Source organism: Variovorax sp. YR566 (genome assembly GCF_051992195.1).
Taxonomy (GTDB): Bacteria; Pseudomonadota; Gammaproteobacteria; order Burkholderiales; family Burkholderiaceae_C; genus Variovorax.
In genome coordinates this window covers 1,279,134-1,334,401 of the sequence record NZ_CP197092.1, presented here as the reverse complement: position 1 = coordinate 1,334,401, position 55,268 = coordinate 1,279,134, and the positions used below count along the sequence as shown (strand labels likewise).

General features: G+C 66.7%; 52 protein-coding genes (2 of these 52 cut by a window edge). 26 read left to right on the top strand and 26 right to left on the bottom strand.

Annotated features, from left to right (window positions below):
- The 3 genes from ACTG4X_RS06140 to ACTG4X_RS06130 all read left to right on the top strand — a co-directional run.
- On the top strand, positions 1-413 hold the 3' portion of the coding sequence (locus tag ACTG4X_RS06140) for a YbhB/YbcL family Raf kinase inhibitor-like protein (protein ID WP_093056363.1). 178 nt of this gene lie to the left of the window's left edge; only the last 413 of its 591 coding nucleotides appear in the window; its start codon lies off the left edge, out of view; it ends in the stop codon at positions 411-413.
- A gap of 89 nt (positions 414-502) precedes the next feature.
- Positions 503-2,002 carry a sensor domain-containing diguanylate cyclase gene (locus tag ACTG4X_RS06135; RefSeq protein WP_440533439.1) on the top strand — a complete coding sequence of 500 codons (1,500 nt, stop codon included), beginning with the start codon at positions 503-505 and terminating at the stop codon, positions 2,000-2,002.
- 62 nt (positions 2,003-2,064) lie between these two features.
- Positions 2,065-2,376, top strand: coding sequence for a hypothetical protein (locus ACTG4X_RS06130; protein ID WP_093078524.1), 312 nt, complete (start codon positions 2,065-2,067; stop codon positions 2,374-2,376).
- On the opposite strand, the gene ACTG4X_RS06125 is transcribed toward ACTG4X_RS06130, so the two are convergent.
- Complete coding sequence (locus ACTG4X_RS06125) at positions 2,352-3,266, bottom strand: LysR family transcriptional regulator (RefSeq protein WP_093056366.1); 915 nt, start codon at positions 3,264-3,266, stop codon at positions 2,352-2,354. The genes ACTG4X_RS06130 and ACTG4X_RS06125 overlap by 25 nt on opposite strands.
- A gap of 141 nt (positions 3,267-3,407) precedes the next feature.
- Here ACTG4X_RS06125 and ACTG4X_RS06120 point away from each other — a divergent pair, with 141 nt between their 5' ends.
- From ACTG4X_RS06120 to ACTG4X_RS06050, 15 genes are all read left to right on the top strand, one after another.
- Entirely contained in the window at positions 3,408-5,543 is a 2,136-nt protein-coding gene (locus tag ACTG4X_RS06120; RefSeq protein ID WP_440533438.1) for a 3-hydroxyacyl-CoA dehydrogenase NAD-binding domain-containing protein, read from the top strand.
- Positions 5,544-5,582: 39 nt separating this feature from the next.
- Positions 5,583-6,773: an acetyl-CoA C-acyltransferase gene (locus tag ACTG4X_RS06115; RefSeq protein ID WP_093173176.1), complete on the top strand. Its 1,191-nt coding sequence runs from the start codon at positions 5,583-5,585 to the stop codon at positions 6,771-6,773.
- Between the two features lie 10 nt (positions 6,774-6,783).
- Positions 6,784-7,992: an acyl-CoA dehydrogenase family protein gene (locus tag ACTG4X_RS06110; protein ID WP_440533437.1), complete on the top strand. Its 1,209-nt coding sequence runs from the start codon at positions 6,784-6,786 to the stop codon at positions 7,990-7,992.
- A gap of 11 nt (positions 7,993-8,003) precedes the next feature.
- On the top strand, positions 8,004-9,158 hold the full coding sequence (locus ACTG4X_RS06105) for an acyl-CoA dehydrogenase family protein (protein ID WP_093056370.1): 1,155 nt from the start codon (positions 8,004-8,006) through the stop codon (positions 9,156-9,158).
- Positions 9,155-9,967: an oxepin-CoA hydrolase, alternative type gene (locus ACTG4X_RS06100; RefSeq protein ID WP_440533436.1), complete on the top strand. Its 813-nt coding sequence runs from the start codon at positions 9,155-9,157 to the stop codon at positions 9,965-9,967. Before ACTG4X_RS06105 ends, ACTG4X_RS06100 begins: the two co-directional genes overlap by 4 nt.
- A 70-nt stretch (positions 9,968-10,037) precedes the next feature.
- On the top strand, positions 10,038-11,246 hold the full coding sequence (locus ACTG4X_RS06095; RefSeq protein ID WP_440533435.1) for a CaiB/BaiF CoA transferase family protein: 1,209 nt from the start codon (positions 10,038-10,040) through the stop codon (positions 11,244-11,246).
- A 40-nt stretch (positions 11,247-11,286) separates the two neighbouring features.
- Positions 11,287-12,279: a Bug family tripartite tricarboxylate transporter substrate binding protein gene (locus ACTG4X_RS06090; protein WP_440533434.1), complete on the top strand. Its 993-nt coding sequence runs from the start codon at positions 11,287-11,289 to the stop codon at positions 12,277-12,279.
- A gap of 43 nt (positions 12,280-12,322) precedes the next feature.
- Entirely contained in the window at positions 12,323-14,275 is a 1,953-nt protein-coding gene (locus tag ACTG4X_RS06085) for an acyl-CoA synthetase (RefSeq protein ID WP_440533433.1), read from the top strand.
- A 35-nt stretch (positions 14,276-14,310) separates the two neighbouring features.
- On the top strand, positions 14,311-15,309 hold the full coding sequence (locus tag ACTG4X_RS06080) for a Bug family tripartite tricarboxylate transporter substrate binding protein (protein WP_093056375.1): 999 nt from the start codon (positions 14,311-14,313) through the stop codon (positions 15,307-15,309).
- 42 nt (positions 15,310-15,351) lie between these two features.
- Complete coding sequence (locus tag ACTG4X_RS06075) at positions 15,352-16,101, top strand: electron transfer flavoprotein subunit beta/FixA family protein (protein WP_440533432.1); 750 nt, start codon at positions 15,352-15,354, stop codon at positions 16,099-16,101.
- A 2-nt stretch (positions 16,102-16,103) separates the two neighbouring features.
- Positions 16,104-17,036 (top strand): electron transfer flavoprotein subunit alpha/FixB family protein, encoded by a 933-nt coding sequence (locus ACTG4X_RS06070; RefSeq protein ID WP_258351310.1) that lies wholly within the window; start codon positions 16,104-16,106, stop codon positions 17,034-17,036.
- A gap of 11 nt (positions 17,037-17,047) precedes the next feature.
- Complete coding sequence (locus ACTG4X_RS06065) at positions 17,048-18,019, top strand: NAD(P)H-dependent flavin oxidoreductase (protein ID WP_440533431.1); 972 nt, start codon at positions 17,048-17,050, stop codon at positions 18,017-18,019.
- Positions 18,020-18,380: 361 nt separating this feature from the next.
- A complete protein-coding gene (locus ACTG4X_RS06060; protein ID WP_426391430.1) occupies positions 18,381-18,962 on the top strand; it encodes a TRAP transporter small permease in 582 nt (193 codons plus the stop codon).
- Positions 18,959-20,257, top strand: coding sequence for a TRAP transporter large permease (locus ACTG4X_RS06055; RefSeq protein WP_093057315.1), 1,299 nt, complete (start codon positions 18,959-18,961; stop codon positions 20,255-20,257). The genes ACTG4X_RS06060 and ACTG4X_RS06055 overlap by 4 nt, the downstream gene beginning before the upstream one ends.
- 40 nt (positions 20,258-20,297) lie before the next feature.
- On the top strand, positions 20,298-21,335 hold the full coding sequence (locus ACTG4X_RS06050) for a DctP family TRAP transporter solute-binding subunit (RefSeq protein ID WP_093079117.1): 1,038 nt from the start codon (positions 20,298-20,300) through the stop codon (positions 21,333-21,335).
- Positions 21,336-21,362: 27 nt separating this feature from the next.
- On the opposite strand, the gene ACTG4X_RS06045 is transcribed toward ACTG4X_RS06050, so the two are convergent.
- Positions 21,363-22,328 (bottom strand): GlxA family transcriptional regulator, encoded by a 966-nt coding sequence (locus ACTG4X_RS06045; protein ID WP_440533430.1) that lies wholly within the window; start codon positions 22,326-22,328, stop codon positions 21,363-21,365.
- A gap of 108 nt (positions 22,329-22,436) precedes the next feature.
- On the opposite strand from ACTG4X_RS06045, the gene ACTG4X_RS06040 reads away from it, so the two are divergent.
- From ACTG4X_RS06040 to ACTG4X_RS06025, 4 genes are all read left to right on the top strand, one after another.
- A complete protein-coding gene (locus ACTG4X_RS06040) occupies positions 22,437-23,267 on the top strand; it encodes a dienelactone hydrolase family protein (RefSeq protein WP_440533429.1) in 831 nt (276 codons plus the stop codon).
- Between the two features lie 312 nt (positions 23,268-23,579).
- Positions 23,580-24,566, top strand: a complete 987-nt coding sequence (locus tag ACTG4X_RS06035) for a nucleoside hydrolase (protein ID WP_371127393.1) — start codon at positions 23,580-23,582, stop codon at positions 24,564-24,566.
- Between the two features lie 158 nt (positions 24,567-24,724).
- Entirely contained in the window at positions 24,725-25,540 is an 816-nt protein-coding gene (locus tag ACTG4X_RS06030; RefSeq protein WP_440533428.1) for a class I SAM-dependent methyltransferase, read from the top strand.
- A 129-nt stretch (positions 25,541-25,669) separates the two neighbouring features.
- A complete protein-coding gene (locus ACTG4X_RS06025; RefSeq protein WP_440533427.1) occupies positions 25,670-26,713 on the top strand; it encodes an alpha/beta hydrolase family protein in 1,044 nt (347 codons plus the stop codon).
- A 58-nt stretch (positions 26,714-26,771) separates the two neighbouring features.
- On the opposite strand, the gene ACTG4X_RS06020 is transcribed toward ACTG4X_RS06025, so the two are convergent.
- The 6 genes from ACTG4X_RS06020 to ACTG4X_RS05995 form a co-directional block, all read right to left on the bottom strand.
- Entirely contained in the window at positions 26,772-27,509 is a 738-nt protein-coding gene (locus ACTG4X_RS06020) for an amino acid ABC transporter ATP-binding protein (RefSeq protein WP_093057334.1), read from the bottom strand.
- Positions 27,510-27,552: 43 nt separating this feature from the next.
- Positions 27,553-28,242, bottom strand: coding sequence for an amino acid ABC transporter permease (locus tag ACTG4X_RS06015; RefSeq protein ID WP_093057309.1), 690 nt, complete (start codon positions 28,240-28,242; stop codon positions 27,553-27,555).
- 1 nt (position 28,243) lies between these two features.
- Entirely contained in the window at positions 28,244-28,975 is a 732-nt protein-coding gene (locus ACTG4X_RS06010; RefSeq protein WP_093057308.1) for an amino acid ABC transporter permease, read from the bottom strand.
- Between the two features lie 98 nt (positions 28,976-29,073).
- Complete coding sequence (locus tag ACTG4X_RS06005; protein WP_258351321.1) at positions 29,074-29,973, bottom strand: amino acid ABC transporter substrate-binding protein; 900 nt, start codon at positions 29,971-29,973, stop codon at positions 29,074-29,076.
- Positions 29,974-30,141: 168 nt separating this feature from the next.
- Positions 30,142-31,608 (bottom strand): aspartate ammonia-lyase, encoded by a 1,467-nt coding sequence (locus tag ACTG4X_RS06000; protein ID WP_093057306.1) that lies wholly within the window; start codon positions 31,606-31,608, stop codon positions 30,142-30,144.
- A gap of 174 nt (positions 31,609-31,782) precedes the next feature.
- Positions 31,783-32,772 (bottom strand): LysR substrate-binding domain-containing protein, encoded by a 990-nt coding sequence (locus tag ACTG4X_RS05995; protein WP_093057305.1) that lies wholly within the window; start codon positions 32,770-32,772, stop codon positions 31,783-31,785.
- Positions 32,773-32,833: 61 nt separating this feature from the next.
- On the opposite strand from ACTG4X_RS05995, the gene ACTG4X_RS05990 reads away from it, so the two are divergent.
- Positions 32,834-34,276 carry an amidase gene (locus ACTG4X_RS05990; RefSeq protein WP_440533426.1) on the top strand — a complete coding sequence of 481 codons (1,443 nt, stop codon included), beginning with the start codon at positions 32,834-32,836 and terminating at the stop codon, positions 34,274-34,276.
- A 4-nt stretch (positions 34,277-34,280) separates the two neighbouring features.
- Here ACTG4X_RS05990 and ACTG4X_RS05985 read toward each other — a convergent pair whose 3' ends face one another.
- Positions 34,281-35,219, bottom strand: coding sequence for a 2-hydroxyacid dehydrogenase (locus ACTG4X_RS05985; protein WP_093057303.1), 939 nt, complete (start codon positions 35,217-35,219; stop codon positions 34,281-34,283).
- Positions 35,220-35,261: 42 nt separating this feature from the next.
- Positions 35,262-37,094 carry an ABCB family ABC transporter ATP-binding protein/permease gene (locus tag ACTG4X_RS05980; RefSeq protein WP_440533425.1) on the bottom strand — a complete coding sequence of 611 codons (1,833 nt, stop codon included), beginning with the start codon at positions 37,092-37,094 and terminating at the stop codon, positions 35,262-35,264.
- A 41-nt stretch (positions 37,095-37,135) separates the two neighbouring features.
- On the opposite strand from ACTG4X_RS05980, the gene ACTG4X_RS05975 reads away from it, so the two are divergent.
- Complete coding sequence (locus ACTG4X_RS05975) at positions 37,136-37,561, top strand: acyl-CoA thioesterase (protein ID WP_093057333.1); 426 nt, start codon at positions 37,136-37,138, stop codon at positions 37,559-37,561.
- A 15-nt stretch (positions 37,562-37,576) separates the two neighbouring features.
- On the opposite strand, the gene ACTG4X_RS05970 is transcribed toward ACTG4X_RS05975, so the two are convergent.
- From ACTG4X_RS05970 to ACTG4X_RS05915, 12 genes are all read right to left on the bottom strand, one after another.
- Positions 37,577-38,683, bottom strand: a complete 1,107-nt coding sequence (locus ACTG4X_RS05970) for an ABC transporter substrate-binding protein (RefSeq protein WP_440534366.1) — start codon at positions 38,681-38,683, stop codon at positions 37,577-37,579.
- Between the two features lie 183 nt (positions 38,684-38,866).
- Entirely contained in the window at positions 38,867-39,631 is a 765-nt protein-coding gene (locus ACTG4X_RS05965; RefSeq protein ID WP_440533424.1) for an enoyl-CoA hydratase, read from the bottom strand.
- 38 nt (positions 39,632-39,669) lie between these two features.
- Positions 39,670-40,263, bottom strand: a complete 594-nt coding sequence (locus ACTG4X_RS05960; protein WP_093057300.1) for a 2-hydroxychromene-2-carboxylate isomerase — start codon at positions 40,261-40,263, stop codon at positions 39,670-39,672.
- 17 nt (positions 40,264-40,280) lie between these two features.
- A complete protein-coding gene (locus ACTG4X_RS05955) occupies positions 40,281-41,030 on the bottom strand; it encodes an SDR family oxidoreductase (RefSeq protein ID WP_093079137.1) in 750 nt (249 codons plus the stop codon).
- A gap of 6 nt (positions 41,031-41,036) precedes the next feature.
- Entirely contained in the window at positions 41,037-41,873 is an 837-nt protein-coding gene (locus ACTG4X_RS05950) for an acyl-CoA thioesterase (RefSeq protein ID WP_093079139.1), read from the bottom strand.
- 29 nt (positions 41,874-41,902) lie between these two features.
- Positions 41,903-42,814: an alpha/beta hydrolase family protein gene (locus tag ACTG4X_RS05945; protein ID WP_354336887.1), complete on the bottom strand. Its 912-nt coding sequence runs from the start codon at positions 42,812-42,814 to the stop codon at positions 41,903-41,905.
- 131 nt (positions 42,815-42,945) lie between these two features.
- Complete coding sequence (locus ACTG4X_RS05940; RefSeq protein WP_093057296.1) at positions 42,946-44,145, bottom strand: acetyl-CoA C-acyltransferase; 1,200 nt, start codon at positions 44,143-44,145, stop codon at positions 42,946-42,948.
- Positions 44,146-44,156: 11 nt separating this feature from the next.
- Positions 44,157-46,556 carry a 3-hydroxyacyl-CoA dehydrogenase/enoyl-CoA hydratase family protein gene (locus ACTG4X_RS05935; protein ID WP_440533423.1) on the bottom strand — a complete coding sequence of 800 codons (2,400 nt, stop codon included), beginning with the start codon at positions 46,554-46,556 and terminating at the stop codon, positions 44,157-44,159.
- 39 nt (positions 46,557-46,595) lie between these two features.
- Positions 46,596-47,030: a DUF2147 domain-containing protein gene (locus ACTG4X_RS05930; RefSeq protein WP_440533422.1), complete on the bottom strand. Its 435-nt coding sequence runs from the start codon at positions 47,028-47,030 to the stop codon at positions 46,596-46,598.
- 43 nt (positions 47,031-47,073) lie between these two features.
- Positions 47,074-48,870: an acyl-CoA dehydrogenase C-terminal domain-containing protein gene (locus ACTG4X_RS05925; RefSeq protein WP_093057293.1), complete on the bottom strand. Its 1,797-nt coding sequence runs from the start codon at positions 48,868-48,870 to the stop codon at positions 47,074-47,076.
- Positions 48,871-48,947: 77 nt separating this feature from the next.
- Positions 48,948-49,637, bottom strand: a complete 690-nt coding sequence (locus tag ACTG4X_RS05920; protein ID WP_440533421.1) for a TetR/AcrR family transcriptional regulator — start codon at positions 49,635-49,637, stop codon at positions 48,948-48,950.
- 145 nt (positions 49,638-49,782) lie between these two features.
- Entirely contained in the window at positions 49,783-50,541 is a 759-nt protein-coding gene (locus ACTG4X_RS05915; RefSeq protein ID WP_440533420.1) for an SDR family oxidoreductase, read from the bottom strand.
- A 114-nt stretch (positions 50,542-50,655) separates the two neighbouring features.
- On the opposite strand from ACTG4X_RS05915, the gene ACTG4X_RS05910 reads away from it, so the two are divergent.
- A complete protein-coding gene (locus ACTG4X_RS05910) occupies positions 50,656-51,543 on the top strand; it encodes a LysR family transcriptional regulator (protein WP_440533419.1) in 888 nt (295 codons plus the stop codon).
- 3 nt (positions 51,544-51,546) lie between these two features.
- Here ACTG4X_RS05910 and ACTG4X_RS05905 read toward each other — a convergent pair whose 3' ends face one another.
- The 4 genes from ACTG4X_RS05905 to ACTG4X_RS05890 are packed head-to-tail and all read right to left on the bottom strand — an operon-like array spanning position 51,547 to position 54,777.
- Positions 51,547-52,374 carry an AraC family ligand binding domain-containing protein gene (locus tag ACTG4X_RS05905; protein ID WP_440533418.1) on the bottom strand — a complete coding sequence of 276 codons (828 nt, stop codon included), beginning with the start codon at positions 52,372-52,374 and terminating at the stop codon, positions 51,547-51,549.
- 27 nt (positions 52,375-52,401) lie between these two features.
- On the bottom strand, positions 52,402-53,250 hold the full coding sequence (locus ACTG4X_RS05900) for a fumarylacetoacetate hydrolase family protein (protein ID WP_093057288.1): 849 nt from the start codon (positions 53,248-53,250) through the stop codon (positions 52,402-52,404).
- A gap of 31 nt (positions 53,251-53,281) precedes the next feature.
- Entirely contained in the window at positions 53,282-54,046 is a 765-nt protein-coding gene (locus tag ACTG4X_RS05895) for an SDR family NAD(P)-dependent oxidoreductase (protein WP_097200214.1), read from the bottom strand.
- The gene (locus ACTG4X_RS05890) at positions 54,043-54,777 is read right to left on the bottom strand and encodes an SDR family oxidoreductase (RefSeq protein WP_440533417.1); all 735 of its coding nucleotides are present in this window, start codon (positions 54,775-54,777) and stop codon (positions 54,043-54,045) included. Before ACTG4X_RS05890 ends, ACTG4X_RS05895 begins: the two co-directional genes overlap by 4 nt.
- A gap of 134 nt (positions 54,778-54,911) precedes the next feature.
- Here ACTG4X_RS05890 and ACTG4X_RS05885 point away from each other — a divergent pair, with 134 nt between their 5' ends.
- On the top strand, positions 54,912-55,268 hold the 5' end (the start) of the coding sequence (locus ACTG4X_RS05885) for a FadR/GntR family transcriptional regulator (RefSeq protein WP_097200216.1). Its footprint extends 360 nt past the window's final position; only the first 357 of its 717 coding nucleotides appear in the window; it begins with the start codon at positions 54,912-54,914; the stop codon falls past the right edge of the window.

Genomic DNA, 55,268 nt, shown 5'->3' with positions numbered 1-55,268 from the left:
CGGGCGACTGCGGCGGCAAGAACGTGTCGCTGCCCGTGGCGTGGAGTAACCTGCCGGCCAAGACCAAGTCGGTCGCCGTGCTGGTGTTCGACCCCGATGGCGCGGCCGGCCTCGGCGTGTCGCACTGGGTGGCCTACAACATCGCGGCCGAGCGCGGCGAGCTCAAGGCGGGCGAAGGCCAGGCGGGCTCCAACTTCAACTTCACCATGGGCCCGAACGTGGCCGGCGCACCCGCTTATCGCGGCATGTGCCCGCCGGTGGGCGACCGGCCGCATCACTACGTGATGACCGTGGTTGCCACCGACTTCGCACCGGGCAGCCTGCCGGCAGGCCTTGCGCGCGACGCCCTGCTGGCCGCGCTCAAGGGCCATGCACTGGGCGGGCAGAGCGTGGTGGGCCTCTACAGCCGCTGAATGCAGCGGGTGCGCAAGTAATAATTAAGGTTTCAGTTCGCCGGCATTCGTCAGCCATGGCTGCAGCCGCTTCTTCGAAAGCTTCATCGATGGCCCAGCCCGCTGCCGCGTCTTCCCCCTCTTCGGCCCCACCGTCCATCGGCGACCTCGACGCCATGTTCGACCTGGCGCCCGTCTCGCTCTGGATCGAAGACTACGGCGACCTCAAGCGCAAGCTCGACGGCTGGCGCGCCGAGGGCGTGACCAACCTGGTGGCGCACCTGCATGCAGACTCGCAGCGCGTGAGCGACTGCATGGCGCTGCTGAAGGTGCTGCGGGTCAACCAGCACACGCTGAAACTCTTTGCCGCCGACAGCCAGGAGACCCTGCTGGGCGCGCTGGACCGCGTGTTCCGCGGCGACATGTCGGCCACCGTGGTGCACGAGCTCGACCAACTGTGGCACGGCCAGCTCACCTTCGAGAGCGAGACCGTCAACTACGCGCTCGACGGCCGGCGGCTCGACGTGCGCGTGCGTGCCCGTGTGCTGCCGGGGTACGAAGACAGCTGGAGCCGCGTGCTGGTCTCGCTCGACGACGTTACCGAGCGCGTGGCCGCGCAGCGCCTGCGCGACGAGAGCGCCATGTACGCGCGCAGCCTGTTCGACCGCTCGCCCGTGTCGCTGTGGGTGGAAGACTTCAGCGCGGTGCGCTCGCTGCTCGAGAGCATCCGTGCGCGCGGCATCACCGACTTCGCCACCTTCATCAAGGTGCACCCCGACTTCGTCGCGCGCTGCATGCAGGAGATTCGCGTCATCGACGTGAACCACGAGACGCTGCGCATGTTCGGCGCGCCCGACCTGCCCACGCTGCTGGGCAGCATCTCGCGCATCTTCCGCGACGAGATGCGCGAATCGTTCGCCGAGCAATTGCAAGACCTGTGGAACGGCAAGACCGTGCAGCATCGCGAGGTACTCAACTATTCGCTGTCGGGCGAGGTGCTGAACATCCACATGCAGTTCGCGGTGCAGGAAGACCGGCAGGGCACCTGGGACCTGGTGCTGGTGTCGCTGGTCGACATCACCGCGCGCAAGAAGGCCGAGGCCTATCTGGAGTACCTCGGCAAGCACGACGTGCTCACACAGCTGTGCAACCGCACCTACTACACCGAAGAGCTGAACCGCCTGTCGCGCAAGGGCCCCTGGCCGGTGTCGATCGTGGCCATCGACCTCAATGGCCTGAAGCAGATCAACGACCATGAAGGCCACGCCGCCGGCGACTCGCTGCTGCGCCGCATGGGCGAGGTGCTCGACAAGGCCGTCGACCCGCCGGCCTGGCCCGCGCGCATCGGCGGCGACGAATTCGCAGTGCTGCTGCCGATGACCGACGAGCGCGGCGCCGAGGCAATGCGCGAGCGCATCCTCACGCTGCTCGAAATGAACAACCAGTTCCATGCGGGGCAAAGCGGCCATGCCTTGAGCCTGGCCATCGGGCTCGCGACCTGCCACGGAGACGAGTCGCTGGAGGTTGCGCTGCAGCGGGCGGACCGGGCGATGTATGTCGACAAGTCACGGCACTACGAGAGTACAGCGGCAGAGCGGCGACAGCTGTAGCCATCAACACCAGGATGGCCAGACCGACAGTGTGTGAAAGTTGCGATTGCTGAAAAGAACCGATGCCCATTGAAGGCCTTGCCGAAGCCCTGATCCGACCCGTGATCGAACTGGTGCTGCAGCCCGTCGCGGAGGCCGTACTGCACCTGGCCGGCTACGTCACCGGATTCATCGTCGTTCCGGTCGCCACACTGGGACTCGTTGTCGTCGAGCAGCCCGAGGAAGGCGTCGACGCGATGACCTCGCGCTGGCTCAGAGCGCCCAGCGGGCGCATCGTGCTCAGCATGGACTGGGGCAGCGTAGTCGGCTTTCTTACCTGGCTGTTGATCGGCGTAGTGGCTCTATTGATCTACTTCACGTCCGGGCCTTCATAGCCAGGCACCCGAACCCTCTCCAGAATGAAATCGATGAACGTCCGGATCGCCCGCGTGTGCTGGCGGTTCGGCATGTAGAGCATGAACATCTGCGTGCCGAAGATGCTCAGGCGCCAGTCGTCGAGCGTGGTCACGACGTCGCCTTTGCGCACGTCTTCCTGCACCACGTAGTCGGGCACGAGCCCGATGCCCAGCCCCGCGAGGATGGCCTGGCGCAGGAACAGGAAGTTTTCCGAGATCAGCGTCGGCTCCAGGATCACTTCACGCCTCGTCTCGCCTTGGTAGGCCGACACGCGCAGCTGTCGCCCGATGACGGCGGCGGTGACCACCGGCGCGCCCTGCAGGGCGTCCAGCTGCACCGGCAGCGGGTTCTTCGCCGCGTAGTCGGTCGAGGCGCAGGCCACATAACGCACCGGCCCCATCTCGCGCGCCACCAGGTTCTGCGGCGGCTCGGGAATCACGCGGATCGCGATGTCGACTTCGTCGCGCAGCAGGTCCTCGATGCGGTTCTCGAACACCACGTCGAGCACGATTCCGGGGTACTGGCGCTTGAAGTCGATCAGCCAGTCGGCCATCACCAGCTGGCCGTAGCCGCTGGGCACGCTCAGGCGCACGCGGCCCTGCAGGCCCTGCCCCAGCGTCGTTACCGATTCGCGCGCCGCCAGCAGCTCGCCCTGGATGGCCACGCCGTGCTGGTAAAGCCTGAGGCCAATTTCAGTCGGCTCGGCGCGCCGGGTGGTGCGCCGCACCAGCTGCGCGCCCACCGAGCGCTCCAGCTGGTTCAGGTGGTAGCTGACGTTGGCGCGGCTCATCTTGAGCCGGCGGGCCGCGGCACTCAGGTTGCCTGCGTCAAGAATTTCCACCAACAAAGTGAGCGACTGGAGGTCCATGGGCCGATTGTGTCAAAAATTCTTTGACAGTCTGTCAACCGCCTATGCAATTGTCAAAGCGGCGCAGCGGGCAAAGAATGCTGGGTTCACCCCCAGAGCCTCGAACCGCACGGTTCGCAACGCAAAGAGACAAGCAAGCACATGGCCACCACAACTCCCAGCCCCTCCACGTCCAACGGTCCCGTCACCTTCCAGCGTCGAGGCGACGTGTTCGTGGTGACCATCGACAACCCGCCCGTCAACGCCCTGGGCGTGGATGTGCGCCGCGGCCTCGTGGCCGCCATCGACGCAGCCGAGGCTGACAGCGCTGCCGCGGCGGTGCTGATCGTCGGCGCGGGCCGCAACTTCATCGCGGGTGCGGACATCCGCGAGTTCGGCAAGACGCCGCAGCCGCCGTCGCTGCCCGAGGTCTGCCTGAAGATCGAGAACTGCACGAAGCCGGTTGTTGCCGCCATCCACGGCGCCGCGCTCGGCGGCGGGCTCGAAGTGGCGCTGTCGGCGCACTACCGCCTCGCCTCGCCCACGGCCAAGCTCGGCCTGCCTGAAGTGGCACTGGGCCTGTTGCCCGGTTCGGGCGGCACGCAGCGTGCGCCGCGCCTCATCGGCGTGAAGCCCGCGCTCGAGCTGATGCTCAGTGGCCGCCATGCGGGCGCGAAGGAAGCGCTGTCGCTCGGCCTCGTCGACCGCCTCGGCACCGATGCCGACGCGCTGGCCGAAGGCCTCGCTTACGCGCAGGAGCTGGTCGCAGCCAAGGCCCCGGTGCGCCGCACGCGCGAAGCCGGCGCGCTGGCCGACAAGGAAGCCAGCCGCGCCGCCCTCGAAGCTGCGCGCGCCGACACCGCGAAGAAGAGTCGTGGCCTGTTCTCGCCGATGAAGATCATCGAAGCCGTCGAAGGCGCGCTCGCGCTGCCCTTCGACGAAGGCATGGCGCTGGAGCGCAAGCTGTTCCTGCAATGCATCGACAGCCCGCAGCGCGCCGGACTGATCCACGCCTTCTTCGCCGAGCGCGAAGTGCTGAAGGCGCCCGAGACCAAGAGCGCGAAGCCGCGTGCGCTGGAGTCGGCCGGCATCATCGGCGGCGGCACCATGGGTGCGGGCATCGCGGTGGCGATGCTCGACGCGGGCATGCCAGTGACCATGATCGAGCGCGACGACACCCAGCTCGCGCGCGGCCGCGCCAACGTGGAGAAGGTGTACGACGGGCTCATCAAGAAGGGCCGCATGACGCCCGAGGCCAAGGCCGCCGTCATGGCACGCTTCTCGGGCTCCACGTCTTACGACGCGCTCGCGCAGGTCGACATCGTGGTCGAGGCCGTGTTCGAGGAAATGGGCGTCAAGAAGGCCGTGTTCGCCGAGCTCGACCGCGTGTGCAAGCGCGGCGCGGTGATCACCACCAATACCTCGTACCTCGACATCGACGAGATCGCTGACAGCATCTCGCGCCCGCAGGACGTGGTGGGCCTGCACTTCTTCTCGCCCGCCAACATCATGAAGCTGCTGGAGATCGTGGTGCCCGCCAAGGTGAGCGCCGACGTGGTCGCCACCGGCTTCGAGCTTGCGAAGAAGCTCAAGAAGGTGCCGGTGCGCGCCGGCGTGTGCGACGGCTTCATCGGCAACCGCATCCTCGCGGTGTACCGCCAGGCCGCCGACCACATGATGGAAGACGGCGCCTCGCCCTATCAGATCGACGAAGCGGTGCGCAACTTCGGCTATCCGATGGGCCCGTTCCAGGTGTCCGACCTGGCCGGCGGCGACATCGGCTGGGCCACGCGCAAGCGCAAGGCCGCCACGCGCGACCCGCAGGCGCGCTACGTGCAGGTGGCCGACCGCATCTGCGAGCGCGGCTGGTTCGGCCAGAAGACGCAGCGCGGCTACTACCTGTACCCCGAAGGCGCCCGCACCGGCCAGCCCGACCCCGAGGTGCTGGCCATCATCGATGCCGAGCGCGAACGCGCGGGCATCAAGCCGCGCGCCTTCACCGAAGAAGAAATCATGCGCCGCTACATGGCCGCAATGATCAACGAGGGCGCCAACGTCGTGCTCCAGCGCATCGCGCTGCGCCCGCTCGACGTGGACGTGACCTTCCTCTACGGCTACGGCTTCCCGCGCCACCGCGGCGGCCCCATGAAATACGCCGACACCGTGGGCCTGCCCAAGGTGCTGGCCGACATCCGCGAGTTCGCCAAGGAAGACCCGATCTTCTGGAAGCCCTCGCCGCTGCTGGTCGAACTGGTCGCGCAAGGCGCCGATTTCGCCAGCCTCAATCAATCCGAGTAATCAGAGTCCATTCCAGTCAGCCGTCCAGGAGACATTCCCATGCGTGAAGCCGTCATCGTTTCCACCGCCCGCACCCCGCTCACCAAGGCGCACCGCGGCGAATTCAACATCACCCCCGGCCCCACGCTGGCGGCCTTCGCGGTGAAGGCTGCGGTCGAGCGCTCGGGCCTCGACGCTGCGCTGATCGAGGACGCGATCCTCGGCTGCGGCTACCCCGAAGGCACCACCGGCCGCAACATCGCACGCCAGGCCATCATCCGCGCGGGCCTGCCGATCAGCATCGCCGGCACCACGGTCAATCGCTTCTGCGCCTCGGGCCTGCAGGCGATTGCGATGGCCGCGGGCCGCATCGTGGTGGACGGCGCGCCGGCCATGATCGCGGGCGGCGTCGAAAGCATCTCGCAGATCCGCTCGCGCAGCGCCACCGATGCTGGCGACAGCGGCATGGACCCGTGGATCGTCGAGCACAAGCCCGAGCTGTACATGGCGATGATCGAAACCGCCGACATCGTGGCAAAGCGCTACGGCATTACCCGCGAGGCGCAGGACCGCTTCTCCGCCGAAAGCCAGCGCCGCACCGAAGAAGCGCAGATCGCCGGCCGCTACAAGGACGAGATCGTCGCCTGCACCACCACGATGGCCGTGACCGACAAGGAGACGAAGGAAGTCACCTACCGCGAAGTCACCGCCACGGAAGACAACTGCAACCGCCGCGGCACCACCTACGAGGCGCTCGCCAAGCTGAAGCCCGTGATGGGCGAGGACAAGTTCGTCACCGCAGGCAACGCCTCGCAGCTGTCCGATGGTGCATCGGCCTGCGTGCTGATGGAAGCCAAGGACGCCGAGCGCGCCAACATCAAGCCGCTGGGCGCCTTCCGCGGCCTGGCAGTGGCCGGCTGCGAGCCCGACGAAATGGGCATCGGTCCGGTGTTCGCAGTGCCCAAGCTGCTCGCACGCCACGGCCTCAAGGTGCAGGACATCGGCCTGTGGGAACTCAACGAAGCCTTCGCCTCGCAGTCGATCTACTGCCAGGACAAGCTGGGCATTCCGTCGGAGCTTCTGAACGTGAACGGCGGCGCAATCTCCATCGGCCACCCCTTCGGCATGACCGGTGCGCGCCTCACGGGCCACGTGCTCATCGAAGGCAAGCGCCGCGGCGCGAAGTACGCCGTGGTCACGATGTGCATCGCCGGCGGCATGGGCGCGGCCGGCCTGTTCGAAATCTATTGAGGAGCCAGCGATGGACCTGAACTTCACCCCCGAAGAAGAAGCCTTCCGCAGCGATGTGCGGGCCTTCCTGGCCGACAAGCTGCCCGTGCGGCTGTCGGAGAAAGTGCGCGGCGGCAAGATCCTCGAGAAGGCCGACATGCAGGAATGGCACGCCATCCTCAACGAGCGCGGCTGGCTGGCCAACCACTGGCCCGAGCAGTACGGCGGCCCGGGCTGGACGGCGGTCGAGAAGTTCATCTTCGAGAACGAGTGCGCTCTGGCCTTCGCGCCGCGCATCGTGCCTTTCGGCGTGAACATGCTCGGCCCGGTGCTCATCAAGTACGGCAACGAGGCGCAGAAAAGCTACTGGCTGCCGCGCATCCTGAACGGCGCCGACTGGTGGTGCCAGGGCTACTCGGAACCCGGCGCAGGCTCCGACCTGGCGGCAGTGAAGACCTCGGCCGTGCGCGGCATCGACGCGCAGGGCGACCACTACATCGTGAACGGCCAGAAGACCTGGACCACGCTGGGCCAGCACGCCAACATGATCTTCTGCCTGGTGCGCACGAATCGCGAGGCGAAGAAGCAGGAAGGCATCAGCTTCCTGCTGATCGACATGACTTCGCCCGGCGTGGAAGTGCGCCCGATCATCACGCTCGACGGCGAGCACGAGGTGAACGAGGTGTTCTTCTCCGACGTGCGCGTGCCTGCCGAGAACCTCGTGGGCGAAGAGAACAAGGGCTGGACCTGCGCCAAGTACCTGCTGACGTACGAGCGCACCAACATCGCGGGCGTGGGCTTCTCGGTGGCCGCGCTCGAACAGTTGAAGGGCATTGCCGCCACGCAGACGAAAAACGGCAAGCCGCTGGCCGAAGACCCGGCTTTCGCGGCACGCATGGCGCGCGTCGAGATCGACTTGGAGAACATGAAGACCACCAACCTGCGCGTGATCGCGGCGGTGGCCGGTGGCGGCGTTCCAGGCGCGGAAAGCTCGATGCTGAAGATCCGCGGCACCGAGATCCGCCAGGAAATCTCTTCGCTGGCCCGCCGAGCGATGGGCGTCTATGGCCGCCCCTTCATTGCAGAGGCGCTGAAGGACGGCTTCACGGGCGAGACCTTCGGACCGGCTTATGCATCGGCTGCCGCCTCGCGCTACTTCAACAACCGCAAGCTGTCGATCTTCGGCGGCTCGAACGAAATCCAGAAGAACATCATCAGCAAGATGATCCTGGGCCTGTAAGGAGACATGCAATGAACTTCGAACACACCGAAGACCGGCGCATGCTCGCCGACAGCCTGAACCGCTTCATCGCCGAGCAGTACGCCTTCGACGCACGCGACCGCATCGCGAAGTCGGAGCACGGGTTCAGCAAGGAAATCTTCCAGCAGTTCGCCGAACTGGGCGTGATCGGCGCGCTGTTCAGCGAGGCCGACGGCGGCTTCGGCGGCGGCGGCTTCGACATCGCCGTGGTCTTCGAGGCCCTGGGCCGCGGCCTGGTGATCGAGCCGCTGCTGGGCGCGGTAATGGTCGGCGAGGCGATCAGCGCCGCCGGCAGCGACGCGCAGAAAGAAAAGCTCGCAGACATCATCAACGGCGTGACCGTCGCGGCCTTCGCGCACGACGAGGCCGACACGCACTACGAACGCACGCGCGTGGCCACCAAGGCCGAGCGCAGCGGCGATGGCTGGGTGCTTCACGGCGCCAAGGCCGTGGTACCTCAGGGCGAGCAGGCCGACCTGTTCCTCGTCTCCGCCCGAACCTCGGGCAAGGTGGACGACGAAGCCGGCATCTCGCTGTTCCTCGTGCCCGCGAAGACGGCAGGCCTCACGGTGCGCGGCTGCCCCGCCATCGACGGCGGCCGCGTGGCCGAACTTGCATTCGACGGCGTGAAGCTGGGCGCCGATGCACTGCTGGGCACCGAAGGCCAGGGCCACGCTACGCTGGAACGTGCCATCGGCCGCGGCGTGCTCGCGCTGTGCGCCGAAGCGCTGGGCGCGATGGAGGCGGCCAAGACCGCGACGCTGGAGTACCTGCGCACGCGCAAGCAGTTCGGCACGCTGATCGGCAGCTTCCAGGCCCTGCAGCACCGCATGGCCGACCTGCTGCTCGAGATCGAACAGGCCCGCTCGGCCGTCATCAACGCAGCGGCAGCCATCGACACCGGCGACCGCCTGACGCGCGAGCGTGCGCTGTCGGCCGCCAAATTCAGCATCGGCCGCATTGGCGCGCTGGTGGCGGAAGAAAGCATCCAGATGCACGGCGGCATCGGCATGACGTGGGAGCTGCCGATGCCCCACTACGCCAAGCGCCTCGTGATGATCGACCACCAGCTGGGCGACGAAGACCATCATCTGCAGCGCTACATTGCCCTGGGCAAAGAGTCCGGCAAGGAGCTGGCGGCATGACGGACAAGACGGTTCTGATCTCGCAGGAAGGCGCTGTCCGCATCCTGACCAACAGCAACCCCGGCGCACGCAACGCGATCACGCCGACGCTGTACGCCGAGCTGTCGGCCGCGCTCACCGACACACAGAACGACCCCGAGGTCGGCGCCATCGTCTTCACCGGCGCGGGCGATTTCTTCTGCTCTGGCGGCGACCTCAACCTGCTGGCCAAGCGCCGCGAGCTGCCCGCGTCGGAACGCCGCGAAAAGCTCGAAGGCCTGCATGACCTGATCCGCGCGATCCGCGATTGCGGCAAGCCCGTGATCGCGGCGGTCGAAGGTGGCGCTGCCGGCGCGGGCCTGTCGATGGCGCTGGCCTGCGACATGCTGGTGTCGGCGCGCGATGCGTTCTACACGGTGGCTTACGTCAAGGTCGGCCTCACACCCGACGGCGGCGCCACGGCCTTCCTCTCGGAATTCGTCTCGCGCCAGGTGCTGACCGAGATGTGCCTGACCGGCGACCGCATGCCGGCCGAGCGCCTGCACGCGCTGGGCGCCGTCAACCGCCTGACCGACAAGGGCGCGGCGCTGGCCGAAGCCATCGCGCTCGCAGCCAAGGTGGCAAGCGGCCCGCAACGCGCGAGCGCCCGCATCAAGACGCTGTGCCGCCAGGCACACCGCGCCACGCTGGAAGAACAGCTCGACGCCGAGGCCGTGTTCATGGTCGAGTCGCAGGCGGATGCTGAAGCGGCCGAAGGCATCGGCGCGTTCCTCGGCAAGCGCAAGGCCGACTTCGTCGCGCTGCGCCGACAGAAGCAGGACGCGTCCTGACACGCGCCGTACTCACCCTTCCAACCTCTTGCACGCGGGTGCAGAGGTTTTTCGTCTTTCTGGAGCTGCCATGTCTTCGCTGAATTCCTCGCTGCCGCTTGCCGGCGTGCGCGTCCTCGATCTGTCCCGCATCCTGGCAGGCCCCTGGTGCGGCATGGTGCTGGCCGACATGGGTGCCGAGGTCATCAAGGTGGAGCACCCCGGCCGCGGCGACGACACGCGCGACTGGGGCCTGCGTGTCGGCAAGACCGAGACCGCTTACTTCAACAGCGTGAACCGCAACAAGCGCTCGGTCACGCTCGACCTGCAGACGCCCGAAGGCCAGCAGCTCGCGCGCGACCTCGCGAAGCAGTGCGACGTGGTGATCCAGAACTTCAAGTTCGGCGGCATCGACAAGCTGGGCCTGGGCTACGAGCAACTGAGCAAGGAGCAGCCCGGCCTCATCTACTGCTCGATCTCGGGCTACGACCGCACCGGCCCCGAAGCCGCACGGCCGGGTTATGACCTCGTGGTGCAAGGCGAAGCCGGCCTGATGGCACTGAACGGCGAAGCGAACCAACCGCCGCTGAAGTTCGGCGTGGCTGCCGTCGACCTGTTCACCGGCATGTACTCGGCGCAGGCCATCCTGGCCGCGCTGTACCAGCGCGAGAAGACCGGCAAGGGCCGGCACGTCGAGATGGCGCTGTTCGACTGCGGCCTGATGATCACCGCCTACTACGGCCTCGAAGCGCTGCTGATGGGTGAAGACCCGCCGCGCTACGGCAACTCGCACCCGTCGATCGTGCCCTACGGCGTGTTCGATGCGGCCGACGGCCCGCTGGTCATCACGGTGGGCAACAACGCGCAGTTCGCACGCTTCTGCACCGACGTGATCGAACGGCCCGACCTCGCTGCCGACGAGCGCTTCAAGACCAACATCCTGCGTTCGGCGAACCGCGCGGTGCTGCTGCCCGAGCTGCACGCCGAGCTGACCAAGCGTCAGCGCGCCGACCTGCTCGCGAAGCTCACCGCCTCGGGCATTCCGTGCGGCGAAGTGCTGGGCCTGCTCGAAGCGCTGCAATCGAAGCGCGCAACCGATGCCGGCCTGGTGACCACGCAGCCGCACCCGGTGGCCGGCACGGTCAACGTGCTGGCGCCGCCCTACCGTTTCGACGGCGAGCGCCTGCCCGTGCGCAGCGCGCCGCCTACCCTGGGCGAAGGCACACACGACGTGCTGCAGTCCCTGCTCGGCCTGTCGGATGAAAAGCTGGCCGCGCTCAAAACAAGTGGCGTCGTCTGAAGAAGACAGACGCCCGCATTTCCAAAGTAGACAAGACCCAATGGCATCCCTTTCTTCCCTTCGCAGTCCCGTTCGCCGCGCCCTTCTCGCACTCGCCCTGCCCCTGGTGGCTGGCACCGCCTTCGCGCAGGCCTGGCCCGCCAAGCCGATCACGCTGATCGTGCCCTTCCCGCCCGGCGGCCCGACCGACGTGGCCTCGCGCATCGTGGCGCAGAAGATGTCGATCGCGCTCAAGCAGAACATCGTGATCGACAACCGCAGCGGCGCATCGGGCACCGTGGGCGCTGCTGCCGCGGCCCGCGCCGCGCCCGATGGCTACACCTTCGTGATGCTGGCCACGCCCACGCTGCTGGCCTCGCATCTGTACGGCCCCACCGGCTACGACATCTTCAAGAATTTCACGCCCGTGGGCAGCGTGTACGACCTGCCGATCGTGCTGGTGGTCAACCCCAAGTCGCTGCCCGACGTGACCGGCGTGCAGGGCCTGATCGCCAAGGCCAAGGCCGAAGGCGGCAAGCTCAACTACACGAGCGCGGGCGCCGGCAGCTTCGGCCACCTGACGACCGAGCAGCTGAAGACCATCGGCAAGTTCGACATGCAGCACGTGCCCTACCGCGGCAGCGCGCCGGCCGTCACCGACCTGATCGGCGGCCAGGTGCCCGCGATGTTCTCCGACCTCGTGGGCGTGCTGCCGCACATCAAGGCCGGCAAGCTGCGCGCCATCGCGGTCGGCTCCGGCCAGCGCGTGAGCCTGCTGCCCGACGTGAAGACGGTGGCCGAGCAGGGCTTCCCGGGCTTCGACGCAACTTCGTGGGGCGGCCTGCTGGCGCCGGCCGGCACGTCCAAGGACGTGATCGACCGCATGAGCGCCGAACTCAAGACCGCGCTGGCTGACAAGGAAGTGCAGGACAAGCTCCAGAGCGTCGGCACCTTCTCGGCCTACCGCACGCCCGAACAGACGGGCGTGCGCATGCGCGAGGACTTCGAGCGCTGGGGCAAGGTCATTCGCGACAACCACATCACGAACCAGTAAAACTGGCCGCGCCGGCAGGGCGACAACACCAAGGAGACAAGACATGACAACCAGGCACGACAACAACTACAGCACCCCGGTCGGCGCGCCGTTTCGCCCCGCCCTTCCCGTTCGCAGCCTCGCCGACATCCGCAAGCTCGAAGAGACGCCGCTGGAGCAGGCGCTCACGGTGCGCAGCACCTACGAGATCTTCCGCAACGCGGGGCATGCCTTCGGCGGCAAGACGGCGCTGACCTTCCTGCGCACCGGCAACCCGGCCGACGAACCCATCCGCTGGTCGTACGCCGAGCTGCTCGCGCGCATCCACCAGACCGCGAACATGCTGCACACGCTGGGTGTGGGGCCCGACGACGCGGTGGCGGTGCTGCTGCCCGGTTGCCTGGAGTACCACCTCGCGCTGTGGGGCGGCGAGGCCGCCGGCATCGTGCAGCCGCTGAACCCGCTGCTCACCGACGAGAAGCTGGTCGCGCTGATGACCGCGGGCCGAGCCAAGGTGCTGATCGCCTACGGCTCGGACAGCGAATCGGGCATGTGGTCGAAGGCGATGCGCTTGCGCGGCCAGGTGCCGACGCTGACCACGGTGCTGCGTGTGGCGCCGCATGACGAAGCCCCCGGCACTGCCGGTGCGCTGCCCGAAGGCGTGGCCGAGTTCGACGTGCTGCGCGCTGCGCAACCCGACGACCGCCTCGTGAGCGGCCGCGACATCGCGCCGACCGACATCGCCGCCTACTTCCACACCGGCGGCACCACGGGTGCGCCGAAGCTCGCGCGCCACAGCCACGGCGCGCAGGTGTTCACGGCCTGGGCCAGCGTGCAGGTCGCTGGCATGAACGAGAACGGCATCTCCATCAACGGGTATCCGCTGTTCCATGTGGCGGGCGTGCTGCCGGCCTCGCTGTCGTCGCTGTCGGCGGGCGTGGAAGTGATCATTCCCACGCCCTCGCTGCTGCGCAACAAGGAGGTGCTGGCCAACTACTGGAAGCTGGTGGCGAAGTACCGCCCGACCTCGCTGTCGGCCGTGCCCACCGTGCTCGCGGCGCTGGCCAACGTGCCGCTGGACGGCGCGGACATTTCATCGATCACCTACTGCCGCACCGGCGCCGCCGTGCTCGCGCCCGAGCTGGCCGCGCGCTTCGAGCGCCTGTTCGGCCTGCACGTGCACGAGAGCCTGGGCATGACGGAGATGGCCGGCATCTCGACCATCACACCACCGGGCGTGGACGGGCCCGCGGGCTGCGTGGGCTTTCGCCTGCCGTACATGCAGATGCGCGTGGTGGCGCTCGACGAGAACGGCAACGCGAGTGACCGCGAAGTGGCGCCCGGCGAGCAGGGCATGGTGCTGTTCAAGTCGCCCAATGTGTTCTCCGGCTTCGTGGACCCGGCCGACAACGCCAAGGCCTTCACGGCTGATGGCTGGCTCGCAACCGGTGACCTGGGTTGGATCGACAGCGAAGAGCGGCTCAACCTCACGGGCCGCTCGAAGGACCTGATCATCCGCAGCGGCCACAACATCGACCCCAAGACCATCGAGGACGCGCTGGGTGCGCACCCGACCGTGCAGCTGTGCGCCGCTGTCGGTGCGCCCGATGCCTATGCGGGCGAACTGCCGGTGATCTTCGCGACGCTGGTGCCCGGCGCCTCGGCGACCGAAGAAGAGCTGCTGGCCTTCACCGCCGAGCGCGTGGACGAAGCGCCCGCCAAACCCAAGTGGGTGTCGGTGATCGAGACGATGCCGATGACCAACGTCGGAAAGATCTACAAGCCCGAGCTGCGCGCGATGGCCGCGCGCCAGGTCGTGAGTGCAACGGTCGTCGAGGTGTGCGTGTCGCTCGGCGTGCCCGAGGCCGCGCGCCCTGTGGTGAAGACCGAAGGCGAAAGCCTCGTGCGCGTGCTGATCGATGGCGCGGCAGCGGGCGCACTCGCCGCATCGCTTCAGGAGCGGCTGCAGAAGGCGCTGGAGCCGCTGCCCTTCAAGACGCGCATCGGGGCGCAGTGATTTTTGAAACCGAGACAGAGAGACAGAGACAAGCCATGACCATCCGCCTTCCGAACCGCCGCGCCCTGCTGTGCGCCGCCGCTTCCGTCGCCACGCTGTGCGCGCTGCCTGCGGCAAATGCCCAGACCGCTTACCCGAACAAGCCGATCCGCCTGGTCGTGCCCTTTGCCGCCGGCGGCGCCACCGACGTGCTCGCGCGCGTGATCGGCCAGAAGATGTCGGCCGGCCTGGGCCAGCCCGTCATCATCGACAACAAGCCCGGCGCGGCCGGCATCATCGGCACCGACGCGGTCGCCAAGGCCGCGCCCGATGGCTACACCATCGTGCTGGGGCTGAGCAATTCGCTGATGACCAACGAGTTCCTGTACGAGAAGCTGCCCTACGACACGCAGCGCGACCTCACGCTGGTCTACCAGATCGCGATGGCGCCGCTGGTGCTGGTGGTGCACCCGAGCGTTCCGGTGAAGACCGGCCCCGAGCTGCTGAAGTACGTCACCGCCAACAAGGGCAAGGTGGCCTACGGCTCGTACGGCGTGGGCGCATACCCGCACCTGGCCGGCGCGCACATGAGCCTGGCCACGCAGTCCGACATGAACCACGTCGCCTACAAGGGCGAGGCGCCGATGATGCAGGACCTCATCGGCGGCCAGATCCAGATGGCGTATGCGAGCGCGCTGGTGGCCAAGCCGCACATCGACTCCGGGAAGATCCGCGCCATCGGCGTGAGCGGCGAGCGCCGCATGAGCACGCTGCCCAACGTGCCTACGCTGGCCGAGCAAGGCCTGAAGGACGAGGCCTACCGCGTGACCGGCTGGCTCGCCATCGCGGCTCCTGCAAAGACACCGAAACCCATCGTGGACCGCATCGCCGAAGAAGTGCGCAAGGCCACGCAGCAGCCCGACGTGCGCGAACGTGTGGCAGCCATGGGCTTCGAGATCAAGGACAGCTCGCCCGAACTCTTCGCCACCGCCTGGAAGGCCGAGCGCCCGGTGTGGGAGCGCCTCATCAAGCAGTCGGGCGCCAAGCTCGAATAACCCATTCACTCATTCATTTCTTCGTCATTCAAAGGAACAGCCATGAAGGTTCTTGTACCTGTCAAACGGGTCGTCGACTACAACGTGAAAGTGCGCGTCAAGAGCGACGGCACCGGAGTGGACATTGCCAACGTCAAGATGAGCATGAACCCCTTCGACGAGATCGCCGTTGAAGAAGCAGTTCGCCTGAAGGAAAAGGGCGTTGTGACCGAAGTCATCGCCGTCTCCTGCGGTGATGCCAAGTGCCAGGAAACCCTGCGCACCGCCATGGCCATCGGTGCCGACCGCGGCATCCTCGTGGAAACCACCGAAGAACTGCAGCCCCTGGCCGTCGCCAAGCTGCTCAAGGCGCTGGTGGACAAGGAACAACCGTCGCTCATCATCCTTGGCAAGCAAGCCATCGACGACGACGCCAACCAGACCGGCCAGATGCTGGCGGCTCTTGCTGACCTGCCCCAGGCCACCTTCGCCTCCAAGGTCGAAGTCGCTGGCGACAAAGCCACCGTCACCCGCGAAGTCGACGGCGGCCTGGAAACCATCTCCCTCACGCTGCCGGCCGTCATCACCACCGACCTGCGCCTGAACGAGCCGCGCTACGTCACGCTGCCCAACATCATGAAGGCCAAGAAGAAGCAGCTCGACGTCTTCAAGCCCGAAGATCTGGGCGTCGATGTGAAACCCCGCCTGAAGACCCTGAAGGTCTCGGAACCTCCGAAGCGCGGTGCCGGCATCAAGGTGCCTGACGTTGCAACGCTGGTGGACAAACTGAAGAACGAAGCGAAGGTGATCTGAACATGACCGCACTTGTTATTGCCGAACACGACCACGCGACCGTCAAGCCCGCGACCCTGAACACCGTGACTGCCGCGCTGGCTTGCGGCGGCGATGTCCATGTGCTGGTGGCCGGAGCCAATGCTGCCGAAGCCGGCAAGGCCGCCGCACAGATCGCCGGAGTCTCCAAGGTCATCGTGGCCGACAGCCCCAGCCTTGCGGAAAACCTGGCAGAGAACGTCGCAGCCCAGGTGCTGGCGATTGCTGCCAACTACAGCCACATCCTGTTCCCCTCGACCGCCAACGGCAAGAACGTCGCGCCTCGCGTGGCTGCCAAGCTCGATGTGGCCCAGATCAGCGACATCACCAAGGTCGACAGCCCAGACACCTTCGAGCGCCCGATCTATGCCGGCAACGCCATTGCCACCGTGCAGAGCAGTGATGCAACCAAGGTGATCACGGTTCGCACGACCGGCTTCGATGCCGCAGCCGCCACGGGTGGCAGCGCAGCAGTTGAAACCGCCGAAGGCGTCGCAGACAGCGGCAAGAGCAGCTTCGTGGGCCGTGAAGTCACCAAGAGCGAACGCCCCGAGCTGACCGCAGCCAAGATCATCGTCTCGGGTGGCCGTGCCTTGGGCAGCGCCGAGAAGTTCACCGAAGTGATGGCCCCTCTGGCCGACAAGCTCAACGCGGGCCTGGGCGCCAGCCGCGCAGCCGTCGACGCGGGCTACGCCCCCAACGACTGGCAAGTGGGCCAGACCGGCAAGATCGTCGCGCCGCAGCTGTACATCGCAGCAGGCATCTCCGGCGCCATCCAGCATCTGGCCGGCATGAAGGACTCCAAGGTGATCGTGGCGATCAACAAGGACGAAGAAGCCCCGATCTTCTCGGTGGCCGACTACGGCCTCGTGGCCGACCTGTTCACGGCTGTGCCGGAACTCGTGAAGGCGCTGTAAGAGGCCGCCGCATGAAGACCCGCATCACCGAACTGCTCGGCATCCGCTACCCGATCATCCAGGGCGGCATGCAATGGGTGGGCCGCGCCGAGCTGGCCGCGGCCGTGTCGAACGCCGGGGGCCTCGGCATCGTTACCGCGCTGACGCAGCCCACGCCCGACGACCTGCGCAACGAAATCGCGCGCACGCGCACGCTGACCGACAAGCCCTTCGGCGTGAACCTCACGATCCTGCCGGCGGTGAAGCCGCCGCCGTATGCCGAGTACGTGCAGGCCATCATCGACAGCGGCGTGAAGATCGTGGAGACCGCGGGCAACAGCCCGAAGGACTTCATCGAGGCGCTGAAGCGCCATGACGTGAAGATCGTCCACAAGTGCACCTCGGTGCGCCATGCGCTCTCGGCCGAGCGCAATGGCGTCGACGCGGTGTCGGTCGACGGCTTCGAGTGTGCGGGCCACCCGGGCGAGGACGACGTGCCCGGCCTCGTGCTGCTGCCCATCGCCGCGCGCAAGCTGCGCATTCCGATCATCGCGTCGGGCGGCATTGCCGACGGGCGTGGCATGGCCGCCGCGCTGGCGCTGGGCGCCGAGGGCGTGAACATGGGCACGCGCTTCTGCGTGACGAAGGAAGCGCCGATCCACGACAACATCAAGCAGGCTCTGGTCGCGGCAACCGAGCGCGACACGAAGCTGATGTTCCGCACCCTGCACAACACGGCGCGCGTGTTCCGCAATGCCATCTCCGAAGAGGTGGTGGCCACGGAGAACCGCCCGGGTGGCTGCGAGTTCGAAGACGTGCGCCCGCTGGTGGCTGGTGCACGGGGCCGTGCGGCGCTGGAGTCTGGTGAGGTGCACAACGGCGTGGTCTCGGCCGGGCAGTGCATCGGGCTGATCGACGACATTCCGACTTGCGCCGAGTTGCTCGAGCGCATGGTGCGTGAGTGCCGCGAGCATCTGGACCGGGCGCGGTCCTGGATGGACTGAGTCTTTCTGTTCGCATCCGGGGGACGCTCACGCCGACGGGGTACCTTGCTCCGCGAATGTCCCCCGGCCTTCGGGCTACCGCACCTCCCCCTTTGTTTCGCTGCGCACTGCCCCACTCATCGAGCGCAGAGCATCGGGTGCTCACCGCAGCGAAATTGAGGGGAGGCCGAAGGCCGGGGGACATTCGCGGAGGGGAGTACCCGGCGCCCTGTGCACACGCCCTGAAAGCCGCTCTGCAGGCCCCGCAGCTAAGGAAACCCCCGATACATGAGTGGTCATCGACCACCTAGCATCGAAGGCTGTTCCCTGTCGAGGTGTACCGGACGCGTCCCGCCGTTCGTGCCTCACTGACCATCCCGCGATGACAACTCCACCCGAGTCCGGCCCCACGCTGGACGCCGCCAGCCCCCTCCCCCTCGACATCGAAGCAGCCGACGAACCGACCAAGGTTCCCCTTGCCATCGAAGACTGGCTCACGGTCATCATCATGGGAGCGCTGGCGCTCATTACCTTCGCCAACGTCATCGTTCGCTACTTCACCGACTCGTCCTTCGCGTGGACCGAAGAGTTCTCGGTGTTCCTCATGATCATGCTGGCGCTGGTGGCCGGCTCGGCCGCTGTGGCGCGCGACCGGCACATCCGCATCGAATACTTTTCCGAAAGCGGCTCGATGGCGCGGCGCAAGCGGCTCGCGCAGTTCGGCGCGCTGATGATCGCCATTCTGTTCACGCTCATCGGCGCACTCAGCATCCGCATGGTGTGGGACGACTTCCGCTTCGAGGAGACAACGCCCGGCATCGGGCTGCCCGCGTGGTGGTATTCGATCTGGCTGCCCATCGTGTCGTTCGCCATCGCGTTGCGTGCGGTGGGCCTCATGATCCGGCGCGGACGCAAGACGAACTACGGCTCAGACACCAAAGAGAGCAAGGACGACGCCAAGTGATCGCCACCCTGCTCTTCGTTGCCTTCGTCGTGATGATGCTGGTGGGCGTGCCCATTGGCGCCGCGCTGGGCCTGGCGGGCGCCGCCTGCATCGCACTGGCCAACAGCGACGCACAATGGTTCGGCCTGCTCGCCGTGCCGCAGAACTTCTACGCAGGCCTCGGCAAGTACCCCTTGCTGGCCATTCCGATGTTCGTGCTGGTCGGCTCCATCTTCGACCGCTCGGGCGTGGCGCTGCGGCTCGTCAACTTTGCCGTCGCCATCGTGGGACGCGGCCCCGGCATGCTGCCGCTGGTGGCGATTGCGGTGGCGATGTTTCTCGGCGGCATCTCGGGCTCGGGCCCTGCCAATGCGGCTGCAGTGGGCGCGGTGATGATCGCAGCCATGTCGCGCGCCGGCTACCCTGCCGCCTTCTCGGCCAGCGTGGTGGGCGCTGCAGCGGCCACCGACATCCTGATTCCGCCATCGGTTGCCTTCATCGTGTACTCGGTGCTGGTGCCCGGTGCTTCGGTGCCGGCGCTGTTCGCGGCCGGCATGATCCCCGGCGTGATGGCAGGCCTGGCGCTGATGATTCCGGCCGTGCTGCTGGCGCGCAAGCACAAGATGGGCGCGCTCGAAGCCACGCTGCCGCGCCCGCCGTTCTGGAAGAGCTTTCGCGAAGCGACCTGGGGGCTGGCCGCGCCCGTGCTCATCCTCGGCGGCATGCGCGCGGGCTGGTTCACGCCGACCGAGGCGGCAGTGGTGGCGGTGTTCTACGGCCTGTTCGTGGGCATGTGCATCCACCGGACCATCAAGGTGCGCGACCTGTTCGTGATCTTGCGCGAGTCGGGCGAGCTCTCTGCCGTGATCCTGCTGGTGGTGTCGCTCGCGGGCATCTTCGCGTACTCGCTGTCGACGCTGGGCGTGATCGATCCGGTGACGCGCGCGATCGTGAACTCGGGCCTCGGTGAGTACGGCATCCTGGCGCTGCTGATACTGCTGCTCATCACGGTCGGCATGTTCCTCGACGGCGTGTCGATCTTCCTGATCTTCGTGCCGCTGCTGCTGCCCATCGTGCAGTACTACAAGTGGGACCCGGTGTGGTTCGGCGTGATCCTCACGCTGAAGGTGGCGCTGGGGCAGTTCACTCCGCCGCTCGCGGTCAACCTGATGGTGTCGTGCCGCATCGCCAAGGTGCGCATGGAAGAGACCGTGCGCTGGGTGGGCTGGATGCTGTTCTCGATGTTCGTGGTGATGGTGCTGGTCATCATCTTTCCCGAACTCGCACTCTGGCTGCCGCGCAAGCTCGGCTACTGATTTTTTGTCCCGTCGCAGAACCATAAGGAGAGCCCTCATCATGAAATTCCGCCGCACCCTTCTCGGCCTCGCCGCCGCAGCAACCGCCCTGGGCATGTTCTCGACCGGCGCCATGGCGCAGGCCGCCTACAAGCCCGAATACAAGATGTCGCTGGTGCTGGGCCCGCCCACGCCCTGGGGCCAGGCCGGAAAGATCTGGGCCGACATGGTGAAGGAGCGCACCCAGGGCCGCATCAACATCAAGCTGTACCCCGGCGTGTCGCTCATTCAGGGCGACCAGACGCGCGAGTTCAGCGCGCTGCGCCAGGGCGTGATCGACATGGCCGTGGGCTCGACCATCAACTGGTCGCCGCAGGTCAAGCAGCTCAACCTGTTCTCCATGCCCTTCCTGATGCCGGACTACGCGGCCATTGACGCGCTCACGCAGGGCGAAGTCGGCAAGGAAATGTTCAAGACGCTCGACAAGGCCGGCGTGGTGCCGCTCGCCTGGGGTGAGAACGGCTACCGCGAAATCACCAACTCGAAGCGGGCGATCAAGTCGCCGGCCGACGTCAAGGGCATGAAGATCCGCGTGGTCGGCTCGCCCATCTACTCCGACATGTTCACCGCGCTCGGCGCCAACCCCACGCAGATGAGCTGGGCCGACGCACAACCCGCACTCGCGAGCGGCGCGGTCGACGGCCAGGAGAACCCGCTGTTCCTGTTCACCGTGCTCAAGATGCAGAACGTGGGCCAGAAATTCTTGACCGCCTGGGGCTACGTGGCCGACCCGCTGGTGTTCGTGGTCAACAAGGAAATCTGGGCCTCGTGGACGCCGGCCGACCAGGCCATCGTGCGCCAGGCCGCCATCGACGCGGGCAAGGAAGAAATCGTCATCGCGCGCAAAGGCCTGATCGAAGCCGACAAGCCCCTGCTGAAGGAAATCGCAGGCATGGGCGTGACGGTGACCAGCCTCACGCCGGCCGAACGCGATGCCTTCGTGAAGGCGACGCGGCCGGTGTACGACAAGTGGAAGTCGACCGTGGGTGCCGACCTGGTGGCGAAGGCCGAGCAGGCAATTGCCGCACGCAAGAAGTAAGAGCAGGCACGGCGCATTGCGGGCGCATCAACCTCGGTAGCGGCTCGGGTTCGCGCCCGCCATCTTCTTCATCAGGCGCCGCAGCGCCGTGGCGTCCTGGTAACCCACGGCGCTTGCCACTTGCTCGACAGTCATCCGGCTCGACTCGAGCAGCGCACGGGCGCGCCGCAAACGCACGCTTTGCACCAGCGCCTGCGTGCTCCTGCCGGTGGCCTTCTGGATGTGGCGCGACAGCGTGCGCTCCGACATGCAGAACTCGCGCGCCAACACACTGACCGCGGGCGGATCGGGCAACGCCGATTCGACCCGCGCCGCCAGTCGCGCCACAAGGTCGTTGCCGTTGGCCAGCACCTCCGGCACGATGAATGGTGCCTGCGCCTGACGTCCGTCGATCAGCAGCATGCGCGAGACAAGATCGGTGAGCGCGCTGCCGCAACGCTCGCGCAGCAGATGCAGCATCAAGTCGGTCTGCGCGAACGCAGCGCCTGCCGTGACCACGGGTCCGTCGGAGCACACCATGCGGTCGACGTCGACGATGCAGCCCGGCGCCATCTGCTTGAGCAGCGCTGCGTACCACCATGAAGTTGTCGCGCGCCGCCCCTGAAGCAGGCCCGCGGCATTCAGCAGGAACACCGCCGAGCACGAGGCCGCGACCTGCCCTCCGGCCTTCGCATGACGCACGAGGCCCGCGATGGCCTTGGTCGCGTCATCGCTGTCGAGGCACCGCCGGATCTCGCCCGGCGTGTTGAGCCCGAGCCCCGGCACCACCCACGTCGAGCGGTCGTCACGCGGTCGCACGGGCAGGCGCACAGTCTCCAGGCTCATGCCGGCCTGCAACCGCACCGGACCGCCCTGCACCGAGCACAGCCTCCAGCGCGGCGGCGCCACGCCGGCACGAGCGGCCACGGCCTGCGCGGCGCCCAGGATGTCGAGCGTGACCGCCACGCTGGAATTGAAGGCGCCGGGCAGCACCAGGACGGTGAAATCGTGCATGTCTGATTCAGCCCTGAAACGGTCAAATTTGACACTGCCATTCTGGCGACGCAGGCGGCCCAATACAAGCTCATCCGCTTTCCCCGTGCCGTCCACGGCCGCACTCACATGACATCGACCCGCTCCCTGAACGAAGACGATCCGCTCGACGACTTCACCCCGCGCCAGATCACGCTCGATGGCATCGAGAAGAAGGTCTACCTGATGGGCCAAGGCCCCGCCGTGATCGTGATGACCGAGATGCCGGGCATCAGCCCGCATGTGGCGCGCTTTGCACGCTGGGTGCGCGACGCGGGCTTCACTGTCTACATGCCTTCGCTGTTCGGCCGCGACGGCGCGGTGCCGCAGGCCGAGGAAGGCGCCGCCGTGTTCAAGCGGGCCTGCGTGAGCGCGGAGTTTCGCGCCTTTGCATCGAACGCATCGAGCCCCGTGACGCAATGGCTGCGCGCGCTCGCGCGGCTGGCGCATGAGGAATGCGGCGGCCCTGGCGTGGGCGCGATCGGCATGTGCTTCACCGGCAACTTCGCGCTCTCGATGATGATGGAGCCGGCCATGCTCGCGCCGGTGGTGTGCCAGCCATCGCTGCCGCTGGACGACCCTGCCGGCACAAACGTGGCGGCCGACGAACTCGCGGCCGTGCGCCAGCGCCTGGAGCGCGAGGACCTGAGCGTGATGGCCTATCGCTTCGACGGCGACAGGTTCTGCAAGGCCGAGCGCTTCGCTGCGTTCTCTCAAGCACTGGGCGAGCGCTTTGTCGCGCGCGTGTTGCCCGACGGCGCAGCCAACCCGAACACGCCGCCCTTCTTCGCGCAGGTGGTGGCCAGCCCGCACAGCGTGGTGACGGCGCACCTGATCGATGAGGCGGGGCAACCGACGCTTGCTGCAAGGGACGAGATCCTGGCGTTCTTTGCGCTGCGGCTGCTGGATCGTCGGCGCTGAGCAAGCGGCGTTTTCACAACAGGCGGCCGACCTCTTCCTGGGCGTGTTTGCGCACTTTCCACTTCGGCCGCCCGCACGCGCTAACCCCTTGGTATGCGCACCGTTGCGAGCCCGTGCATCGCCACCGACAATGCACCCGCGATCCGATGCCGCGCCGCGAGATGCTCTGGCAGACTGACTTGCACAGCGCACTTCTTCGCGCAGCAAGGAGCCTCCTTCACCATGCATCTCAGGTCCACCGCATCGACCGTCGCAACAACACGGCCATCGCGCTTCGCGATCTTTTCGGTTCTTCTCGCAGCACTCGTTTTCTTGACCACCAGCTTCATCACCCCGAAGGCACATGCAGCCGATGCCACCGTGCACACGCTGATCATCGACACCGACCCCGGCGCCGACGACGTGATTGCGCTGCTGTTTGCCATGGCCTCGCCCGAGCAGTTGAAGATCCAGGCACTGACCACCGTGGCCGGCAACGTGCAGCTCGCCAAGACCTCGCGCAATGCACGCCTTGCGCGCGAGTGGGCGAAGCGGCCCGACATTCCGGTCTACGCCGGTGCGCCGCGCCCCCTGCTGCGCACGCCCATCTATGCAGCCGACATCCACGGCAGCGAAGGCATCACCGGCGTCAAGGTGCACGAGCCGAGCCAGCCGCTGGCCGATGGCAATGCGGTCGACTACCTGATTCGCACGCTGCGCGCGGCGCCCGAGAAAAGCGTGACGCTCGCCATGCTCGGGCCCGAGACCAACCTCGCGCTGGCACTGACGCAGGCTCCCGACATCACGCGCGGCCTGCGCGAGCTGGTGCTCATGGGCGGCGCGCATTTCAACGGCGGCAACATCACGCCGACGGCGGAGTTCAACGTGTTCGCCGATCCGCATGCGGCAGAGATCGTGCTCAAGAGCGGCGTGCCGATCACCATGCTGCCGCTCGACCTGACGCACAAGGTGCTGACCAGCCCCGAGCGCATTGCCAGGCTGCGCGGCATCGGCAACCAGGCAGGCAAGACGGTGGCCGACATCCTCGATGCCTATGTGCAGCACGACATGCAGTACTACGGCCTGCCCGGCGGCCCGGTGCACGACGCCACCGTGATCGCCTACCTGCTGCAGCCCTCGCTGTTCAGGGGCCGGAAGGTGAACGTGGAAGTCGACAGCCGCGAAGGGCTGGGCTTCGGCCAGACGGTGGTCGACTGGTACGGCGGCTTGAAGAAGCCCGCCAACGTGAACTGGATTGCCGAGGGGGATGCGCAGGGGTTCTTCGATCTGCTGACGCAGCGCATTTCCCGCCTGCCTTGAGCTGCATCGCCCCAGAACGACGTTGACGGCGGTGGCATGCGGGGCCACCATGGGGCACCGTCGCCAATGCCCGGCTAGGCGGCGGACTCGTCGGGGAGGCCTGCCCGCTCTGGAATAGGTGAGCAAACGCGCCATTTCAGGGCATTCGAGGAGGTCTCATGGCTGAAAGCGACAAGGTGTTCGCAGGCTCGATCCCGAAGTTCTACGACACGCTGATGGTCCCCCTCATCTTCGAGGCCTACGCCACCGACATGGCAGAGCTTGTTGCGGCCTCCTCGCCCGGCTCGGTGCTTGAAACGGCGGCCGGCAGCGGTGTGGTTACGCGGGCGCTTGCGCCAAAACTCGGCGCCGGCGCGCGCTACGTGGTAACCGACCTCAACCAGCCCATGCTCGACTACGCAGCCACCCGGCAGGGGCCCGATGGCCGTATCGAGTGGCGGCAGGCGGACGCGCTCGCCCTGCCGTTCGAAGATGCATCGTTCGACGTTGTTTGCTGCCAGTTCGGCGCGATGTTTTTCCCCGATCGGGTCGCAGGCTATGCCGAGGCGCGTCGCGTGCTGAGGCCAGGCGGGCGCTTTGTCTTCAGCGTCTGGGACCGCATCGAAGAGAACGCCTTTGCCGACGACGTCACGAACGCCGTTGCCACGGTGTTTCCGCATGACCCTCCGCGATTTCTCGCCCGCACTCCGCACGGCTATCACGACACCGCACTGATCCGCGAGGATCTGGGCCGCGCAGGGTTCACCAGCATCGGGATCGAGACGCGCGAGAAGCTGAGCCGCGCCCCCTCGGCACGCGACGTTGCCACCGCCTATTGCCAGGGAACGCCGCTGCGCAATGAAATCGAGACGCGCGACGCCACCCTGCTTCAGCTCGCTACGGAGCGCGCAACGGAGGCGATCGCCAGCCGCCATGGCAAAGAGGGCCCGGTGGCCGGCAAGATTCAGGCACATGTGATCGTGGCGGCGGGATAGCGGGGTTCCGGCGCGCGCTTCATCCGGTCATCTCGCGCCGCCTTTGGCGCACTTCATCGCATTCGCATGGCAGTTGCGCCGCGGCGCGGCAACCATGCGCACTCCATAACCATGTGATGGAGATCCGCGATGCGCACTGCCTTCTTCTTTCGCCAGACCCTGCTGCTTGCCTCGGGCCTGCTGCTGTCCTTCCAGCTCCTGGCCGCCCAGACCGGCTGGCGGCAGCTGCGCATTCCGGGCGACACGCCCGACGCCGCACCCACGGTGGTCGCGCTCTACTACCCGACGAAGGCGACCGAGCGCACGACGGCCATGGGCCCGTTCACGGTACAGGCGGCCATCCAGGCGCCGCCCGAGGACAAGTTCAAGGGATTGATCGTGCTGAGCCACGGCATCGGCGGCACCGAACTGGGCCACAGCAGCCTCGCCGAGGCCCTCGCGCGGGATGGCTACATGGTCGCGGCCCTTCGCCATCCCGGCGACAACTGGCAGGACGGGTCGCTGCTGCAGAAAGGCGGCAGCGTCTACTTCACCGAACGGCCGCGGCAGGTATCGCGCGTGATCGACGCCTTGCTGCAAGACCCGCAGTGGAAGGATCGCATCGCCAGCGACGCCCAGGGCCTTCGCATCGGTGCGGTGGGGCATTCGGCCGGCGGCTATACCGTGCTGGCACTGGCGGGTGGGCAGGTCGACCTGTCGCGCATTCGCAGGCACTGCGAGAGTGAGCGCGAGGCCGATCCGGTTTTTTGCGGCGTGGGCCGGAACGCGCCAGCGACGGCTGGCTCGCCTGCTGCATCAGCATCGGTGCTGCCTTCGCTGCGCGACCCGCGGGTGCGCGCGGTCGTGCTGCTGGCGCCGGCGGGTGTTGTCTTCACGGCGTCTTCGCTGGCGGAGATCAGGATCCCGACGCAGATCTATGAGGCGGAGCTGGACCGGTTCCTCGTCCCGCGTTTTCACGCCGAATGGATTGCGCAGAACATGCCCCGCGCCGAACTCCACCGGGTTCCCAACGCCTGGCATTTCGCATTCATGGACACCCCGGCCAGCGCCATTCCAAGCGACGATGGAGACATCAGGAACGACCCGCCGGGCTTCGATCGAAAGGCCTTCCTGGCGCGGCTGGGCCGTGAGATTCCGGCCTTCTTCGACAAGGCATTGCCCGGTCGAGAATGAAAAAAGCCACGCTGCAGAACAGCGTGGCTTTTTGACTTTCTTGCGCGGCAGCAGCGGATCAGTGCTGCAGGATCTTGTTCAGGAAGTCCTTGGTGCGCGGCTGGCGATTTTCCGGGTGGCTGAAGAACTCGTCCTTCGGGCAGTCTTCCAGGATCTTGCCGCCCACGTCGATGAAGATCACGCGGCTCGCGACCTTGCGGGCGAAAGCCATTTCGTGCGTGACCACCATCATGGTCATGCCTTCCTTGGCCAGGCTCACCATCACGTCGAGCACTTCGCCGACCATCTCGGGGTCGAGTGCCGAGGTGGGTTCGTCGAACAGCATCACGATCGGGTCCATCGACAGCGCACGGGCAATGGCCACGCGCTGCTGCTGGCCGCCCGATAGCTGGCCCGGGAATTTGTCCTTGTGCGCCATCAGGCCCACGCGGTCGAGCATCTTCAGGCCACGGGTCTTGGCTTCATCAGGCGTGCGGCCCAGCACCTTGATCTGCGCGATCGTGAGGTTCTCGGTCACCGACAGGTGCGGGAACAGCTCGAAGTGCTGGAACACCATGCCGACCTTGGAGCGCAGCTTGGGCAGGTTGGTCTTGGGGTCGTGCAGCGGAATGCCGTTGACGGTGATCTCGCCCTTCTGGAAGGGCTCCAGCGCATTCACGGTCTTGATGAGAGTGGACTTGCCCGAGCCCGAAGGCCCGCACACCACCACCACGTCGCCCTTGGAAATGCTCACCGAACAATCGTTGAGCACCTGCACCGGGCCATACCACTTGGATACGTTCTTGATTTCAATCATTTTTTCGGACATTTCTTTCTCTCCGGTTCAGCCACTCAAACAATCAGCGAATGATGGCGATCTTCTTGTGCAGGCGCTTGACCAGCCAAGAAAGGGCGTAGCACATGACGAAGTACACGACGGCCGCGAGCAGGTAGGCCTCGATCGGGCGGCCGAAGTTCTTGCCCGCGGTCTCGAAGCCCTTGAGCATGTCGTAGGCACCGATGGCGTAGACCAGCGACGTATCCTGGAACAGGATGATGGTCTGCGTGAGCAGCACCGGCAGCATGTTGCGGAAGGCCTGCGGCAGCACGATCAGGCGCATGTTCTGGCCGTAGGTCATGCCGACCGCCTGGCCGGCATTCACCTGGCCGCGCGGGATCGACTGGATACCGGCACGCATGATCTCGCTGAAGTACGCGGCCTCGAACGCCACGAAGGTGATCACGGCCGAGATTTCGGAGCGGTAGTTGGAGCCGACCGAACCGAACAGCGAATAGAACGACGCCGGCACGAGCAGGAAGAACCACAGGATCACCATCACCAGCGGGATGCTTCGCATGCCGTTGACGTAGATGGCCGCCGGCGCATCGAGCCACTTCTTGCCCGACAGGCGCATGAGCGCCAGGATCGTGCCGAAGATCACGCCGCCGATCGTGGCCACTATCGTCAGCATGATGCTGAAGTAGAAGCCCTTGACGACGAAGTTGCTGATGACGTCCCAGTTGTAGAAGGACAGGTCGAGATTCATCATGTCAGTGTCCTCCGCCGCCCGCGCTTGCAGACACGATGAAGCCCGGCACGCGGGTCTTCTTCTCGATGAATGCCATGAGGCGGTTGATGATGAGGGCCGAGATCACGTAGCAGCCCGTCACCGCAAGGTAGACCTCGATGCCGCGCGAGGTTTCTTCCTGCGCCTGCATGGCGAACATGGTGAGTTCGGTGACCGACACGGCGAACGCGACGGACGAGTTCTTGAAGATGTTCATCGTCTCGCTCGTGAGCGGCGGGATGATGATGCGGTAGGCCATCGGCAGGATCACGTAGCGGTAGTACTGCACGGTGGTGAAGCCCACCGCCATGCCCGCATAGCGCTGGCCCTTGGGCAGCGCCTGGATGCCAGAGCGCACCTGCTCGGCGATACGCGCGGAAGTGAAGAAGCCCAGCGCCAGCACCACGAGGATGAAGCTCGGCACGCCCTTCATGACGGGGATGAGCGCCGGGATCACGTGGTACCAGAGGAAGATCTGCACCAGCAGCGGAATGTTGCGGAACAGCTCGACCCAGGCATTGCCCAGCCGCACCAGCCACGGGCTGTCGGGCAGCGTGCGGATGATGCCGATGAGCGAGCCCAGCACCAGCGCCACGATCAGCGCCAGCAGCGCGACCGACACGGTCCAGCCCCACGCCGAGAGCATCCATTGAAGGTAGCTCGGATATTCCCCCCCGGGGTCTTGCAGGAATACCTGCCAATCCCAGTTGCCCATTTGTGTTTACTCCTTCTTCACCGTCTCTTCGAAAACCAGTCCCTTGAAAAGAAACGCCCACCGCGAAAGGTGGGCGTCATCACGCAGCGACGCGGCGCTTATTCCTTGGTGACGTAGTCTTCAGCAGGCTTGTCGTTCGGGTTGGCCCAAGCGTTCTTGGTGGCTTCGCCCAGCGGCAGGCCGATGGTCACGCCTGCGGGCGGAATCGGCTTGAGGAACCACTTGTCGTACAGCTTGGCGAGTTCGCCCGACTTGGCCTGTGCCTTGATGCTGTCGTCCACGGCCTTCTTGAAGGCGGCGTCGTCCTTGCGGATCATGATGGCGATGGGCTCGACGGCCAGCACGTCGGACAGGATCTTGTAGTCCTTGGGCGACTTCGACTTGGCGGCCAGGGCAGCCAGGATCGAGCCGTCCATCACGAAGGCGTCGGCGCGGCCGGTTTCGAGCAGCAGGAAGCTGTCGGAGTGGTCCTTGCCGTAGACCTCCTTGAAGGTCAGGTTCTCGGCGCGCTTTTGCTTGCGCACGGTCTGCAGCGGCGTGGTGCCGGTGGTGGTTGCAACCGTCTTGTCCTTCAGGTCGGCCAGCGAGTTGATGCCCGAGTTGGCCTTGACGACGATCTTGGTTTCTTCGACGTAGGTGGTCACGCCGAAAGCCACGTCCTTCTGGCGGGTGGCGTTGTTGGTGGTCGAGCCGCACTCGATGTCCACGGTGCCGTTCTGCACGAGCGGAATGCGGTTCTGCGAGGTCACGGGCTGGAACTTGACTTCGAGCTTCTTGCCGGCGGCCTTCTCGAGGTCCTTGATGATGTTGGCGCAGACGTCGTAGTGGAAGCCCGTGTATTGACCATTGCCCAGTGTGTACGACAGGCCCGACGATTCACGCACGCCTTCGGTGATGACACCGGAAGCCTTGATCTTGGCCAGCGTGTCATTGGCTTGCGCCATCGCGCCGCCAGCGGCCAGTGCCGCGACTGCCAATGCCAATACTTGTTTTTTCATACGGAAAACTCCTGAGGGTGACTGAAACAGATACAACTAAATTCTAGACATTTACATTTTGCGTGATACCCGGACCAACCCGGTGCATACACACACACGCTGCACCGGGCATGCGCATGGCAGCGCCAGCCTGGTGCGATCCTGCCTCCTGGCATTGTCCGACTTTCACTAAGCAGCCTTTATGCCCGAAGCCTGGCCCGAAGGCTCGGCAGCCGGCGGAACCGGTGCGGCCGACAGGCGCACCGGCTGCGTCAGGTTCTCGGGCACGAGCAGCGCCTCCATCTCGGCGCGCGTCATGATGCCCAGCGATTCGGCCACCAGGTCGATCGGCCCGCCGGTGGCGAGCGCGGTCTTGGCGATGAGCGCGGCCTTTTCGTAGCCGATGAGCGGGTTGAGCGCAGTGACCAGCGTGACCGACTCTCGCACCCTCTTCGCAAGGAACTCGCGGTTGGCCTCGATGCCGTCGACGCAGTTCACCTGCAGCGTGATGCAGGCCCGGCTCAGGTGCTGGATGCTCTTGAACAGGCTCCAGCCCATGATCGGCTCGAAGGCGTTGAGCTGCAGCTGGCCGGCCTCGGAGGCCATCGTCACGGTGACGTCGTTGCCGATGACCTCGAAGGCCACCTGGTTCATGACTTCCGGAATCACCGGATTGACCTTGCCCGGCATGATCGACGAGCCCGCCTGCCGCGCCGGCAGCCGGATTTCGCCGAAGCCGGCCTGCGGGCCGCTGGACAGCAGGCGCAGGTCGTTGCAGGTCTTGCTGAGCTTGGTCGCCACGCGCTTGAGCACGCCCGACAGCTGCACGAAGGCGCCCGTGTCCTGCGTGGCCTCGATGAGGTTGGCGGCCTGCTTGAGCGGCACGCCGGTCTGCTCGGCGAGGTACTGGCAGGCCAGGTTCGCGTAGCCGTGCGGCGCGTTGATGCCGGTGCCGATGGCTGTGGCGCCGAGGTTGATTTCTTCGATGAGCGCGCGGGCCTCGCCAAGGCGGGCCTCGTCTTCCCCGATCATGATCGCGTAGGTCAGGAACTCCTGGCCCAGCGTCATCGGCACCGCGTCTTGCAGCTGGGTGCGGCCGATCTTGAGGATGTCCTTGAACTCGAGCGCCTTGGCCTCGAAGCTGCGACGCAGGGTGGCCATCGATTCGAGCAGCCGGCCGATAGCGAACCACAGCGCCAGCCGCACTGCCGTGGGGTACACGTCGTTGGTGCTCTGCGAGGCGTTGACGTGGTCGTTGGGATGCAGCACGTCGTAGCGCGCCTTCTCGTGGCCCAGCTTTTCGAGCGCGAGGTTGCAGATGACCTCGTTGGCGTTCATGTTGGTCGAGGTGCCCGCGCCGCCCTGGATGACGTCGACCACGAACTCGTCGAGCAGCTTGCCGTCGATGATGTCTTCGCAGGCCAGGATGATGGCCGCCGCGCGGTCTCGATCGATGGCGCCGAGGTCGGCATTGGCGCGCGTGGCGGCCTTCTTCACGTAGGCCAGCGCTCGCACCAGGTCGGGCATGGCCGAGATGCGCGTGCCGGAGATGGGGAAGTTCTCGACCGCACGCGCCGTGTGCACGCCCCAGTAGGCGACGGCAGGGATCTGCTTGTCGCCGAGGAAGTCGTGTTCAGTCCTGAAATTGGGGCTCATACAGGTTCCTCGGCTTAAAAAAAAGCACGCGCAGGGCGCGTGCCGGAGATGTTGCTGTGACAGCGACTAAAAGCAGCCGCGACTGTAGAGGCGCCGGGTTCGGGGCGCCAATGCCGTTTGCGGGGAGTCCTATGCGCGGCATTTATAGATTGTGCGGTGCACAAATCTCCGTTGTCAGCGGTGCGGCTGGGTGCCGACCAGGTAAGACCATAGCGCATCGGCGGTGCGTTTGGGTTGCAGGCTGTCAGCGGCCGCGGCCTTGCTGGCGGCACGGCTGGCGCCGGCCTTGACCGGCACCGGCGCACCGGGCCGCTCGCGGTAGGCGCGGATTTCCATGGTCGCCTCGAGGCTGTCGATTTCGGGCGGCAGCGCGCTCACGAGCTTGCGCGCCTTGATCTCCTTGCGCACCGCACTCTGCGGCAGGAAGGCGATGCCGTGGCCTTCGAGCGCCATGACCTTCAGACCTTCGGCCATGTCGGTTTCGTAAACGCGGTCGAGGTGAATGGCAGTGCCCGACTCTTTCAGTAACTGGTCGACCACGCGGCCCAGGTAGGCGCCGGGCGCATAGCCCAGGTAGGGCAGCGGCTGGCCGGGACGCCCCGGCAGCCGGTAGCGCGGCGCGCCTTCGGCATCGGCCTTGACCCAGGGGGCCACGGTTTCCTCGCCGAGGCTGACCATCTCGTACTTGTTGGCATCGAGCTGCAGCGGCTGCGAGGGGTGGTGGTAGGCGATCAGCAGGTCGCAGCTGCCTTCGACCAGCCGCAGCACCGCGTCGTGCACGTTGAGCGCGATGAGGCGGCTCTTGATCGGCCCGAAGTGCTCGCGCAGGCTGGTCACCCACGAGGGGAAGAAGGTGAAGGCCAGCGTGTGCGGCACGGCGATCTCGATCACATCCTGCCCGGCGGCCGAGTGCCCGCGCAGCATGGCCCGGGTGCTCTGCAGCGATTGCAGCATCTCGATGGCCTGGCTGTAGAGCGTCTGGCCCGCTGGCGTGAGCCGTGTGGGGTAGGAGCTGCGGTCGACCAGGTCAGTGCCGGCCCAGCCTTCGAGCGCCTGGATGCGGCGCGAGAACGCCGGCTGGGTCACATGCCTCAATTGAGCCGAGCGGCTGAAGCTGCGGGTTTCCGCCAAACTGATGAAGTCTTCGAGCCACTTGGTTTCCATACGCGGCGATTATGCGAGCGCCGCGCCATACTGGGCGCCCCCTCCTTTTCCCGCACTCGCCATGCCTTCAGCCGACCTGCTCGAACTCAGCGCCACCGAACTCTCCCGCCGCGTCGCCAAGCGCGACGTGTCCTGCCGCGAGGTGATGCAGGCCTCGCTGGCCCGCATCGAGGCGCTGAACCCGCGCTTCAACGCCATCGTGTCGCTGCGCGATCCGGCGCAGTTGCTGGCCGAGGCCGATGAGCGCGACGCCGAACTGGCGCGCGGCGAACGGCGCGGCTGGATGCACGGTTTTCCGCTGGCAGTGAAGGACCTGAGCCACGCCGCCGGCCTGCCGACCTCCATGGGCTCGCCGCTGTCACCGCATTCACCGGCGCGCACCGACAGCCTGCACGTGGCCCGCGCCAGGGCGGCCGGCGCAGTCGTCATCGGCAAGACCAACACGCCCGAGTTCGGGCTTGGCTCGCACACCTACAACACGGTGTTCGGCATCACGCGCAACGCCTATGCGCCCGAGCGCAGCGCGGGCGGCAGCAGCGGCGGTGCCGCAGTGGCGCTGGCCCTGGGCATGCTGCCCGTGGCGGACGGCAGCGACATGATGGGATCGCTGCGCAACCCGGCCGCCTTCAACAACGTGATCGGCATGCGGCCATCGCGCGGGCGTGTGCCGGGCAACCCCGACGAGGAACTGTTCTTCCAGCAGCTGGGCTGCGAAGGCCCGATGGCGCGCACGGTGGAAGACGCGGCGCGGCTGCTGGCCGTGCAGGCGGGCTTCGATGCGCGCGTGCCGCTGTCGTCGCCGCACGCCCTGCCCTCGCCCGACGCGCTGCAGCTGGACGGCGACGGCAAGGGTCTTCGCATCGGCTGGCTCGGCAGCATCTGGCCCGACCTGCCGCTGGCCCCCGGCATCCGCGAGCTGGGCGAGAAGGCGCTCGGCACCTTCCGCACCATCGGCTGCGAGGTCGAGCCCTGCACGCTCGACGTGCCGCGCGAGCACAACTGGAGCGCGTGGCTGCGGTTGAGGCAACTGCTGGTGGGCGGCAAGCTCGGTGCCTACCTCAGCGACCCGAAGCTGTTCGGGCAGCTCAAGCCCGAGGCCCAATGGGAAATCGAGCAGAGCCGGCACCTCGATGCGGCTTCGCTGTACCAGGCATCGGTGTACCGCTCGAACGTGTACCGCGCGTTCCTGAAGCTGTTCGAGCGCTTCGACTTCGTGCTGGCACCGACCGCGCAGGTGTTTCCGTTCGATGCCGAATTGCACTGGCCTGCCGAGGTGAACGGTGTAAAGAGCGACACGTACCACCGCTGGATGGAGATCGTCACGCCGTTCACGCTGGCCGGGCTGCCGACGCTGAATGTGCGCGCCGGCTTCGGCGAAGGCGGGCTGCCGATGGGGCTGCAGCTGGCGGGGCCGATTCATGCGGACCTCGACGTGCTGCGGCTCGGGCATGCCTATGACCAGGCCTGCGGCTGGGCGGCGCACCGCCCCTCCGCATTGGGCTGAGGCCTCAGATCGGCGTCAACACGCCGCGCCCCGCGAAGTGCCCTTCGGCATTCGCGAGGAAATGGTCCACCGACTTCTGCGTCGCCTCGGGCGACCAGCCGGCCATGTGCGGCGTCAGCAGCACGTTGTCGAGGCCGACCAGCGGTTCGGGCCGCTTCGGCTCGCTCTCGTACACGTCGACGCCGGCCCCGGCGATGCGGTTCTCGCGCAATGCGGCCGCCAGCGCCTCGGTGTCAACGACGCTGCCGCGCCCGATGCTCACCAGGTAGCCCTGCGGCCCCAGCGCGTCGAGCACTTCGGCGTTGACCAGATGCTTGGTCGCGGGCCCGCCCGGTGCGGCCAGCACCAGGAAGTCGGCCCACGCGGCCAGCGACTTCAGGTCGTCGAAGTAGCGCTGCGTTGCGCCTTCGCGCGGCTTGCGGTTGTGATAGCCGACCTCCATGTCGAAGGCCGCCGCCCGCTTCGCGATCTTCTGGCCGATGGTGCCCAGCCCCAGGATGCCCAGCTTCTTGCCCGACACGTTCGGCGGCTGCGGAATGGCTTCGCGCCACACGCCTTCGCGGCACAGCCGGTCGAGCTTGCGGAACTCGCGCACGATGCTGATCAGCAGGCCGAAGGCGTGATCGGCCACGCAGTCGTCGTTGGTGCCTGCGCCGTTGGCCGTCGCGATGCCGCGAGCGCGCGTCACTTCGAGCGGCACGCCTTCGTAGCCCGCGCCCATGCAGCAGATCAGCTCCAGCGCCGGCATCGCCGCGATTTCCTCGGGCGTGATGCCGATGACGCCGATGGTCAGCACCGCGCGAAACTTCTTGCCGTGCTCGGCGATGGCGGCCGCGCGCAGGGCGGGGTCGAAGGCGTAGGTCATGTCATAGACCTCGGCAATCTGGGCCTGGTGGGCACTCGAGAGGCCGCTGAGCACCAGCAGGGGAATCTTGGTCGACACGTCTGAACTCCTGAGATCGATAAAAAGGAATGAATGATCGCGCTACATCAATGGAGTTGCTTCGCTCTTCTGCAAAGCCCACATCTGGGCGTAGCGGCCCTGCTTCGCGAGCAGCTGGGCGTGCGTGCCGCGCTCGACGATCACGCCCGACTCCAGCACCAGGATCTCGTGCGCATCGACCACCGTCGACAGGCGGTGCGCGATGACCAGCGTGGTCTTGTCCTGCGCGGCGCTCTTCAGCTCGGACTGGATGGCGCGCTCGTTGGCCGAGTCGAGCGCCGAGGTGGCCTCGTCGAAGATCACGATCGGAGGGTTCTTCAGCAGCGTGCGCGCGATGGCCACGCGCTGCTTCTCGCCGCCAGATAACTTGAGGCCGCGCTCGCCCACGGTCGTTTCATAGCCCTTGGGCGTGGCGGCAATGAAGTCGTGGATGCGTGCGGCGCGCGCGGCGGCCTCCACTTCTTCGCGGCTCGCCCCCGGGCGGCCGTAGGCGATGTTGTATTCGACCGTGTCGTTGAACAGCACCGTGTCCTGCGGGACGATGCCGATGGCGCGGCGCACGCTGGACTGGGTCACTTCGCGAATGTCTTCCCCGCCGATGGTGATGCGGCCGTGCTGCACATCGTAGAAGCGGTACAACAGCCGCGCGAGCGTGGACTTTCCCGAACCCGAGGGCCCGACCACCGCCACCGTCTTGCCGGCCGGAATCTCGAAGCTCACGTGCTTGAGGATGGGCCGTGCGGCCTCGTAGGCAAAGCTCACGTCCTCGAAGCGCACAGTGGCGTCGGCACCGGCCAGCGGCTGCGCGCCGGGCGCATCGCGCACCTCGCGCTCTTTTTCCATCAGCACGAACATCTTGTCGAGATCGGTCAGGCTCTGCTTGATCTCGCGGTAGATCACGCCCAGGAAGTTCAGCGGAATGTAGAGCTGGATCATGAAGGCGTTGACCATCACCAGGTCGCCCAGCGTCATGCGCCCTTCGACCACGCCCGAGGTGGCGCGCCACAGCATCAGCACCAGGCTCACGGCAATCAGCAGTTGCTGCCCGGTGTTGAGCATGCTCAGCGTGCGCTGGCTCTTGATGGCCGCCTTGCGGTAGCGGTCGAGACTGGCGTCGTAGCGGCCGGCCTCGAAGTCTTCGTTGTTGAAGTACTTGACGGTTTCGTAGTTCAGCAGCGAATCGACCGCGCGGCTCTGCGCCACCGAGTCGAGCTCGTTCATGGTCTTGCGGAACTGCGTGCGCCACTCGGTCACCGTCACGGTGAAGGTGATGTACAGCACCAGCGCCGCCGCCGTGATCCAGACGAACAGCGAATCGAACTTCACGCCCAGGATGGCGAGCACCAGCACCAGCTCGATGATGGTCGGCACGATGCTGTAGAGCGACATCGAGATGAGCGAATGCACGCCGCGCGTGCCGCGCTCGATGTCGCGCGTCATGCCGCCGGTCTGGCGCTCCAGGTGGAAACGCAGGCTCAGCGCGTGCAGGTGACGGAACACCTCCAGCGCGATCTGCCGGGCCGTGCCCTCGGTGGCCTTGGCGAAGATCAACTCGCGCAGTTCGCCGAACAGCGAGGTCGAGAAGCGCAGCAGGCCGTAAGCCAACAGCAGGCCGATGGGCACGATGAGCAGCGCCTGCGCCATGTCCGGCTTGGGCGTCATCGTGTCGACCAGGTTCTTCAGCAGCACCGGCACGCCGACGTTGGCCACCTTGGCACCCACCATGAAGGCCAGCGCCGCGGCCACCCGCCACTTGTACTGCCAGAGGTAGGGAAACAGGCGGCGCAGCGTCGCCCAGTCGGAACGGTCGCTGCGCTCCGGCGGGTGGCCGGAGACGGAGTGGGAGGGGGGAAGGGCTTCGCCGCTGCGGCGCATGGGAGACAATCGTGGTTGCTTGTTTGTTCCAGATTGTGCCCATGTCAGATACTTCCAGCGCTGCCGCTGCCGCCATCCTCAAGAGCCTGCCCACCGACATGGAGCTGGTGCTCAAGGTCATTCCGATGCCGGCCGACTGCAACGCCAACGGCGACATCTTCGGCGGCTGGGTCATGGCGCAGTGCGACCTGGCCGGCTCGGTGATCCCCGCGCGCTACGCCAAGGGCCGCCAGGCCACGGTGGCGGTGAACGAGTTCATCTTCAAGCAGCCGGTGCGTCTGGGCGACATCCTGTCGTTCTATTCGAAGCTGGTGCGCATCGGGCGCACCTCGGTCACGGTGACGGTCGAGGTGTTTGCCGAGCGCTTCCGGGCGCAGGGCGAATACATCAAGGTGACGCAGGCCACATTCACCTATGTGGCCATCGACGACAACGGCCGCCCACGGCCCATCGAACAGCAGCCCTGAGCAACGCCCCCGGGCTCAGACGCCCGGGTCGCGCACGCGCTCGAAGCGCTCGAATTCGCGGTTGACCCAGCGCCCGTCGCGCCGCTCGACGCGGCGGATGTACACGGTCTGCACGATGTCCCGGGTGTGGGCGTCAATCTCTACCGGGCCGCGCGGGCTGTCGAGCTTCACGCCCCGGAACGCGTCCACCAGCCGCTCCCCGACCACGCCGCCGCGCGCCATGGGCGAGCTCATCGCCGCATCGATGGCGGCAAGCGCATCGTGGGCCGCGACCGCGAAATACCCCGGGCGCAGATGGCTGCCGTACTCCGTCTCGAAGATGCCCGTGAAGCGGCGGTTGGCCGGCGATTCGTGGGCGAACGAATAGTGGTGGCTGGTGACGAGGCCATCGGCCAGCTCCCCGATGCCTTCGAGGTAGTGGTCGTCGGTGGCGTCGCCGGTGGCCAGCAGGCGGATGCCGGTGTCGGCCATGCCACGGTCGCGCCAGAACTTGAGGAAGGTGGCCGGCATCTGCCCCGAGGGCAGGAAGAAGAACACCGCCTGCGGCTTGAGTTCGCGCAGCCGCAGCATGTAGGCCGAGTAGTCGAGCGTGTTCAGCGGCACCCGCAGCATCGCGCCGACCCGGCCGCCGCCCGCGGTGATGCCCGAGACAAAGGCGCTTTCAGCATCGACGCCCGAGGCGTAGTCGGCCACCACGGTGCAGACGTCGCGCAGCCCCTGCTGGAGCGCCCATCGCGCCAGCGGCAGCGTGACCTGGCCGATGGTGAAGGACACTCGCACCGCGAACGGGCAGCGCGCCGTGATGCCCGAAGAGGCCGCATTCATCACCACCAGGGGCAGCTTGGCCTGCGTGGCGACGGTGCCGACGGCGTAGGCGTTGGAGCTGAAATCCAGGCCCGCCAGCAGGTCGACGCGCTCGCTTTCGACGAGGTCTTGCGCATGGCGGCGTGCCTGCTCGGGCGCGCTGCCGGGTACATCGCGCCGCAGCAGCTCGACCGGCCGGCCGGCGATGTTCTGGTTGTGCGCCGCCAGCCAGACGGCCATGCCGGCATCGAACTGCCGCCCGCCGCCCGCGTAAGGGCCCGACCATGAACCGATGACGCCGATGCGCAGCGGTCGCACACGCGCCAAGGCCAGCGAAGGCGCTGCCAAGGCACCCGCCAGCAAGCCGAAAGTACGCCGGCGCGTGAGGTCGATTGCTACTTTTTCAGTAGCATCATTCGCCCGCGGGACGGGCGTTGTGAGCGTTCTTGTCTCTGAAACTTGCACGGCGGCCAGTGTACGCGTGCAAGCCCCGAAAACGCATCAGACCTTGGAGAAGTCCGGCTTGCGTTTCTCCATGAAAGCACCGAAAGCCTCGCGTGCCGCCGGCTCGCGCAGCATGCGACCGAAGCTCGCGCCCTCCTCACCCATGCGTTCGAGCACGGCGGGCATCTGCGCCTTCTTCAGCAGACGCTTGGTTTCCACCAGCGCACTCAGCGGCTTGGCGGCCAGCTTGCGAGCCTGCGTCTGCGCGATGGCGTTCGCTTCGGTCGGCGGCACCACGCGGTTGACCAGGCCCACTTCGAGCGCGGCCTCCGCCATGAAGGGCTCGCCCAGCAGCAGCGCCTCGGCCGCGCGGTGGTAGCCCAGCATCTGCGGCACCAGCAGGCTCGATGCCGCCTCGGGGCACAGGCCCAGGTTCACGAAGGGCATCGAGAAAGCGGCGTTGTCACCCGCATAGACGAGGTCGCAATGGAACAGCATCGTGGTGCCGATGCCCACAGCCGGGCCGCACACAGCCGCAACGATCGGCTTGGGGAAGGTCGCGATGCCGCGCAGGAAGCGGAACACCGGTGACTCTTCCGTCGACGGCGGACCGTTGAGGAAGTCGCCGATGTCGTTGCCCGCGCTGAAGATCGTCGGGTCGCCCTGGATCAGCACGCAGCGCACGGCCGCTGCGCTTTCGGCTGTAGCCAGCGCGTCGGCCAGCTCGGCGTACATGGCGCTGGTGATGGAGTTCTTCTTGTCGACGCGGTTGAAGGTGATGGTCATCACACCGGCTTCGGTGTGGACGAGGATGTCGCTCATGGATGGTAGTCCTTGGATGAAAAAGATTGGCGCCGCGGTCAGGCGCAAAGGGCTTCGCGGACGAAATCGAGGCGGTCTTGCCCCCAGAACATCTCGCTGCCGACGAACATGGTGGGAGCGCCGAACACGCCGCGCTCCACGGCTTCCTGCGTGACGGCCTTGAGGCGGTCCTTGGTTTCCTGAGCACCGGCCAGCGCGAGCAGGCCCGCGGCGTCGAAGCCCGCATTTTGCAAGACGGCACCGACGGTTGCCGGGTCGTTGAGGTTCTTCGGATCGACCCACATCGCGTGGAAAACCGCATCGACGTACGCACCGAAACGCGCCGGCTCCTTCATCTGGACGCCCGTGGCGCCGCGCATCAGCAGCAGCGTGTTGATCGGGAAGTGGGGGTTGTGCACGAAGGGCACGCCGTAGCGCTTGGCAAAGCGCTTCAGATCGGTCGTCATGTACGGGCCCTTGGGCTTGATCTCGGCGGGCGAATGATTGCCGGTCGCCTGGAACACACCGCCCAGCAGCATGGGCTTCCACACCAGCTCGGCGCCTGTATCGGCGCAGATGTGCGGCAGTTGCGTCGCGGCCAGGTAGGCGGCTGGGCTGCCGAAGTCGAAATAGAAGTCGACGGATTTCGCCATGGGGTTGTCTCCTTCTCTCAGAATTTCTCGGACCAGGGCCGCAGGTCGAGTTCGTGCGTCCACGCGTCACGAGGCTGCGAATGCAGCATCCAGTAGCTGTCGGCAATGTGCTCCGGGTTCAGGATGCCGTCGCTTTCCTTCAACGCATAGCGCTCGGGGAAATTGCTGCGGATGAATTCAGTGTCGATGGCGCCATCGACCACCACGTGCGCAACGTGAATGCCCTGTGGCCCCAGCTCGCGTGCCATCGACTGCGCGAGCGCACGCAAAGCCATCTTCGCGCCCGAAAAAGCGCCGAAGTTCGCCGCGCCACGCAACGAGGCCGTCGCGCCGGTGAAGATGATCGTGCCGCGATGGCCGCCCTTGGGCAGTTCGCGCGCCACCATCCGCTTCGCCACTTCGCGTCCATTGAGAAAGCCCGAGAAGCAGGCCATCTCCCACACCTTGAAGTACTTGCGTGCGGTCTCGTTCAGGATGCTCTCGGGCACGTTGGCGCCGATGTTGAACACCATCACCTCGATCGGCCCGATGGTCGATTCGATCTGCTCGACAAGCGCGACCACTTCCTCTTCCTTGCGCGCATCACAGGCGAAGGCGTGCGCACGGCCGCCGTCGGCCTCGATCTGCGCGACCAGCGGCTGCAGCTTGTCGAGGCTGCGGCGCGTGACGCAGGTGGCAAAACCTTCGCGCGCGAAGCGGCGGGCAATGGCACCGCCGGTGGCATCGCCGGCACCGACGATGAGTGCGGCTTTCTGCAGGGTGGTCATGTCTCTTTATTCCTTGTAGTAGACGATCTGGTTCGAAGTGGCCAGCAGCACGCCCTTCTCGCTCCACAGATGCGCCGTCTGGTCGAAGAAGCCGTTGAAGAACTGCTGCCCCGCCGCGCGGCCCAGGAGATAGCCCGTGCCGACCTCGGCCAGCTGCGCCGGCCCGACGTGGAAGTAGGTGGTGATCGACACCGTGCCCGCGGGCACGTGCTTCGCGCGGCGCAGCCACACGCGCGGGTAGAACATGTCGCTCATCGCGGCGAGCGAGGCGAAGTCGAGCGGCCGTGGCTGTGCGTCGCGCAGCCAGATGCGGGTTTCGCTGTGGTGCAGGCTCTCGTCCCACTTCGCGGGAATGCCACCGCTGAAAGGGCGCATCTCGTACTGGTTGATCCACGCCACGCCGGACGGGCCGATGCTCATGCGGTCGACCGTCTCGGGCCTTGGCGCCTCGGGCATCGGCATGTCGCTCTCGCCCCAGGTGTCGCGGCGCGCGGCCGTCACCACGGTGGCGGTGGTCGTCATGTTGGGCGCGCCGCTGGGGCCGGCCTGCGTGATCTGCACCGTCCAGTGCTGCGTCGAGCGGTTGGTGCGCACGGCAGTGGCCTGGATGTCGAACGCGCCGGCTTCGATCGCCGCCGCGTAGTTGACGGTGAGCGCGATGGGCGTGCCCAGCACGTCGGGGTGCTGCATCACCGACTGCAGCACCAGGGCCGCAGTGGTGCCGCCGAAGGGCCCGACCATGTTCCAGTAGTCGGGGCTGGTCATGCCGGTGAAGTGCCCCACGCGGATGTCGCTGTGGTGGATCGTCAGGGCTTTGTCGAAGGGGTGCTGCGTGCTCGTCATGATCGGCAGTGTGCCTCCGGAGGATGGCGTCACGCAGTCGTGTGCGGGACGTTGGCGTGCTGCACCGCAGTACGTTCGGTCAACGCAGCCAGCCGGTGCAGCTTGTCGACCGTGCTCGGCCACAGGCTCTGGCTGAACTGCTCGCGGAAGAAGCCGAAGTGGCCGATGCGCCGGGCCTGCACGTCCGCCGGCGCGATGCGCTCGACCGCGCTCGGTGCGCCGGCATAGAAGCTCACCAGGCTTTCGGTGCCGGCGAGCGTCATGAGCTCGTCGTCGGTGATCGACAGCGCGAGCACTGGGAAGCGCACGCGGTTGTAGCTCTGCGATGCAAGCTCGCCCTCGGCACCCACGCTGTAGCGCGGGTTGAGACACCAGCGCCGCCATTGCAGGATCACGCCGCGCGGCAGGTCGCCGACCTTTTTCAGCTTGCGGCCCGGAAAGTAGCCGAACAGTCGCGTGACCAGCGGCACGAGCACGAACCAGAAGTAGAGGATGCTGCGCCTGAGCTTCGGCGCGTTCTCGCGCCAGTAGCCGCTGCCGGCCGCGATGCTGACGAGGCCGTCGACTTGTTCCGGGCGCTGCAGGAAGCCCGGCAACTGCGCGCCAAGGCTGTGACCCAGCAGGTAGAGCGGCTGGTCAGGCAGTGCGGCCTTGGCGGCATCGATCACCGCTTCATAGTCGCGCGCCCAGTCGAACAGGTCGGCCTTGAAGCCGCGCAGCGACGCATCGCCGCGCGAATCGCCCGAGCCCCGGTAGTCGAAGGTCCAGACGCGCAGGCCCTGCTGTTCTGCAAGCCACTGCGCGAAGGGTTCGTAGAACGACTGGCGCACGCCCATCGCGCCGCCGATCACGATGCTGGCGCGCGGTGCGCCGGCGGGCTCGTAGCGGCGCACCGCCAGTTGCTGTGCGCCGCCATCGACCTTCAGAACTTCCTGTTGCATGCTCGTTTCTCCAGAACGGTCACGGTCCATTCGCGGAACACCGCGGAACCGGCTTTGCCGGGCCGCAGGTGTTGCCCCCCTGCAAGGGGGTTGGCGCAGCGACACGAAGTGCGCGAAGCCTGGGGGTTTGCTCAAACCCTTTCGAAGATACCGGCAGCGCCCTGGCCCATGCCCACGCACATCGTGACCATGCCGTATTTCAGGTTCTCGCGGCGCAGCGCATGCACCACGGTCGCCGAGCGGATGGCGCCCGTAGCGCCGAGCGGATGGCCCAGCGCAATCGCGCCGCCCATCGGGTTGACCTTCGACGGATCGAGCCCCAGCGTGTTGATGACGGCCAGCGACTGCGCGGCAAAGGCTTCGTTCAGCTCGAACCAGTCGATGTCCTCGTGCTTCAGGCCCGCATAGCGCAGCGCGGCCGGAATCGCCTCGATCGGGCCGATGCCCATGATGTGCGGCGGCACGCCCTTGCTGGCGAAGCTCACGAAGCGTGCGAGCGGCGTGAGGCCGTACTGCTTCACGGCCTTTTCGCTCGCCAGGATCAGCGCGCCCGCGCCGTCCGAGGTCTGCGAGCTGTTGCCGGCCGTGACCGTGCCGCGCGCGGCGAACACGGTGCGCAGCTTGGCGAGGCCTTCGATGCTGGTGTCGGGGCGCGCGCCTTCGTCGAGGTTCACGGTGCGGGTCTTGGCAATCGACTCGCCGGTCTCCAGGTTCGGCGTGCGGTCGGTCACTTCGATGGGCGTGATCTCGTCGGCGAACTTGCCGGCCTTCTGTGCGGCCAGTGCCTTCTGGTGCGAGGCGAGCGCGAACTCGTCCTGCGCCTCGCGGCTCACCTTCCACTGCTGCGCGACCTTCTCGGCCGTGAGGCCCATGCCGTAGGCAATGCCCACGTCGCCCTCGCGCTCGAAGATCGAGGGCGACAGCGAGGGCGAGTTGCCCATCATCGGCACCATGCTCATGCTTTCGACACCGGCTGCGATCATCACGTCGGCCTCGCCGACGCGGATGCGGTCGGCCGCCATCTGCACGGCCGACAGGCCAGATGCGCAGAAGCGGTTGACGGTGATGCCGCCGACGCTGGTCGGCAGGCCCGCCAGCACCGCACCGATGCGCGCGACGTTCAGGCCCTGCTGCGATTCGGGAATCGCGCAGCCGCAGATGATGTCTTCGATGGCCTTCGGGTCGAGGCTGGGCACGGCGGCCAGCGCAGCGCGCAGCGTGGTGGCCAGCAGGTCGTCAGGACGGTAGTTGCGGAAGTAGCCGCGGTGCGACTTGCCGATGGGGGTGCGGGTGGCGGAGACGATGTAGGCGTCTTGTACTTGCTTGCTCATGAAATCTGTCCTTAGTTGCGCACTGGCTTGCCGGTGCTGAGCATCCCCATGATCCGCTCCTGCGTCTTGGGATGCACGATGAGCGAGCAGAACGCCTTGCGTTCCAGCGTCATCAGGTATTCCTCGGTCACGAGCGAACCCGCGTCCACGTCGCCGCCGGTGACCACGTTCGCGATCAGGCTGGCAATGTGGAAGTCGTGCGCGCTGATGAAGCCGCCGTCGCGCATGTTCACCAGCTGGCCCTTGATGGTCGCGGCGCCGCTGCGGCCCGCCACGCGGAAGGTGCGGCGCAGTGGTGCGCGGTAGCCGGCGTCGGCCATGGCCTTGGCCTGCTGCAGCGCCACGTACAGCAGCTCGTCCTTGTTCGGCACGATCACGTCGCTGTCGAGCAGGTAGCCCAGCTTCTTCGAATCGAGCGCGCCGGTGCCGACCTTCGCCATCGCAGCGGCGGTGAAGCCTTCGGTGAGGAACGGCAGCAGGTCGCTACCCGTGGAGGCCGCTGCGTTCTCCGCGGCACGACGCGCGATGTAGGTCAGGCCGCCGGCGCCGGGGATCAGGCCCACGCCGACTTCGACCAGGCCGATGTAGCTTTCCATTGCAGCCACGCGCTTGGCCGAATGCACGGCCAGCTCGCAGCCGCCGCCCAGCGCCATGCCGCGCACGGCCGAGATCACCGGCACGCTGGCGTAGCGGATCTTGAGCATCACGTTCTGCAGCTCTTCCTCGGCACCTTCGACCGCACCGATGCCCGCGACCACGAAGGCCGGCAGCATCGCCTGCAGGTCGGCGCCGACCGAGAACACCTCGTCGGGCGACCAGATCACAAGGCCCTTGTATTCGGCCTCGGCCAGCTCCACCGCGGCGCCAAGCGCCTCGGCCACGTCGGGACTGATGGCGTGCATCTTCGAATGGATGCTGGCGATGAGCACTTCGCCATCGAGCGTCCACACGCGCACGTCGCCTTCGTCGCTGATGGTGGTGCCGGCGGTGTTGGCGTCGGCTGCGTTCGCGCCGAGCACGCTCTCGGGGAACAGCTGGCGGTCATGCACCGGCAGCCTGCGCTGCGGCACGAACTTGTTCTGCGATGCGCTCCACGAGCCTCCGGGCGTGTGCACGCCGCCGGCCTCGGCCACCGGACCTTCGAACACCCACTTGGGCAGCGGCGCGCTGCTCAGTGCCTTGCCGGCGTCGATGTCTTCCTGCACCCACTTGGCGACCTGCGCCCAGCCGGCCTCTTGCCAGAGCTCGAACGGGCCCTGCTTCATGCCGAAGCCCCAGCGCATGGCGAAGTCGATGTCGCGTGCGCTCTCGGCGATGTCGCCCAGGTGCACGGCGGCGTAGTGGAAGCCGTCGCGCAGGATCGCCCAGAGGAACTGGCCCTGCGGTCCTTCGCTCTCGCGCAGGAGCTTCAGGCGTTCGCCCGCGGGCTTCTTCAGCATGCGGCCATACACCTCGTCGGCCTTGGCGCCGGCGGGCACGTACTCGCCGCTCTTCAGGTCGAAGCGCAGGATGTCGCGGCCGACCTTCTTGAAGAAGCCGGCCTTGGCCTTCTGGCCCAGGTTGCCCAGCTCCAGCAGCTTGGCGAGCACCGGCGGCGTCGCGAAGTTGGCATAGAACGGATCGGTCTCGGCGTTCAGGTTGTCCTGCAGCGTCTTCACGACGTGGGCCATCGTGTCGAGGCCCACCACGTCGGCGGTGCGGAAGGTGCCCGAACTCGCGCGGCCCAGCTTCTTGCCGGTGAGGTCATCCACCACGTCGGGCGTCAAGCCGAACTTCTCGACTTCCTTCAGCGTAGCCAGCATGCCGGCAATGCCGACGCGGTTGGCGATGAAGTTGGGCGTGTCGTGCGCGCGCACCACGCCCTTGCCGAGCGTGCTGGTGACGAAGGCTTCGAGGTCGTCGAGCACCTGCGGCTGCGTGGTGGGCGTGTTGATCAGCTCCACCAGGAACATGTAGCGCGGCGGGTTGAAGAAGTGAATGCCGCAGAAGCGCGGCTTCAGCGCTTCGGGCAATGCCTCGCTGAGCTTGGTGATCGACAGGCCCGAGGTGTTCGAGGCCAGGATCGAATGCTTGGCAACGTGGGGCGCGATCTTCTTGTAGAGATCGAGCTTCCAGTCCATGCGCTCGGCAATGGCTTCGATGATGAGGTCGCACTCGCCGAGCTTGGCAAGGTCGTCTTCGTAGTTGGCCTGTTCGATCAGGCCCGCATCGGCCACGTCGCCGAGCGGCGCGGGCTTGAGCTTCTTGAGGTTGTCGATGGCGCGCGTGACGATGCCGTTCTTCGGGCCTTCTTTTGCGGCCAGGTCGAACAGCACGACAGGCACGCGCACGTTGACGAGGTGGGCCGCAATCTGCGCGCCCATCACGCCGGCGCCGAGCACGGCGACCTTCTTCACTTGAAATCGGGACATGTTGCTTGGTATTTCTTGGATTGGTTGCGCGCAGGCTTGTTACTGCACGCGGTTCCAGGTTTGGGTACGCCAGAAGGGGCCCAGGTAGCCGCGCACTTCGAGCTTCTTGCCGCCGTCGACGGGCGTGTAGCTCGCGCGGTATTCCTTGCCGTTCTCGGGGTCGAGGATCTTGCCGCCTTCCCAGACGTCCTTGCCTTCGGCCTTCTTGCCGCCGCGGATGATGTCCAGGCCCACCATGGGCTTGCCCTTGCGGTCGTCGCTGCATTCGTCGCAGGTGGCGCCGGGCTTGGCGTCCTTGCCCAGTGCCTTTTCGATGCGGCCGAGCAGCGCACCGTTGGTTTCATCGATGCGGATCTCGGCCTTGACCTCACCGGTCTTGTCGTCAACGTTGCGCCACAGGCCGACCGGCGTGACCTGGGCCATGGCCGAGGCTGCGGTGACGGCGAACAGAACGGCGGCGAATGCTTTCTTCATGCGTGTCTCCCGGCGAAGTGAAGGAAAAGGCAAAGGGCTTGCTTCAGGCCAGTGCCGCGTCGGTGTCCATCAGCACCTTGCTGCCGGCGCGCGCGGTGCGCATCAGCGTCGCGGTCTCGGGGAACAGCTTGGCGAAGTAGAAGCGTGCGGTCTGCAGCTTGGCGACGTAGAACGGGTCGGTGTTGCCGGCGGCGATTTCGCGCAGTGCAACCTGCGCCATGCGGGCGAACAGGTAGCCGAACACGAAGTGGCCGGCCACGCGCAGGTAGTCGACAGCAGCGGCGCCCACTTCGTCGGGGTTCTGGAAGCCCTTGAAGCCGATCTCGGTCGTGAACTTGGTGAGCTGGTCGCCCAGGCCCGCGATGGGGTTGATGAACTCGGCCATCTTCTCGTTGACGCCCTCTTCTTCCACCAGCTTCGCAACCAGCTTGCCGAACTTCTTCAGCGACGCGCCGTTGTTGCCCAGCACCTTGCGGCCCAGCAGGTCCAGCGACTGGATGGTGTTGGTGCCTTCATAGATCATGTTGATGCGGTTGTCGCGCACGAACTGCTCCATGCCCCATTCCTTGATGAAGCCGTGGCCGCCGAACACCTGCATGCAGGCGTTGGTTGCAACGTGGCCGTTGTCGGTGATGAAGGCCTTGACGATGGGGGTCAGCAGCGCGACCAGTTCGCCGGAGTCCTTGCGCACCTTCTCGTCGGGGTGGTTGTGTTCCTTGTCGAGCAGCAGCGTGCAGAAGATCTGCAGCGCGCGGCCGCCTTCGGCATAGGCCTTGGCAGTGAGCAGCATCTTGCGCACGTCGGGGTGCACGATGATGGGGTCGGCTTCCTTGTCCTTGGCCTTCACGCCGGAGAGCGAACGCATCTGGATGCGGTCCTTGGCGTAGGCCAGCGCGTTCTGGTAGGCCACTTCGGTCAGGCCCAACGACTGGTTGCCCACGCCCAGGCGCGCGGCGTTCATCATCACGAACATCGCGGCCAGGCCCTTGTTGGGCTCGCCCACCAGCGTGCCGGTGGCGCCTTCGATCACGATCTGCGCGGTGGCGTTGCCGTGAATGCCCATCTTGTGCTCCAGGCCGGCGCAGAAGATCGGGTTGCGCTCGCCGAGCGAACCGTCGGCCTTGACCTTGAACTTCGGCACCACGAACAGGCTGATGCCCTTGCTGCCCTTGGGCGCGTCAGGCAGGCGGGCCAGCACCAGGTGAATGATGTTGCTCGTCATGTCGTGCTCGCCGGCCGAGATGAAGATCTTGCTGCCGCTGATGCGGTAGGTGCCGTCCGCCTGCGGCTCGGCCTTGGTGCGCAGCAGGCCGAGGTCGGTGCCGCAATGGGGTTCGGTCAGGCACATGGTGCCGGTCCATTCGCCGCTGGTGAGCTTGGGCAGGTAGGTCTTCTTCTGCTCGTCGGTGCCGTGCGCTGCGAGCGCCTCGTAGGCGCCGTGCGAGAGGCCGGGGTACATGGTCCAGGCCTGGTTGGCGCTGTTGAGCATCTCGAACAGGCACTGGTTCACAACGAAGGGCAGGCCCTGGCCGCCGAAGGCCGGGTCGCACGACAGCGCGGGCCAACCGCCTTCGATGTACTTGGCGTAGGCGTCCTTGAAGCCCTTGGGCGTCTTGACTTCATGCGTGGTCTTGTCGAGCGTGCAGCCCTCTTCATCGCCGCTGATGTTGAGCGGGAAGGTCACTTCGGCGGCGAACTTGCCGGCCTCTTCGATCACCGCGTTGATGGTGTCGGCATCGGTCTCGGCATGTGCCGGAAGCGCCTTGAGTTCCTCGGCGACGTTGAGCACTTCGTGCAGCACGAACTGCATGTCGCGCACGGGTGGGTTGTAGGTAGGCATCCGGAACTCTCCTGGTCGAAGCTAGATAGAAAAAAGAAAAAGGGGGAAAACGAAAACGGGGCAGGCCGCGCGCTTCTTCAGCGCACGGTCTTGAGGCGGCGGCGGCCGGCCGGCGCGGCCGTGTCGGCCTTGGGCGCATCGGGCGTGGCGCTGCGCGCGAGGATGTTGTCGAAGCCGACGTTGGCGCGGCCGATGGAGCCGGGCACCTGCAGGAAGCGCGCTTCGTAGTGCAGCGCGAGGATCAGGCCGTGAATCTCGAACGCCACCTGGCGCTCGTCGGCGTCGGCGCGCAGATGGCCTTCGCTCTGCGACTGCACGATGGCGCGCAGCACTGCCGCCTGCCAGATGCTGACCGACTCGACCAGCGCATCGCGCACCGGGCCTGGGCGGTCGTCGAATTCGGAAGCGCCGCTGATGTAGATGCAGCCCGAGTCGATTTCGGTCGAGGTGCGCTTCATCCAGTTGGCGAACATGGCGCGCAGGCGCGGCAGGCCGCGCGGCGCCTTCAGGGCGGGGAAGAATACTTCCTGCTCGAAGCGTGCGTGATACTCGCGCACCACCGAGATCTGAAGTTCTTCGCGCGAGCCGAAGTGGGCGAACACGCCCGACTTGCTCATCTTGGTGATTTCAGCCACCGCACCGATCGACAGGCCCTCGAGCCCGATCTGCGCGGCCAGCGCCAGCGCGGCGTCGACGATGACGGCCTTGGTCTGCTGGCCCTTCTGGGCGGCACGAGCGGGCTTGGCGGGAACGGCTGCTGCGGTCATCGTGGAATTTCCATGCAAAAACGAACGGTCGTTCTATTTTGCAGGGCTTTACCACTTTCGCCCGCAAGAAACCTTCGGGTATTGAAGGTTAATTGATGCGGGACGGGGCGCAATCGGCCCCATCCCTACCCCTCGGAAGCTCTGTTCAGAACTCCTGCGACACCGGCCGCAGCACGACTTCGTTGATGTCCACGTTCGCCGGCTGCTCCACCGCGTAGACGATGGCGCGCGCCACCGAATCGGACGGGATCTGGTTGGCGTCGTAGAACGCCTTCACGCCCGCCGCGGACTCGGCATCGCTGCTGCCGAACTTCAGCTCCGACTCGACCGCGCCGGGCGACACGATGGTCACGCGCACGCCGCTGTTGCCCACTTCCACGCGCAGGCCCTCGGAGATGGCGCGCACCGCGTGCTTGGTCGCGCTGTAGACGGTGCCGATGGGCGTGAACACCTTCAGCCCGGCAATGGATGCGACGTTGACGATGTGCCCGCTGCCCTGCGCCTGCATGCGCGGCAGCACGGCGGCAATGCCGTAGAGCACGCCCTTGATGTTGACGTCGATGGTGCGGTCCCACTCGTCGACCTTGAGCTTGTCGAGGGGCGACAGCGGCATCACACCGGCGTTGTTGACCAGCACGTCGATGCGGCCGAAGGCCTCGACGGTGGCGGCGGCGAGCTTGTTGAGGTCGGCGCGCTTGGCCACGTCGGTGGCCACGGCGATGGCCTCGCCGCCGGCTTCGCGGATTTCGGCGACGACCTTGTCGAGCCGGTCGGTGCGGCGGGCCGCGAGCACCACTTTGGCGCCGCGCGCGGCCAGGTGGCGCGCCGTCGATTCGCCGAGCCCGCTGCTCGCGCCGGTGACGATGGCGACCTTGCCCTTGATGTTGTCTTGAACGGATGTCATGGGAAATTCCTTTCGGGTGTGTGGAAGAAGTGCCTCCAGTGTGGAAAATCCACATGTTCCCGTAAATGAAACTCTGGCGACTTCAGAATTCCTCACAAAGGAACTCTCAACACCATGTCCAATCGTCTCGAAGCCCTGCGCGTGTTCTGCGCCGCCGCCGATGCCGCCAACTTCCGCGACGCGGCGGCGCGGCTTTCGGTGTCGCCGCAGGTGGTGACGCGCGCGGTGCGCGAGCTCGAAGACGAGCTCGGCGAGCCCCTCTTCCACCGCAGCACGCGCGGCGTGCAGCTCACCGACTTCGGTCGGCAGCTCTCGGAGCGGGCGCGCACCGCCCTGAGCGGAGTCGACGAACTCTTCCATCGCACCGACCGCCGCGCACTGTCGCAGCACCAGGGCACGGTGCGGGTCACGGCACCGGGCATCTTCGGGCGCCAGCTCATCCCGCAGGCGCTGGCGCCGATGCTCGCCGCGCACCCGGGCCTGGTGCTCGACCTGCGCGTCTCGGAGTCGCATGCCGACGTGGTCGGCGAGCAGATCGACATCGGCGTGCGCGTGGGCCCGCTGCGCGACGCCCGCTTCGTCGCGCGGCCGGTCGGCCGGATGGCGCTGCACGTGGTGGCCGCGCCCTCGCTGATCGCGCGCACCGGCGTGCCGAAGAAGATCGAAGCGCTGGCCTCGCTGCCGCTCACCGCATTGATCGACCGCAAGTCGGGCCGGCCCTGGCCGATGATGTTCCGCAAGGAGCGCCAGCTGGCCGTGACCTCGCCGGCCTTCGTCACCGACGACTTCGACACCGAGTGCGCCGCGGTGCTCGCGGGCCTGGGCTTCGCCCAGTTGATCGGCTCGCTGGCCGAGCCCTGGATCGAGCGCGGCGCGCTGGTGTCGGTGCTGGAGGCCGAGGCGCCCGAGCCGTGGCCGATTTATGTCTACCGCTCGCAACGGGCGCCTGTGCCGGCGCGCGTGCGGGTGGTGTACGACGAGTTGATCCGCGTGCTGCGCTGAGCGCTACGCCCGCTGCCAGGCGCCGGGCGTGAAACCGAAGTGGCGCGTGAAGATGCGCGTCATGTGGCTCTGGTCCGCGAAGCCGCTTGCGGCGGCGGTGTTCGCCAAGCTCGTGCCGCGTCGGATCAAGGCGCGTGCGCGTTCGGCGCGCTGCAGCAACAGCCACGCGTGGGGCGGCACGCCGTAGGCCTTCTGGAAGCGGCGCAGCAGCTGGAACTTGCCGAGGCCGGCCATCGCTGCAAGCTCATCGAGCGTGGGCGCGGCAAGCAGGTCATCGGCGAGGCGCTCGCGCACCAGCCGCACGTCGCCATCGATCTCGGGCTGCGGCACGGCGGTGGAATGGCCGCCAAGCAGCAGGCCGCAGACTTCGACCAGCGACTCTTCGCAGGCGAGGGCTTCGGCGCTTGCAGAGGCGCTCGCGGCGCGGTTACGCCAATCGTCGAGACGGGTGAACAGGCGGCGCAGCGCCTGTAGCAGCCGCAAGTCCTTGAGCACGGGCCGCGTGAATTCGACGCTGCCATCCACAATGCCGCCCAGCATGCCCGCCATCACGGCCGCGTCGAAATACACCATGCGCCAACGCCGCGACGGCCCGCCAAGCGGCCGGCCGTCGTGCACTTCCCCGGGATTGGTGGTGATCAGATCGCCCGCATAGGCATCGACCTTGCCGCGGCCGCTGGCCGAGCTTTGCGCGCCATGGTCGAGCAGCCCGACGCCGTAGGTCGCGTGCCAGTGGCGGCCGTAGTGGCGGGCACTGTCCATCGCGGTGCCGTGGACGCCCTCCCAGGGCGTTCCAAAGACCTGCGAGCGATGGTCCGGCGGCGTCTTCATCCGCCGGATGATCTCAGAGAACCGCGTTCAGAGCTTGAACGGAATCACTTCCTGGCGCTGCTCGCCCAGGCCTTCGATGCCCAGCGTCATCACGTCGCCCTTCTTCAGGAACAGCGGCGGCTTCATGCCCATGCCGACGCCGGGCGGCGTGCCGGTGGTGATGACGTCGCCGGGCATCAGCGTCATGAACTGGCTCACGTAGCTCACGATCTTGGCCACGCTGAAGATCATGGTCTTGGTGCTGCCGGTCTGCACGCGCTGGCCGTTCAGGTCGAGCCACATCGAAAGCTTCTGCGGGTTCTCGATTTCGTCGCGCGTCACCAGCCAGGGGCCGAGCGGGCCGAAGGTGTCGCAGCCCTTGCCCTTGTCCCAGGTGCCGCCGCGCTCGATCTGGTATTCGCGCTCGCTGATGTCGTTGATGGTGCAGTAGCCGGCCACGTAGTCGAGCGCGCTCTTTTGCGACACGTAGCGTGCGCGCGTGCCGATGACCACGCCGAGCTCGACTTCCCAGTCGGTCTTGACCGAGCCCTTGGGCAGCATCACCGGATCGTTCGGGCCCTGGATGCAGCTGTTGGCCTTGGTGAACACCACGGGCTCCTTGGGCACCGGCAGGCCCGATTCGGCCGCGTGGTCCGCATAGTTCAGGCCGATGGCGATGAACTTGCCGACGTTGGCCACGGGGCTGCCGAAGCGCGGCTTGCCCTTGACCAGCGGCAGCTTGTCGATCTTCTGCTTGCGCAGCTTGGCAATGGCGGCATCGCCCAGTTGCTCGGGGCCGATGTCCTTGACGACGGCGCTCAGGTCGCGCAGCTGGCCCTTGTCGTCGATGAGGCCGGGCTTTTCCTTGCCGGGGTTGCCATAGCGGACGAGTTTCATGCTTTCCTTTCAGTGCATTGAATTGAATTGATCAGTACGTGGAGCGGCCACCGGAGAGGTCGAAGACCGCGCCGGTGGAGAACGAACAATCTTCGGTGCAGAGCCAGCCGACCATCGCGGCCACCTCCTCCACCGTGCCGAAGCGGCCCATGGGAATCTTCGAGAGCATGAAGGCGATGTGCTCGGGCGTCATCTGGTCGAAGATAGCCGTCTTCACCGCTGCGGGCGTCACGCAGTTCACGCGGATGCCGGTGTCGGCCAGCTCCTTGCCGAGCGACTTGGTCAGCCCGATGACGGCCGCCTTGCTCGCGCTGTAGGCACTGGCGTTGGGGTTGCCCTCCTTGCCGGCCACCGAGGCGATGTTGACGATGCGGCCATAGCCACCGCTACCGCCAGTGCCCTGCTTGCGCATCTGCGCGACCACTTCGCGGCAGCACAGGAACACGCCGTTGATGTTGACGTCCATCACCTGGCGCCAGTCGTCCACGGGGTAGTCCCACAGCCTGGTGTTGGGGCCGGTGATGCCGGCGCTGTTGACCAGCGCGTCGATACGCGGCGCGTGCGCCAGCGTGGCGGCCACGGCCTTGGCGACAGAGGGCTGCTGCGACACGTCGACCTTCAGCGCAAAGGCCTTGGCGCCAAGCGACTCGGCCGCCTTCGCGGCGGCGTCTTCATCGCGGTCCCACAGCGTGACGCTGCCGCCCGAGGCCACGAGCCGCTGCGCGATGCCGAAGCCGAGCCCCGTGGCGCCCCCGGTGACGACTGCGTGGCGGCCCTTGAAATCGAGCTGGTTCATATGGTGATGCCGCCGTCGACGGTGAAGGCCTGGCCGGTGGCGAAGACCGATTCGTCGCTCGCGAGGAACACCACCACCGGCGCGATTTCCTCGGCCTGCGCGAGCCGGCCCATGGGCTGGCGCGCGATGAAGGCCTTGCGCGCGGCTTCGGGGTCGGCATTGGCGTTGATGCGGTCGCCAAGCGATGGCGTGTCGACCGTGCCCGGGCACACGGCGTTGCAGCGGATGCCGCGGGCCACGTAGTCGGCCGCCACGCTCTTGGTGAGGCCCAGCACCGCCGCCTTGGTGGTGCCGTAGACAAAGCGGTTGGGCAGCCCCTTCATGCTGGAGCACACGCTCGCCATGTTGATGATGCTGCCGCGCCCGGCCGCCAGCATGCCGGGCAGCACGGCCTGGATGGTCCACATCTGGGCGCGCACGTTGAGGCTGAAGGCGAAGAGCAGCTCGTCGTCGGTGGCTTGCTCGATGGTGCCGTTGTGCACCACGCCCGCGCAGTTGAAGAGGACGTCGAGCGCGGGCAGCTTCGCCACCAGCGCGCCGATGGCGGCCTTGTCGAGCACGTCGAGCTTGAGCGCGGTGACGTTGGGCACGCCCGCGTAGCGCTCGAGCAGCTTCTCGTTGACGTCGGTGGCCCAGACCTGCGCGCCCTCGGCGGCCATGGCCAGCACGCTGGCGTAGCCGATGCCCTGGCCGGCGGCGGTGACCAGCGCGGTCTTTCCCTGCAATCTCATCGGTGTCTCCTCGGGTCGTGTCTTCGGGTTAGGCCCGATGATGGCGCGGGCGGTGTATCGTATTCTGAATTGGCCTTACCACTTGTCCAATTCAGGACAACCCTTAAGCCCCTCGACCTCCTTTTTTCGCTCCCGTGCCGATCCAGACCCTCGAACCCCAGCGCCTCTACCGCCAGATTGCCGAACAGCTGCGCGTGCTCATCGGCAAGGGGGAGTTCGCGGCGGGCGCGCGCATTCCGGCCGAGCGCGACCTGGCCAAGCAGCTGGGCGTGAGCCGGCCCTCGGTGCGCGAGGCGCTGATCGCGCTGGAGGTGGAAGGCTGGGTCGAGATCCGCACCGGCTCGGGCGTGTACGTGCTCGACCGCTCGCACCGCACGGCCCCGCCCGCCAACGGAGCAGCCGGCGCCGAATGGGGGCCGCTCGAAATCATCCGCGCGCGCCGCCTGGTGGAAGGCGAGACCGCCGCCACGGCGGCCCAGTACGGCAAGCGC

What these genes read in the sequence shown, in the direction of transcription:
- ACTG4X_RS06135 (WP_440533439.1), top strand. Translation starts at nt 503, where the DNA reads ATGGCCCAGCCCGCTGCCGCGTCTTCCCCCTCTTCGGCCCCACCGTCC.
- ACTG4X_RS06130 (WP_093078524.1), top strand. Translation starts at nt 2,065, where the DNA reads ATGCCCATTGAAGGCCTTGCCGAAGCCCTGATCCGACCCGTGATCGAA.
- ACTG4X_RS06125 (WP_093056366.1), bottom strand. Translation starts at nt 3,266, where the DNA reads ATGGACCTCCAGTCGCTCACTTTGTTGGTGGAAATTCTTGACGCAGGC.
- ACTG4X_RS06120 (WP_440533438.1), top strand. Translation starts at nt 3,408, where the DNA reads ATGGCCACCACAACTCCCAGCCCCTCCACGTCCAACGGTCCCGTCACC.
- ACTG4X_RS06115 (WP_093173176.1), top strand. Translation starts at nt 5,583, where the DNA reads ATGCGTGAAGCCGTCATCGTTTCCACCGCCCGCACCCCGCTCACCAAG.
- ACTG4X_RS06110 (WP_440533437.1), top strand. Translation starts at nt 6,784, where the DNA reads ATGGACCTGAACTTCACCCCCGAAGAAGAAGCCTTCCGCAGCGATGTG.
- ACTG4X_RS06105 (WP_093056370.1), top strand. Translation starts at nt 8,004, where the DNA reads ATGAACTTCGAACACACCGAAGACCGGCGCATGCTCGCCGACAGCCTG.
- ACTG4X_RS06100 (WP_440533436.1), top strand. Translation starts at nt 9,155, where the DNA reads ATGACGGACAAGACGGTTCTGATCTCGCAGGAAGGCGCTGTCCGCATC.
- ACTG4X_RS06095 (WP_440533435.1), top strand. Translation starts at nt 10,038, where the DNA reads ATGTCTTCGCTGAATTCCTCGCTGCCGCTTGCCGGCGTGCGCGTCCTC.
- ACTG4X_RS06090 (WP_440533434.1), top strand. Translation starts at nt 11,287, where the DNA reads ATGGCATCCCTTTCTTCCCTTCGCAGTCCCGTTCGCCGCGCCCTTCTC.
- ACTG4X_RS06085 (WP_440533433.1), top strand. Translation starts at nt 12,323, where the DNA reads ATGACAACCAGGCACGACAACAACTACAGCACCCCGGTCGGCGCGCCG.
- ACTG4X_RS06080 (WP_093056375.1), top strand. Translation starts at nt 14,311, where the DNA reads ATGACCATCCGCCTTCCGAACCGCCGCGCCCTGCTGTGCGCCGCCGCT.
- ACTG4X_RS06075 (WP_440533432.1), top strand. Translation starts at nt 15,352, where the DNA reads ATGAAGGTTCTTGTACCTGTCAAACGGGTCGTCGACTACAACGTGAAA.
- ACTG4X_RS06070 (WP_258351310.1), top strand. Translation starts at nt 16,104, where the DNA reads ATGACCGCACTTGTTATTGCCGAACACGACCACGCGACCGTCAAGCCC.
- ACTG4X_RS06065 (WP_440533431.1), top strand. Translation starts at nt 17,048, where the DNA reads ATGAAGACCCGCATCACCGAACTGCTCGGCATCCGCTACCCGATCATC.
- ACTG4X_RS06060 (WP_426391430.1), top strand. Translation starts at nt 18,381, where the DNA reads ATGACAACTCCACCCGAGTCCGGCCCCACGCTGGACGCCGCCAGCCCC.
- ACTG4X_RS06050 (WP_093079117.1), top strand. Translation starts at nt 20,298, where the DNA reads ATGAAATTCCGCCGCACCCTTCTCGGCCTCGCCGCCGCAGCAACCGCC.
- ACTG4X_RS06045 (WP_440533430.1), bottom strand. Translation starts at nt 22,328, where the DNA reads ATGCACGATTTCACCGTCCTGGTGCTGCCCGGCGCCTTCAATTCCAGC.
- ACTG4X_RS06040 (WP_440533429.1), top strand. Translation starts at nt 22,437, where the DNA reads ATGACATCGACCCGCTCCCTGAACGAAGACGATCCGCTCGACGACTTC.
- ACTG4X_RS06030 (WP_440533428.1), top strand. Translation starts at nt 24,725, where the DNA reads ATGGCTGAAAGCGACAAGGTGTTCGCAGGCTCGATCCCGAAGTTCTAC.
- ACTG4X_RS06025 (WP_440533427.1), top strand. Translation starts at nt 25,670, where the DNA reads ATGCGCACTGCCTTCTTCTTTCGCCAGACCCTGCTGCTTGCCTCGGGC.
- ACTG4X_RS06020 (WP_093057334.1), bottom strand. Translation starts at nt 27,509, where the DNA reads ATGATTGAAATCAAGAACGTATCCAAGTGGTATGGCCCGGTGCAGGTG.
- ACTG4X_RS06015 (WP_093057309.1), bottom strand. Translation starts at nt 28,242, where the DNA reads ATGATGAATCTCGACCTGTCCTTCTACAACTGGGACGTCATCAGCAAC.
- ACTG4X_RS06010 (WP_093057308.1), bottom strand. Translation starts at nt 28,975, where the DNA reads ATGGGCAACTGGGATTGGCAGGTATTCCTGCAAGACCCCGGGGGGGAA.
- ACTG4X_RS06005 (WP_258351321.1), bottom strand. Translation starts at nt 29,973, where the DNA reads ATGAAAAAACAAGTATTGGCATTGGCAGTCGCGGCACTGGCCGCTGGC.
- ACTG4X_RS06000 (WP_093057306.1), bottom strand. Translation starts at nt 31,608, where the DNA reads ATGAGCCCCAATTTCAGGACTGAACACGACTTCCTCGGCGACAAGCAG.
- ACTG4X_RS05995 (WP_093057305.1), bottom strand. Translation starts at nt 32,772, where the DNA reads ATGGAAACCAAGTGGCTCGAAGACTTCATCAGTTTGGCGGAAACCCGC.
- ACTG4X_RS05990 (WP_440533426.1), top strand. Translation starts at nt 32,834, where the DNA reads ATGCCTTCAGCCGACCTGCTCGAACTCAGCGCCACCGAACTCTCCCGC.
- ACTG4X_RS05980 (WP_440533425.1), bottom strand. Translation starts at nt 37,094, where the DNA reads ATGCGCCGCAGCGGCGAAGCCCTTCCCCCCTCCCACTCCGTCTCCGGC.
- ACTG4X_RS05975 (WP_093057333.1), top strand. Translation starts at nt 37,136, where the DNA reads ATGTCAGATACTTCCAGCGCTGCCGCTGCCGCCATCCTCAAGAGCCTG.
- ACTG4X_RS05965 (WP_440533424.1), bottom strand. Translation starts at nt 39,631, where the DNA reads ATGAGCGACATCCTCGTCCACACCGAAGCCGGTGTGATGACCATCACC.
- ACTG4X_RS05960 (WP_093057300.1), bottom strand. Translation starts at nt 40,263, where the DNA reads ATGGCGAAATCCGTCGACTTCTATTTCGACTTCGGCAGCCCAGCCGCC.
- ACTG4X_RS05955 (WP_093079137.1), bottom strand. Translation starts at nt 41,030, where the DNA reads ATGACCACCCTGCAGAAAGCCGCACTCATCGTCGGTGCCGGCGATGCC.
- ACTG4X_RS05950 (WP_093079139.1), bottom strand. Translation starts at nt 41,873, where the DNA reads ATGACGAGCACGCAGCACCCCTTCGACAAAGCCCTGACGATCCACCAC.
- ACTG4X_RS05945 (WP_354336887.1), bottom strand. Translation starts at nt 42,814, where the DNA reads ATGCAACAGGAAGTTCTGAAGGTCGATGGCGGCGCACAGCAACTGGCG.
- ACTG4X_RS05940 (WP_093057296.1), bottom strand. Translation starts at nt 44,145, where the DNA reads ATGAGCAAGCAAGTACAAGACGCCTACATCGTCTCCGCCACCCGCACC.
- ACTG4X_RS05935 (WP_440533423.1), bottom strand. Translation starts at nt 46,556, where the DNA reads ATGTCCCGATTTCAAGTGAAGAAGGTCGCCGTGCTCGGCGCCGGCGTG.
- ACTG4X_RS05930 (WP_440533422.1), bottom strand. Translation starts at nt 47,030, where the DNA reads ATGAAGAAAGCATTCGCCGCCGTTCTGTTCGCCGTCACCGCAGCCTCG.
- ACTG4X_RS05925 (WP_093057293.1), bottom strand. Translation starts at nt 48,870, where the DNA reads ATGCCTACCTACAACCCACCCGTGCGCGACATGCAGTTCGTGCTGCAC.
- ACTG4X_RS05920 (WP_440533421.1), bottom strand. Translation starts at nt 49,637, where the DNA reads ATGACCGCAGCAGCCGTTCCCGCCAAGCCCGCTCGTGCCGCCCAGAAG.
- ACTG4X_RS05915 (WP_440533420.1), bottom strand. Translation starts at nt 50,541, where the DNA reads ATGACATCCGTTCAAGACAACATCAAGGGCAAGGTCGCCATCGTCACC.
- ACTG4X_RS05910 (WP_440533419.1), top strand. Translation starts at nt 50,656, where the DNA reads ATGTCCAATCGTCTCGAAGCCCTGCGCGTGTTCTGCGCCGCCGCCGAT.
- ACTG4X_RS05905 (WP_440533418.1), bottom strand. Translation starts at nt 52,374, where the DNA reads ATGAAGACGCCGCCGGACCATCGCTCGCAGGTCTTTGGAACGCCCTGG.
- ACTG4X_RS05900 (WP_093057288.1), bottom strand. Translation starts at nt 53,250, where the DNA reads ATGAAACTCGTCCGCTATGGCAACCCCGGCAAGGAAAAGCCCGGCCTC.
- ACTG4X_RS05895 (WP_097200214.1), bottom strand. Translation starts at nt 54,046, where the DNA reads ATGAACCAGCTCGATTTCAAGGGCCGCCACGCAGTCGTCACCGGGGGC.
- ACTG4X_RS05890 (WP_440533417.1), bottom strand. Translation starts at nt 54,777, where the DNA reads ATGAGATTGCAGGGAAAGACCGCGCTGGTCACCGCCGCCGGCCAGGGC.